The 56,423-nt window shown below is 65.3% G+C and carries 53 protein-coding genes and 1 tRNA gene; 28 read left to right on the forward strand and 26 right to left on the reverse strand.

The annotated features are described in order from the left end of the window. Positions 1-169 precede the first annotated feature (169 nt). The 4 genes from Q0C17_RS07060 to glmS are packed head-to-tail and all read right to left on the reverse strand — an operon-like array spanning position 170 to position 4,437. Entirely contained in the window at positions 170-1,090 is a 921-nt protein-coding gene (locus Q0C17_RS07060; RefSeq protein WP_291203458.1) for a hypothetical protein, read from the reverse strand. A gap of 4 nt (positions 1,091-1,094) precedes the next feature. After that, complete coding sequence (gene rfbD / locus Q0C17_RS07065; RefSeq protein WP_291203460.1) at positions 1,095-1,985, reverse strand: dTDP-4-dehydrorhamnose reductase; 891 nt, start codon at positions 1,983-1,985, stop codon at positions 1,095-1,097. Further along, complete coding sequence (gene rfbC, locus Q0C17_RS07070; protein WP_291203463.1) at positions 1,982-2,563, reverse strand: dTDP-4-dehydrorhamnose 3,5-epimerase; 582 nt, start codon at positions 2,561-2,563, stop codon at positions 1,982-1,984. Before rfbC ends, rfbD begins: the two co-directional genes overlap by 4 nt. Before the next feature lie 47 nt (positions 2,564-2,610). Further along, entirely contained in the window at positions 2,611-4,437 is a 1,827-nt protein-coding gene (gene glmS / locus Q0C17_RS07075; protein WP_291203466.1) for a glutamine--fructose-6-phosphate transaminase (isomerizing), read from the reverse strand. Between the two features lie 230 nt (positions 4,438-4,667). Here glmS and cysD point away from each other — a divergent pair, with 230 nt between their 5' ends. Both cysD and cysN read left to right on the forward strand, forming a co-directional pair. Then, positions 4,668-5,570 carry a sulfate adenylyltransferase subunit CysD gene (gene cysD, locus Q0C17_RS07080; protein WP_291203469.1) on the forward strand — a complete coding sequence of 301 codons (903 nt, stop codon included), beginning with the start codon at positions 4,668-4,670 and terminating at the stop codon, positions 5,568-5,570. After that, positions 5,570-7,477 (forward strand): sulfate adenylyltransferase subunit CysN, encoded by a 1,908-nt coding sequence (cysN, locus tag Q0C17_RS07085; RefSeq protein WP_291203472.1) that lies wholly within the window; start codon positions 5,570-5,572, stop codon positions 7,475-7,477. The genes cysD and cysN overlap by 1 nt, the downstream gene beginning before the upstream one ends. Before the next feature lie 19 nt (positions 7,478-7,496). Here cysN and Q0C17_RS07090 read toward each other — a convergent pair whose 3' ends face one another. Together Q0C17_RS07090 and Q0C17_RS07095 are read right to left on the reverse strand one after the other, a co-directional pair. Continuing rightward, positions 7,497-7,736: a hypothetical protein gene (locus tag Q0C17_RS07090; protein ID WP_291203474.1), complete on the reverse strand. Its 240-nt coding sequence runs from the start codon at positions 7,734-7,736 to the stop codon at positions 7,497-7,499. Between the two features lie 118 nt (positions 7,737-7,854). Then, positions 7,855-8,553 carry a hypothetical protein gene (locus Q0C17_RS07095; RefSeq protein WP_291203477.1) on the reverse strand — a complete coding sequence of 233 codons (699 nt, stop codon included), beginning with the start codon at positions 8,551-8,553 and terminating at the stop codon, positions 7,855-7,857. Positions 8,554-8,860: 307 nt separating this feature from the next. Here Q0C17_RS07095 and Q0C17_RS07100 point away from each other — a divergent pair, with 307 nt between their 5' ends. From Q0C17_RS07100 to Q0C17_RS07115, 4 genes are all read left to right on the forward strand, one after another. After that, on the forward strand, positions 8,861-9,808 hold the full coding sequence (locus Q0C17_RS07100; RefSeq protein WP_291203479.1) for a MipA/OmpV family protein: 948 nt from the start codon (positions 8,861-8,863) through the stop codon (positions 9,806-9,808). Positions 9,809-10,152: 344 nt separating this feature from the next. After that, the gene (locus Q0C17_RS07105; protein WP_291203481.1) at positions 10,153-11,217 is read left to right on the forward strand and encodes a sugar phosphate nucleotidyltransferase; all 1,065 of its coding nucleotides are present in this window, start codon (positions 10,153-10,155) and stop codon (positions 11,215-11,217) included. Between the two features lie 94 nt (positions 11,218-11,311). Continuing rightward, positions 11,312-13,048: a type I secretion system permease/ATPase gene (locus Q0C17_RS07110; protein ID WP_291203483.1), complete on the forward strand. Its 1,737-nt coding sequence runs from the start codon at positions 11,312-11,314 to the stop codon at positions 13,046-13,048. Continuing rightward, complete coding sequence (locus Q0C17_RS07115) at positions 13,041-14,354, forward strand: HlyD family type I secretion periplasmic adaptor subunit (protein WP_291203485.1); 1,314 nt, start codon at positions 13,041-13,043, stop codon at positions 14,352-14,354. The genes Q0C17_RS07110 and Q0C17_RS07115 overlap by 8 nt, the downstream gene beginning before the upstream one ends. A 255-nt stretch (positions 14,355-14,609) precedes the next feature. Here the strand turns inward: Q0C17_RS07115 and der are convergent, their stop codons facing one another. From der to panB, 4 genes are all read right to left on the reverse strand, one after another. Then, on the reverse strand, positions 14,610-16,136 hold the full coding sequence (der, locus tag Q0C17_RS07120) for a ribosome biogenesis GTPase Der (RefSeq protein WP_291203488.1): 1,527 nt from the start codon (positions 16,134-16,136) through the stop codon (positions 14,610-14,612). A gap of 53 nt (positions 16,137-16,189) precedes the next feature. Further along, positions 16,190-17,539: a PQQ-like beta-propeller repeat protein gene (locus Q0C17_RS07125; RefSeq protein WP_291203490.1), complete on the reverse strand. Its 1,350-nt coding sequence runs from the start codon at positions 17,537-17,539 to the stop codon at positions 16,190-16,192. Then, positions 17,536-18,261, reverse strand: a complete 726-nt coding sequence (locus Q0C17_RS07130) for a hypothetical protein (RefSeq protein ID WP_291203493.1) — start codon at positions 18,259-18,261, stop codon at positions 17,536-17,538. Before Q0C17_RS07130 ends, Q0C17_RS07125 begins: the two co-directional genes overlap by 4 nt. A gap of 78 nt (positions 18,262-18,339) precedes the next feature. Beyond that, the gene (gene panB, locus Q0C17_RS07135; RefSeq protein WP_291203496.1) at positions 18,340-19,167 is read right to left on the reverse strand and encodes a 3-methyl-2-oxobutanoate hydroxymethyltransferase; all 828 of its coding nucleotides are present in this window, start codon (positions 19,165-19,167) and stop codon (positions 18,340-18,342) included. A 58-nt stretch (positions 19,168-19,225) separates the two neighbouring features. On the opposite strand from panB, the gene Q0C17_RS07140 reads away from it, so the two are divergent. Continuing rightward, the gene (locus Q0C17_RS07140; RefSeq protein WP_291203499.1) at positions 19,226-19,621 is read left to right on the forward strand and encodes a hypothetical protein; all 396 of its coding nucleotides are present in this window, start codon (positions 19,226-19,228) and stop codon (positions 19,619-19,621) included. Between the two features lie 3 nt (positions 19,622-19,624). On the opposite strand, the gene Q0C17_RS07145 is transcribed toward Q0C17_RS07140, so the two are convergent. The 4 genes from Q0C17_RS07145 to Q0C17_RS07160 form a co-directional block, all read right to left on the reverse strand. Further along, positions 19,625-20,206, reverse strand: a complete 582-nt coding sequence (locus tag Q0C17_RS07145) for an NnrU family protein (RefSeq protein ID WP_291203501.1) — start codon at positions 20,204-20,206, stop codon at positions 19,625-19,627. 207 nt (positions 20,207-20,413) lie between these two features. Then, a complete protein-coding gene (locus tag Q0C17_RS07150) occupies positions 20,414-21,151 on the reverse strand; it encodes a hypothetical protein (RefSeq protein ID WP_291203504.1) in 738 nt (245 codons plus the stop codon). Then, the gene (locus Q0C17_RS07155; protein WP_291203507.1) at positions 21,151-22,206 is read right to left on the reverse strand and encodes a Rieske 2Fe-2S domain-containing protein; all 1,056 of its coding nucleotides are present in this window, start codon (positions 22,204-22,206) and stop codon (positions 21,151-21,153) included. The genes Q0C17_RS07150 and Q0C17_RS07155 overlap by 1 nt, the downstream gene beginning before the upstream one ends. 130 nt (positions 22,207-22,336) lie before the next feature. Then, positions 22,337-22,558: a hypothetical protein gene (locus Q0C17_RS07160; RefSeq protein WP_291203510.1), complete on the reverse strand. Its 222-nt coding sequence runs from the start codon at positions 22,556-22,558 to the stop codon at positions 22,337-22,339. Positions 22,559-22,703: 145 nt separating this feature from the next. Here Q0C17_RS07160 and Q0C17_RS07165 point away from each other — a divergent pair, with 145 nt between their 5' ends. Beyond that, positions 22,704-24,362, forward strand: a complete 1,659-nt coding sequence (locus tag Q0C17_RS07165) for an NAD+ synthase (RefSeq protein ID WP_291203512.1) — start codon at positions 22,704-22,706, stop codon at positions 24,360-24,362. A gap of 9 nt (positions 24,363-24,371) precedes the next feature. Here the strand turns inward: Q0C17_RS07165 and Q0C17_RS07170 are convergent, their stop codons facing one another. Next, the gene (locus tag Q0C17_RS07170) at positions 24,372-25,190 is read right to left on the reverse strand and encodes a hypothetical protein (protein WP_291203515.1); all 819 of its coding nucleotides are present in this window, start codon (positions 25,188-25,190) and stop codon (positions 24,372-24,374) included. 134 nt (positions 25,191-25,324) lie between these two features. Here Q0C17_RS07170 and gltX point away from each other — a divergent pair, with 134 nt between their 5' ends. Then, the gene (gene gltX / locus Q0C17_RS07175; protein ID WP_291203518.1) at positions 25,325-26,662 is read left to right on the forward strand and encodes a glutamate--tRNA ligase; all 1,338 of its coding nucleotides are present in this window, start codon (positions 25,325-25,327) and stop codon (positions 26,660-26,662) included. Here gltX and Q0C17_RS07180 read toward each other — a convergent pair. From Q0C17_RS07180 to Q0C17_RS07190, 3 genes are all read right to left on the reverse strand, one after another. Beyond that, a complete protein-coding gene (locus tag Q0C17_RS07180) occupies positions 26,659-27,750 on the reverse strand; it encodes a pectin acetylesterase-family hydrolase (protein ID WP_291203521.1) in 1,092 nt (363 codons plus the stop codon). The two genes, gltX and Q0C17_RS07180, sit on opposite strands and share 4 nt — an antisense overlap. Positions 27,751-27,821: 71 nt before the next feature. After that, positions 27,822-29,054 (reverse strand): potassium/proton antiporter, encoded by a 1,233-nt coding sequence (locus Q0C17_RS07185; protein ID WP_291203523.1) that lies wholly within the window; start codon positions 29,052-29,054, stop codon positions 27,822-27,824. Between the two features lie 333 nt (positions 29,055-29,387). Next, on the reverse strand, positions 29,388-30,140 hold the full coding sequence (locus Q0C17_RS07190; protein ID WP_291203526.1) for a CAP domain-containing protein: 753 nt from the start codon (positions 30,138-30,140) through the stop codon (positions 29,388-29,390). Between the two features lie 176 nt (positions 30,141-30,316). Between Q0C17_RS07190 and Q0C17_RS07195 the strand changes: the two genes are divergently transcribed. From Q0C17_RS07195 to Q0C17_RS07270, 16 genes are all read left to right on the forward strand, one after another. Then, on the forward strand, positions 30,317-31,162 hold the full coding sequence (locus tag Q0C17_RS07195; protein WP_291203528.1) for a 2OG-Fe(II) oxygenase: 846 nt from the start codon (positions 30,317-30,319) through the stop codon (positions 31,160-31,162). 196 nt (positions 31,163-31,358) lie between these two features. Next, complete coding sequence (locus Q0C17_RS07200) at positions 31,359-32,915, forward strand: hypothetical protein (protein ID WP_291203530.1); 1,557 nt, start codon at positions 31,359-31,361, stop codon at positions 32,913-32,915. A gap of 78 nt (positions 32,916-32,993) precedes the next feature. Next, entirely contained in the window at positions 32,994-35,672 is a 2,679-nt protein-coding gene (locus tag Q0C17_RS07205) for a TonB-dependent receptor (protein ID WP_291203532.1), read from the forward strand. 147 nt (positions 35,673-35,819) lie between these two features. Further along, positions 35,820-36,671 carry a type II secretion system protein N gene (locus Q0C17_RS07210; protein ID WP_291203535.1) on the forward strand — a complete coding sequence of 284 codons (852 nt, stop codon included), beginning with the start codon at positions 35,820-35,822 and terminating at the stop codon, positions 36,669-36,671. Further along, positions 36,668-38,638: a type II secretion system secretin GspD gene (gene gspD / locus Q0C17_RS07215; protein ID WP_291203538.1), complete on the forward strand. Its 1,971-nt coding sequence runs from the start codon at positions 36,668-36,670 to the stop codon at positions 38,636-38,638. Before Q0C17_RS07210 ends, gspD begins: the two co-directional genes overlap by 4 nt. A 4-nt stretch (positions 38,639-38,642) precedes the next feature. Beyond that, positions 38,643-40,124 (forward strand): ATPase, T2SS/T4P/T4SS family, encoded by a 1,482-nt coding sequence (locus Q0C17_RS07220; protein ID WP_291203541.1) that lies wholly within the window; start codon positions 38,643-38,645, stop codon positions 40,122-40,124. After that, positions 40,111-41,322: a type II secretion system F family protein gene (locus Q0C17_RS07225; RefSeq protein ID WP_291203544.1), complete on the forward strand. Its 1,212-nt coding sequence runs from the start codon at positions 40,111-40,113 to the stop codon at positions 41,320-41,322. Before Q0C17_RS07220 ends, Q0C17_RS07225 begins: the two co-directional genes overlap by 14 nt. Positions 41,323-41,333: 11 nt before the next feature. Next, complete coding sequence (gspG, locus tag Q0C17_RS07230; RefSeq protein ID WP_291203547.1) at positions 41,334-41,792, forward strand: type II secretion system major pseudopilin GspG; 459 nt, start codon at positions 41,334-41,336, stop codon at positions 41,790-41,792. Positions 41,793-41,799: 7 nt separating this feature from the next. Further along, positions 41,800-42,300: a GspH/FimT family pseudopilin gene (locus tag Q0C17_RS07235; protein ID WP_291203550.1), complete on the forward strand. Its 501-nt coding sequence runs from the start codon at positions 41,800-41,802 to the stop codon at positions 42,298-42,300. After that, positions 42,297-42,665 carry a type II secretion system minor pseudopilin GspI gene (gene gspI, locus Q0C17_RS07240; RefSeq protein WP_291203552.1) on the forward strand — a complete coding sequence of 123 codons (369 nt, stop codon included), beginning with the start codon at positions 42,297-42,299 and terminating at the stop codon, positions 42,663-42,665. Before Q0C17_RS07235 ends, gspI begins: the two co-directional genes overlap by 4 nt. Beyond that, positions 42,662-43,279, forward strand: a complete 618-nt coding sequence (gspJ, locus tag Q0C17_RS07245; protein ID WP_291203555.1) for a type II secretion system minor pseudopilin GspJ — start codon at positions 42,662-42,664, stop codon at positions 43,277-43,279. Before gspI ends, gspJ begins: the two co-directional genes overlap by 4 nt. After that, positions 43,276-44,250, forward strand: coding sequence for a type II secretion system minor pseudopilin GspK (gene gspK / locus Q0C17_RS07250; RefSeq protein ID WP_291203558.1), 975 nt, complete (start codon positions 43,276-43,278; stop codon positions 44,248-44,250). The genes gspJ and gspK overlap by 4 nt, the downstream gene beginning before the upstream one ends. Next, positions 44,247-45,362, forward strand: coding sequence for a type II secretion system protein GspL (gspL, locus tag Q0C17_RS07255; RefSeq protein WP_291203561.1), 1,116 nt, complete (start codon positions 44,247-44,249; stop codon positions 45,360-45,362). Before gspK ends, gspL begins: the two co-directional genes overlap by 4 nt. Further along, positions 45,359-45,817, forward strand: a complete 459-nt coding sequence (gene gspM, locus Q0C17_RS07260) for a type II secretion system protein GspM (protein ID WP_291203564.1) — start codon at positions 45,359-45,361, stop codon at positions 45,815-45,817. Before gspL ends, gspM begins: the two co-directional genes overlap by 4 nt. Continuing rightward, complete coding sequence (gene gspN / locus Q0C17_RS07265) at positions 45,814-46,572, forward strand: type II secretion system protein N (protein WP_291203567.1); 759 nt, start codon at positions 45,814-45,816, stop codon at positions 46,570-46,572. The genes gspM and gspN overlap by 4 nt, the downstream gene beginning before the upstream one ends. Next, positions 46,569-47,054: a hypothetical protein gene (locus Q0C17_RS07270; protein ID WP_291203571.1), complete on the forward strand. Its 486-nt coding sequence runs from the start codon at positions 46,569-46,571 to the stop codon at positions 47,052-47,054. Before gspN ends, Q0C17_RS07270 begins: the two co-directional genes overlap by 4 nt. Positions 47,055-47,098: 44 nt before the next feature. Here the strand turns inward: Q0C17_RS07270 and Q0C17_RS07275 are convergent. After that, positions 47,099-47,183 (reverse strand) — tRNA-Leu (locus Q0C17_RS07275). Positions 47,184-47,270: 87 nt separating this feature from the next. Here Q0C17_RS07275 and lipB point away from each other — a divergent pair. Continuing rightward, positions 47,271-47,972, forward strand: coding sequence for a lipoyl(octanoyl) transferase LipB (lipB, locus tag Q0C17_RS07280; RefSeq protein ID WP_291203574.1), 702 nt, complete (start codon positions 47,271-47,273; stop codon positions 47,970-47,972). A gap of 3 nt (positions 47,973-47,975) precedes the next feature. Here the strand turns inward: lipB and Q0C17_RS07285 are convergent, their stop codons facing one another. The 6 genes from Q0C17_RS07285 to Q0C17_RS07310 form a co-directional block, all read right to left on the reverse strand. After that, positions 47,976-48,755, reverse strand: a complete 780-nt coding sequence (locus Q0C17_RS07285; RefSeq protein ID WP_291203577.1) for a hypothetical protein — start codon at positions 48,753-48,755, stop codon at positions 47,976-47,978. Between the two features lie 23 nt (positions 48,756-48,778). Next, entirely contained in the window at positions 48,779-49,312 is a 534-nt protein-coding gene (locus Q0C17_RS07290; RefSeq protein WP_291203580.1) for a DUF805 domain-containing protein, read from the reverse strand. Between the two features lie 134 nt (positions 49,313-49,446). Continuing rightward, positions 49,447-49,893 carry a DUF805 domain-containing protein gene (locus Q0C17_RS07295; protein ID WP_291203583.1) on the reverse strand — a complete coding sequence of 149 codons (447 nt, stop codon included), beginning with the start codon at positions 49,891-49,893 and terminating at the stop codon, positions 49,447-49,449. Between the two features lie 36 nt (positions 49,894-49,929). Further along, entirely contained in the window at positions 49,930-50,463 is a 534-nt protein-coding gene (locus Q0C17_RS07300; RefSeq protein ID WP_291203586.1) for a DUF805 domain-containing protein, read from the reverse strand. A 171-nt stretch (positions 50,464-50,634) separates the two neighbouring features. After that, positions 50,635-52,638 (reverse strand): acetyl/propionyl/methylcrotonyl-CoA carboxylase subunit alpha, encoded by a 2,004-nt coding sequence (locus tag Q0C17_RS07305; RefSeq protein ID WP_291203589.1) that lies wholly within the window; start codon positions 52,636-52,638, stop codon positions 50,635-50,637. Between the two features lie 97 nt (positions 52,639-52,735). Then, complete coding sequence (locus Q0C17_RS07310) at positions 52,736-53,557, reverse strand: hypothetical protein (RefSeq protein WP_291203592.1); 822 nt, start codon at positions 53,555-53,557, stop codon at positions 52,736-52,738. Between the two features lie 120 nt (positions 53,558-53,677). Between Q0C17_RS07310 and Q0C17_RS07315 the strand changes: the two genes are divergently transcribed. Both Q0C17_RS07315 and Q0C17_RS07320 read left to right on the forward strand, forming a co-directional pair. After that, the gene (locus tag Q0C17_RS07315; protein ID WP_291203595.1) at positions 53,678-54,688 is read left to right on the forward strand and encodes an AraC family transcriptional regulator; all 1,011 of its coding nucleotides are present in this window, start codon (positions 53,678-53,680) and stop codon (positions 54,686-54,688) included. Between the two features lie 233 nt (positions 54,689-54,921). Then, the gene (locus Q0C17_RS07320; protein ID WP_291203598.1) at positions 54,922-55,947 is read left to right on the forward strand and encodes a hypothetical protein; all 1,026 of its coding nucleotides are present in this window, start codon (positions 54,922-54,924) and stop codon (positions 55,945-55,947) included. On the opposite strand, the gene Q0C17_RS07325 is transcribed toward Q0C17_RS07320, so the two are convergent. Further along, positions 55,841-56,350 carry a BLUF domain-containing protein gene (locus Q0C17_RS07325; RefSeq protein ID WP_291203601.1) on the reverse strand — a complete coding sequence of 170 codons (510 nt, stop codon included), beginning with the start codon at positions 56,348-56,350 and terminating at the stop codon, positions 55,841-55,843. The two genes, Q0C17_RS07320 and Q0C17_RS07325, sit on opposite strands and share 107 nt — an antisense overlap. Between the last annotated feature and the right edge of the window lie 73 nt (positions 56,351-56,423).

Raw genomic sequence — 56,423 nt, forward strand, 5'->3', positions numbered from 1 at the left:
GCCAGGGTCGACACCCCCGTCATGGAACTGCCCGGCGATGGCGACCGCTGGACCAGCCCCCACGACCAGCCCCTGGCCGACAGCCCGTTTACGGACCTTGGCCCGCACACGTTCGACTTCGCAGAGCGAAGCATCGACAGTCAGGATTGGATCGGCGTCTGAGGCGCGCTCAGGTGAACTCCACGCGCTCCTGCGAGAAGTAGAACAGCGAGCGGGTCTCATCGTCGAGTTCGCCGGACTGCCATTCGAGCAGCGTGCGCATCGCGTTCTTGCGGTCCTGCAAGGCGTGGGCAAAGTCCATCTCGATGAGTTCGTCTACGCCGGTGCGCTTCATCGCGTCGCGCACCGCCATATAGAGCGGCAGCGAGCCGCCGAGGAACATCGACTCGTAGGCAATCTTGCTGGCGATCTTGTCGTGAATGTCGGTGTAGCGGAACTGGCGCTCCATCTTCGCGCGTGACTTCACGATGAAGTCGATCTCGTGCCGGTGGCTCGGATGGCGCAGGTAGAAATTCTTCAGCTCCGTCATGTCGTTCTCGATACCCGACACGACATCGTCGCTGAGGTCCTGGTAGATCACGATGATGTCGATGTCTGAGCCCTTGATCATCTCGCCAAGGCCGGCATGTTCGCGCGGCTCGTTATGGGCCAGGAAATAGGCAAGATCGCCCGCAATGAACGCGCAGAGATTGGCGCGGATCTCTCGCGGCATCTGGGTCAGCAGGTTGCTCATCACATCCTGCGCGACCGAAATCTTCTCCTTGCTCACCTCGCGGTGATAGTTCGACAGCGTGCCCTGCCGCTCGATCATCAACTCTCGCTGCCCGGGCAGGCCGAACAGCGTGAAGGACAGGAAATCCCGCAGGATCGACGGGCTGAGCCGCACCTGGTCATTGCGCGTGATGTCGAACCGCAGGTAGTAGCTGGCAAAGTGGGAAATGTGCAGCTTCCGGCTCTGGTAGCACGCCTGCCACAGCGCGAGGCTCGCCACATCCGGCAGGTCGAGCGCCAGCTCCTTGCCGATGCGCGGGCCCTTTTCCTCCAGCGTGCGGATCACCCGCGCCTCGATCTCTGCCAGACCCTCGACCATGTCCCTACCCCTTCGCCTGCGCGGCAAGTTCCGGCACCAGCACCGCCACGCTCTTTGCCAGACCCGCTTTCCAGTCCGGGAGCCGGAGACCGAACTTGCGGAAAGCCATCGTCGAGGCCAGCCTTGAATTGAGCGGGCGCTTTGCCGGCGTCGGGTACTCCGACGTCGGAACACCGATCACCTGCGCCGAGGGTCCGCCGACATGGCGGCTCGCGGCAAAGATTGCGTCCGCCATGCTCGCCCGGTCGGTCTCTTCGAGCCCGGCAAGGTGATAGGTGCCCCAGTCTTCAAAGCCCGGTTTCACCGCCGCGTCCGCCATCTTGAGGAGCCCAGCCGCAAGATCCGGGCAATAGGTCGGATAACCGATCTGGTCATCCACCACGGCAACTTCACTGCGCGTCTGGGCCAGCGTCAGCATCGTGCGCACGAAATTGTGCGCATACTGAGAGAACACCCAGGATACGCGCACATTCAGATGGCGCGGGCAGGCCGCTGCAACGGCCTGCTCGCCTTCCAGCTTGGATCGCCCGTAGACGCCGAGCGGCCGCGTTGCGTCGTCCGGCTCGTAGGGCGAGGCCTTCTCTCCGTCGAACACGCAATCGGTCGACACATGGATCAGAACCGTGCCGCGCGCTGCGCAAAGCTTTGCCAGCTCTGCCGGCCCGTCGCGGTTTACCGCGAAGCAGGCGCCTGGCTCGCTCTCGGCCTTGTCGACGAATGTATAGGCCGCCGCATTGATCACCACGGACGGCTTTACCGCGTCCAGCGCCCGCGCCATCGAGGCGGTGTCCGTCAGGTCCACATCGGGGCGCCCCAGGCGCACCACGTCCTTCCGCTTCGCGGCGGCCAGGCATTGTGCGAGCTGGCCCTGCTTGCCGAGGACGAGAAGGGTCATGTGCGCTCTCCTGCAAACGCAAAGTGCGGCGGCGCCGCCGCCAGGCGTGGATGTTTCCGGTCACGCGCCGACAAGATCAGCGCCTCCGCCGGGAAGGGCCACCGGATGCCAAGTGCCGGATCGTCGAACGCAATCCCGAAATCGTGCTCGGGCGCGTAGTAGCGCGTCACCTTGTAGATCACTTCCGTCGCGGGCTCGAGCGTACAGAAGCCATGCGCAAATCCTTCCGGCACATACACCTGCGCGCCGCCCGCTTCATCAAGCTCGAACGCCGTATGCTGGCCGAAGCGCGGGGAGCCCGCGCGGATGTCCACGATCACGTCGAGCAGCCGCCCGCGCACGCATCGCAGCAGCTTGCCCTGGGCATGCGGCGGCGACTGGTAGTGCAGCCCGCGCAGCGTGCCCGCCTCGGCCGAGCGCGAATGATTGTCCTGCACGTACACCGACGGCACGCCCGCCGCATGGAACGCGGCCTCGTTGAAGGTTTCACTGAACCAGCCGCGCGCATCGCCGTGGCGCGCGGCGCGCAGGTGGAGGACTTCCGGCAGCGCCGGATCAGGCGTGACACTCAGGCTCATGACGGCGCTATAGCACGGCGCGCGCCCCTCGCAACGCGCCGGGCGACCTACTCCACCGTCACGGACTTCGCGAGGTTGCGCGGCTGGTCGACATCCGTGCCCTTCACGACGGCCACATGATAGGCCAACAGCTGCAGCGGAATGGCAGCCAGGATCGGCAGCGAGATCTCGTCGCCGTCGGGCAGGCGGATCACATGGTCAGCGCGCTTGCCGGCCATCTTGATGCCCTTGTCGTCCGAGATGAGGATCACTTCGGCGCCGCGTGCGCGCACTTCCTCGACGTTGGAGATCGTCTTCTCGAACAGCTCGTCATAGGGCGCGACGACCACGACCGGCAGGCCTTTCTCGATCAGCGCGATCGGCCCGTGCTTCAGCTCGCCGGCGGCGTAGCCCTCGGCATGGATGTAGGACACTTCCTTCAGCTTCAGCGCGCCTTCCAGCGCCAGCGGGTAATAGCGCCCGCGGCCGAGGAACAGCACGTCGCGCTTGCCGGCGATTGCCTTGGCGATCTCTTTGATCTGCGCCTGAGATTCGATCGCCTCGGTCACCTTGCGTGGCAGCGCCAGCAGGCTTTTGACGAACTTCTGCTCATCGCCCGGCAACAGGTGGCCGCGCGCCTTGGCTGCCGACAGGGCAAGTACGGCCAGGACCGACAGCTGCGCGGTGAAGGCCTTGGTCGAGGCCACGCCGATTTCCGGGCCGGCATAGGTCGGCACGATGGTGCCGGCTTCGCGCGCGATCGAGCTTTCCGGCACGTTCACGACAGCAATCGCGGGCTTCTTGTTCTCGCGGCAATAGCGCAGCGCCGCCAGCGTGTCGGCCGTCTCGCCCGACTGGCTGACAAACATCGAGAAGCCGGTCTGCGGCAGCACCGGCCGGCGGTAGCGGAACTCAGACGCGATATCCGGCTCGAAGGCCAGGCGCGCGATCTGCTCGAACCAGTATTTCGCCGTGAAGGCCGCATAAAACGCAGTGCCGCAGGCAATCGCAACGCCCCGGTCCGCCTCGGCGAAGATGCTGGCGGCGACCTGGTTCACTTCGATCGTGCCGCTCGTCTGGTTGATGTAGGGCAGGATCGAGCGCGCCAGCGATTCCGGCTGCTCGTGGATTTCCTTCAGCATGAAGTGGTCATACTCGCCGCGCTCAATCAGCGCGTCGTTGACCGAGGACGTGACCCGCGCCCGGTTCACCCGGTCGCCGCGCACGTTGCGGATGTCGAAACTGTTCCTGGTCAGGATGACCCAGTCGCCCTCTTCCAGATAGGTCACTTCGCGTGTCAGCGGAGCGAGCGCGATGGCGTCGGAGCCAAGATACATCTCGCCCTCGCCATACCCGAGCACCAGCGGCGAGCCCTTGCGCGCGCCGATCACAAGGTCCGGCTTGTCGGCAAAGATCGCGGCAATCGCAAACGCGCCGGTGAAATGCTTCAGCGCCTCGCCAAAGGCTGTCACTTCGTCCATGCCGTCGGCCCGGTTCTGAGCCACAAGCTGCGCGATTACCTCGGTATCGGTTTCCGATTCAAACACGCGCCCCTTCGCCTCGAGGCTGGCGCGCAGTTCGCGGTAATTCTCGATGATGCCGTTATGCACCACGGCCACGCCGTCCGACATGTGCGGGTGGGCGTTGGTCTCGTTCGGGGCGCCGTGGGTGGCCCAGCGGGTGTGTGCGATGCCAGTGAAGCCTTCAACCGGATCGTCATGCAGACGCGCCTGCAGGTGGTGGATCTTCCCTTTCGCCCGGCGTCGCTCGATGCCCTCGTCCCAGGCGACCGCGATGCCGGCGCTGTCATACCCCCGGTACTCGAGGCGTTTCAAACCGTCCACCAGCCGGCCGGCCACCTGGCCCTTGCCGGCAATCGCAACAATACCGCACATCTGAGGTCACTCCCACGCTTCGCCTGGCTGGCGAATGCTGGTTTCATAAACCCCGGAACTTTGACTTCACAATGACGATTTATGTTCATTTATGACATGTAATCAGGCCGATTGAGGGAGCCGGGAGCGTTTAGTTTTCCTGAATGGACCCCGCGGGGCGGCGCCAGCGTCTTTCCAACCCCGTAAAGGAGGGCTAACGGACACGGGCCTCATTCCAGTGGACCCCTCCCTTGCCCGCCCTCACGCACCTTGACCGCCTCGAAGCTGAAAGCATCCACATCCTGCGCGAGGTCGCCGCAGAGTGCGAGAAGCCGGTGATGCTGTATTCCATCGGCAAGGATTCGGCGGTGATGCTCCACCTCGCTGTTAAGGCCTTCTATCCCTCGCGCCCGCCTTTCCCGCTGCTGCATGTCGACACCGGCTGGAAGTTCCGCGAGATGATCGCCTTCCGCGACCGCAAGGCCAAGGAACTGGGCCTCGACCTCCTCGTCCACACGAACCAGGACGGCGTGAAGGAAGGCGTCGGGCCCTTCACTCACGGCTCGGCCTACCACACGGACGTGATGAAGACGGTCGCCCTCAAGCAGGCCCTCGACAAGTATGGCTTTGATGCCGCCTTCGGCGGCGCCCGGCGCGACGAGGAGAAGTCCCGCGCCAAGGAACGCATCATCTCGGTGCGCACCGCCGGCCACCGCTGGGACCCGAAACGCCAGCGCCCCGAACTCTGGAACCTCTACAATACCCGCCTCCAGAAGGGCGAATCCCTGCGCGCCTTCCCGATCTCCAACTGGACCGAACTCGATATCTGGCAGTACATCCGCCGCGAGAAAATCGAACTCGTGCCCCTCTATTTCGCGGCTCCCCGTCCGGTCGTGGAATGGAACGGCACAATGATCATGGTCGACGATGACCGTGTGCCGCCCGAGATCGCAAAGACCGCCGTTACCAAATCCGTCCGCTTCCGCACCCTCGGCTGCTACCCGCTGACCGGCGCGGTGGAAAGCAGGGCCGCAACGCTCGACGAAGTGATCCAGGAAATTCTGCTGACCACCACGTCCGAACGTCAGGGCCGCGCCATCGACAAGGACCAGGCCGCCTCGATGGAGAAGAAGAAGCAGGAGGGCTATTTCTGATGCGCCTGCACGACGATCTCATCGCTGAAGACATCGGCGCCTATCTGGAATCCCACGAGCAGAAATCCCTGCTCCGCTTTATCACCTGCGGCTCGGTGGACGATGGCAAGTCGACCCTGATCGGCCGCCTTCTCTACGATTCGAAGATGATCTTCGAAGACCAGCTCGCTGCGCTTGAGGCCGATTCCAAGCGCGATGGCACGCAGGGCGACGGTATCGACTTTGCCCTCCTTGTCGACGGCCTCGCCGCCGAGCGCGAACAGGGCATCACCATCGACGTCGCCTACCGCTTCTTCGCGACGCAGAAACGCAAGTTCATCGTCGCCGATACGCCCGGCCACGAACAGTACACCCGCAACATGGCGACCGGCGCCTCGACCGCAGACGCTGCCATCCTGATGATCGACGCGCGCAAGGGCATCCTCACCCAGACGCGCCGCCATTCCATCATCGCCACCCTGCTCGGCATCCGCCACCTTGTCCTCGCCATCAACAAGATGGACCTCGTCGGCTACAAACAGTCCGTCTACGACCAGATCGTTGCTGACTACCTGGAATTTGCCGAGGCCCTGCCTGGCAAGCTTGCGATCACGCCCATCCCGATCTCCGCACTCGCCGGCACCAACATGACCGAGCGCTCGCCCGAGACGCCCTGGTACAAGGGTCCGAGCCTGATCGACTATCTCGAAACTGTCGAGATCGCGCGCGAAGCCGAGAACCAGCCGCTGCGCATGCCGGTCCAGTGGGTCAACCGGCCGAACCTCGATTTCCGCGGCTTCTCCGGCCAGATCGCCTCAGGCCGCGTGCGTCCCGGCGACAAGGTCCGCTCGCTGCCCACGGGCCGGGAGACGACCGTCACCCGTATCGCCACCCATGGCGGCGACCTTGCCGAAGCCGTCGCCGGCCAGTCCGTCACGCTCACCTTCGCCGACGAGATCGACACATCACGCGGCGACGTCATCGCTGCCGGTGACGCGCCACCGGAAGTCTCCGACCAGTTCCAGGTCAAGCTCCTATGGATGAGCGAGAACCCGCTCCTCCCCGGCCGCCGCTACTTCCTGAAGTCCGGCACCCGCACCGTCTCGGCCACTGTCAATGCGCCCAAGCACGGCATCGACGTCAATACGATGGCGGAAACGCCCGCGCGCACACTGGAGCTCAACCAGATCGGCGTCACAACGCTCGCCCTCGACCAGCCGATCCCGTTTGATCCCTATTTGGAAAACCGCCTCACCGGCAGCTTCATCCTGATCGACCGCCAGACCAACAACACTGTCGCTCTCGGCCTGATCGACTTCTCGCTGCGCCGCGCCGCCAACATCCACTGGCAGGCGCTCGACCTCACGCGCGAGGCCCTCGCCGAGCAGAAGAACCAGCAGCCCGCAGTGCTCTGGTTCACCGGCCTCTCGGGCTCCGGCAAGTCCACCATCGCCAACGCGCTGCAGAAACGCCTCTACGGCATGGGCCGGCACACCTTTATCCTCGACGGCGACAATGTCCGCCACGGCCTCAACCGCGATCTCGGGTTCACTGACGCCGACCGCGTCGAAAACATCCGCCGCGTCGCCAACGTCGCGCGCCTGATGACCGATGCCGGCCTCATCGTGCTCGTCTCCTTCATCTCGCCCTTCCGCGCCGAGCGCCAGATGGCGCGCACGCTGATGGCGCCGGGCGAGTTTATCGAGATCCATGTCGACACGCCGCTTGACGTGGCTGAGCAGCGCGACGTCAAAGGCCTTTACAAGAAGGCGCGCGCCGGCGAGATTCGAAACTTCACCGGCATCGATAGCCCCTACGAGCCCCCCAGCGACCCGGAACTGCGCCTCAACACCGTGGGCCGCACGCCGGAAGACGCCGCAGAGGAAATCCTGAAATTCCTCGCCCTGCGCGGTATCTTCGAGATCTGATCCGGGGGGATTTGCAGGACTAAGCAGGCAACGGCAGCAGCAAAGCAGGATTGTCTTTGGCCTGATGAAGGTGACCGCTGCCCCGGGCTGACTCGCTGCCGGCGCAGCTCAAAGCGCGCTTTCGATATCCGTTCGGGAAAATCATCACCAGCATAAGGCTGCGGGCAGGCAGCCTCCTTCGCCGCTTCGCAGGCGAAGCAATCGCCAAAGTCAGGCCCTGCCCGAAGCGGGAAGAACGGGCGGAAATACCGCGCTTCATCCACCGCCCTCCCAGACGCCGGCCGTGCCACTCCGCGCGGTCGGTGTTCGCCGGACTTCTAGCCGCTCACGCAAAAGCCGCCGCCCGCAGGCCGCTGTACAGAAAGCACTGATCGACATCAGACAGTCTGCAATATCGTTCGTTTGCGGAATATTTTAACAATAGAATACAGACTCATCAGGAGGATGATGCTCTCTGGGAGAATGAGCGGCCAGGTGCCGCGTATACTGTCCGGGAACAAAACTGATCCGGGTCCGGTGAAGATAGTGGCCACAGAGAAATACAGCGCAAAGCACATTCGCCAAAGGTGCCTGAAAAGACGCTGTGCCCCCGATATGCCGCCGCGCAGAACAACAGAAATGTCCGCGCAGGCCGCCAGAAGCGCAAGGCCGGAAAACCCGAAAAAGGCCAACACGGGTATGTCTTCATCCAAGACGAGTTGGCCCGTCTGGGCTTTCCAGCCCAGGAAGAGCGCGGTCGAGGCTATGGACAGCGCCATGACAGGCGCGATGCGGGCGACCGTGCCAAGAGACGCGGCTGGAGTTGTCACAGTGGCCCAGGACGTCAGCACAAGATAACAGGTCAGCGCCGTGAAAATCATTCCGAGTGCCGAAATGAGTTGAGATGCGGGCGCGGTCGCAGAAGCGGCAATCACGAGCGCCATCAGACCTATCAGCAAGACGAATACCTTTCCGCACTGCCTGTGGAAAGGCGATCCTTTGCGGGAAACCAGCGCCGATATGCCAGACAGGACGATCCCGGCACCGACGACCCCATGTGCACCCATCAGGATGGTCTCAACCGGCCCGTAACTCATGCGCTCTCCCAGATCACTTTTTGAAAGCAGATGTTCGGTCTTGCGAAACTCAGACCGACGTCCGCTCAAGCCAACAACTAGCAACATAAGACTTTGAGCGTTCCTGCGACATCAACGATGTGAGACAAGCGATATGCATTGGCGTATGGCGCCGATCAGAACTCGGTGCCCCCAGCAGCAGACCGTTCGGCGTTTGAGATCGAACGCCTGTTATGCAGGACACCTCTGCGCAACATGCAACATTCGCTGATCAAAGATCGCGCCACGTCGCCTAGAAGTCCGTGAACATACATTGATCGGAATCACGATGAACGCAAAAATTTCCAAACGTCTCCTGCTCAACCAAACCCGTTCAGATCCGTCGGATTTGAAACTGTGGCCGGCATTGCTTCTGCTTTCGCTGGGCAGCGCTGTTGTAGCGATCGCAGGCACTGCAGATGCGCAGATCGCTGCAAGCACAAACGTAAAGCCGCAGCCAAGCTGTCAACGTGTCGATGACGACGGATCACCATCGGACAGAGGTGAAAAATCCCACGCTTGGCGAGCGGGGTTTGGATTCTGGGGGGCGTCAAACCCTTATGAAGGCGCCTCGGATGATGGGGAGTCTGGCATCTTCCCCTATCTCGCCTTTGAAAACGACTGGCTCAGGGTTGATCCAAGCGAGCTGGCCATCAAAGCCGTCAGCACACAGCGCTTTCAAGTCGAAGCATTGCTCGCGCCGCGCTGGGTTTCCGCTGACCCGAAGAAGACTGTCAGTTATGCCAACCTTGAGCGGGAAACTTCGCTCGATATCGGGCTGAGAATGTCCACGACCCTGGGGGCCGCAAAGGCGTCTCTTGAGTATCGAGGTGACATTTCAGGCGAGATTGAAGGGAGTGAGCTGACAGCCAGCCTTGAAGCTCAGACCGCTGTTACGCCAAAACTCTCAATCGGCGCCGAAAGCGGCATACACTGGAGAGACAAGAAGCTGGCGACCTATATGTATGGCGTGCGTGCCGACGAAGTTCTGATTGCAGGTCAGAACGGCGCGGTGGTTGACAGGCCCCGCTACGACTTTGATCGGGATATGGTCGGGCATAAGGAAGGTGCGTTTATCCCGTTCGTCGGACTTCAGGCGGGATATGCCTTTACTGACAAGGTGCAACTGGTTGTCTATTCAGGATTTGAATTCTTTGATGAAGACGTCAGGAACAGCCCGGTCATTTCAGATGACCTGGCGACCTCCTCCTATCTGGGTCTGATGTACAGTTTCTAACGCATCGTTTGCCAGATCGACGTCGCAGGAACGACTGAAATGTGTTTCCAAACGTGCCAGTGTTCCCCGCCTGCGACCTTGAGACAGATCGGCCAAATTGCTTAGGAAGGATTTCTGTTTCATCGTAACTGATACGATGCGTGAAGATGAGACAGAAATCCGGGCCGCAGGAGACGTCCTGCGAGGCGACGGGCCTGACGCGTGAGATGCGGGATTCGGCGTCGCCCGCCCTCGACAATTGCCGCTTGCCGCACGGCGCGGATGTTGCAGACTTGCGTTCGAAACGGGCCGCCGAATTGTGCGTTAACCCGGCAGAAAAGCAGAAAACAGGGTAAACAACAGGCATGGCAATCCATCCGGTCATCATGTGCGGCGGCGCGGGCACCCGCCTCTGGCCCGTTTCGAACCAGGCCCGGCCGAAACAGTTCCACAGCCTTGTCTCGGACAAGTCCGTCTTCCAGGAAACGGTCCTGCGCTTTGCCGGCGCCGAAGGCTTCCACCAACAGCCGGTCATCATCTCAAACGCCGCCTATGCCGACCTGATCGCGCGCCAGCTCGCCGAAATCGGCGTCACCCCCGCCGCGATCCTGCTGGAGCCGGAAGGCCGCAACACCGCCGCCGTCGCCGCCGTCGCCGCGCGCTACCTCGCGGATGCGTTCCCGGAAGGTCTCGGCCTGCTCGTTGCCTCTGACCATTTCATCGGCCGCCCGGACGTCTTCCTCGCCGCCGTGCGCGCCGCCGCCCCCACCACCGGAAAGGACTACATCACCACGTTCGGCATCGCGCCCAGCCGCCCGGACACGGGCTTCGGCTATATCCAGGCCGGCGCGCCCATTGATGGCCAGGTCCACAAGGTCGCCGCCTTCAAGGAAAAACCGGACGCCGCCACCGCTGCCTCGTATCTCGCCAGCGGCGCCTATAGCTGGAATGCCGGCATCTTCCTGTTCAGCCCCGCCACGATGCTCGCCGAACTCGCCGCTCACGCGCCGAGCATCCTCGCCCACGCCAGCGAAGCGCTGGAGCGCGCCCATCGCGACGGCGCAAACCGCTTCCTCGACGCCGCCGCCTTCGCGGCCACGCCGTCGACCTCCATCGACTATGCGGTGATGGAACATACCGGCCGCGCCGCCGTCTACGCCCCGCTCGACTGCGCCTGGAGCGACATCGGCAGCTGGGCCATGGTCGGCGAAGTCTCTTCCCGCCAGAACACGCCCGGCCCCATCCTCGTCGATGCCCCCGGCTGCCAGGTCTATGCCGAGAACGGCCAGCTGATCGCTCTCGTCGGCGTCGAGGACCTGATCGTCGTCGCCGACGGAAACCGCATCCTGGTAACCAAACCCGGCCGCTCGCAGGATGTTGGCGGCGTCGTCAAAGCCCTGAAGGAACGCGGCCTGAAGGACTATCTCTGACCCCGCCGCCCACGGCTGCGCCGGCTATCGCGGTTAAGACTGCGCCTGAGATTGCGCCTGAACAGCGCTCCGGAAACCTGCTAGACCAAGCCCCATGAAACCGGACGCGGCCCTTCAGGATAAGGAACTCGGGGAAGCCCTGCGCGCCTCGCGCAGCGTGTTCTGGCATGCCGGCGGCTTCAGCCTGTTCGTGAACCTTCTGATGCTGACCGGCCCGCTCTATATGCTGCAGGTCTATGACCGGGTACTCGCGTCCCAGTCGATCCCCACGCTGGTCGCGCTGACACTTCTGGTCCTTGTCCTCTACGGCACGCTCGGCGTGCTGGAGTGGGCGCGCTCGGGCCTCTTCAGTGTGGCCGCCTCCCGCTTCGAAGGCGCCCTCGGCGCGCGCGCTGCTTCTGCCGCGATGGCGCTCAGCCTCGCCGACCCGGGGCGCGCCTCGGACCGCCCGGTCCGCGACCTGCGCCAGCTGCGCCGCTTCATAGCCAGCCCCGTTTCCGGCGCGCTGTTCGATGCGCCGTTCAGTCCGCTATTCCTCCTTGTACTGTTCATGCTCCACCCGCTCTTCGGCCTCTGGGCCGTGTTTGGAGCGGTCGTCCTGATCGGCGCTGCACTGGTGAACGAACGCGCATCCGCACACCTCACGAAAGAGAGCGAAGATCTCGAACGCGCCAGCACGCTGCGCTCGGCGGAGATGATGCGAAACGCCGAAATCCTGAAAGCCCTCGGTATGGGCGAAGCGGTCCGCCAGCGCTGGCAACGCACCTTCGATGGCGGCGATGCCGCCTTCTCGAAATCCGCCCGCATCCTCACCGGCTTCACGTCCGGCACCAAGGCGTTCCGGCTCTTCCTGCAATCGGCCATCCTCGGCATCGGCGCCTGGCTGGCCATCAAGGGCGAAGCAACCCCCGGCGCGATGATCGCTGCCTCTATCCTCATGGGCCGCGCCATCGCCCCCCTCGAGCAGCTTGTCGGCCAGTGGCGCACGGTCGCCGCCGCCCGCGAAAGCTGGTCTGCGCTGAAACAGGCGCTCAGCCGCGCGCCCGCGCCGCTGCCCCAGATGCCCCTGCCGCCGATCCGCGGCGAGGTGCGCGCCGAGAACGTCTTCGCCGGCCCGCCCGGCAGCAAGACCGCTGTTCTCAAGGGCCTTACCTTCCAGCTTTCCCCCGGCGACGTCCTCGGCGTTCTCGGCCCCAGCGCCGCCGGAAAATCCTCGCTCGCCCGCGTGCTCACTGGCACCTGGCCTGTTGCTTCAGGCCATGTTCGCCTCGACGGCGCCGACATCACGACGCTGCCGTCGGAAACGCTCGGCCCCCAGATCGGCTATCTTCCTCAGCAGGCGGATCTTCTCTCCGGCACCGTGCGCGACAATATCGGCAGGTTCCGCGATGACGCCTCGCCCGAAGCCATCATCACCGCAGCCCAGGCCGCCGGTTGCCACGAGATGATCCTGCGCCTGCCGTCCGGCTATGACACCGACATCGGCCTCGGCGGCGCCTATCTCTCCGCCGGTCAGCGCCAGCGCATCGGCCTCGCCCGCGCTCTGTTCGGCAATCCGAACCTGATCATCCTCGACGAGCCGAACTCGAACCTCGACGGCCCCGGCGAGCAGGCCCTGCAATCGGCGATCGCCGCTGCCAAGGCGCGCGGAGCGACCGTGATCATCATCGCTCACCGCCCCAACGCCATTGTCCACTGCACCAAGCTGATGGTGATCGACGACGGCAAGATCCGGGAGTTCGGCCCGGCCGACGAGGTCCTTGCCAAGGTCCTGCCGAAGTCCGCCGGGAATGTCCGCACCATCCGTCCGGGAGAAGGTGGCCATGGCTGATCTTGCCGCATCCCCTGTCTCGACGCGCAGCGATTTCCTCGGCCAGTATCTCGCGGTCGGCTGGGGTATCGTCGCCCTCGTCTTTGGCGGCCTCGTCGCCTGGTCGGTTTTCGCCCCGTTCGAAGGCGCCGTGCTGACCGCCGGCCAGATCTCGGTGGAGTCCAACCAGCAGGCCATTCAGCACCTCGAAGGTGGCATCGTGCGCGAGATCTATGTCCGCGAAGCCGACGCCGTCACCGAAGGGCAGAAGCTCCTGTCGCTGGACGCCACTTCCACCGGCGCCGCCCTGCAAGGGCTTGAGGCGCGCCTCTACGGCCTCCTCGGCACCGAAGCCCGCCTCGTTGCCGAGCGCGACGGCGCCAGCACCCTGACCCTGCGCCCCGGCTTCGAAGCCTTTGCCGACCGGGCTGACATGCAGGCCGTCCTTGCCTCGCAGGACGGCCTCCTCAAGGCCCGCAGCGACAATCTCGGCACCCAGGGTACTATCCTGCGTCAACGGATCGACCAGCTGAACACCCGCATCAGCGGCATGCAGAACGAGATCACCGCCAAGGATGACCAGATCGCCCTCGTCGATGACGAAATCGCCCGGTTCGAAACCCTGATGGAACGCGGCCAGGCTGTTATCACGCGCATCCTTGCTCTGAAGCGTGACCGCTCGCGCCTGCAGGGCGAGAAGGACGGCCTCCTCTCCGACATCGCCGCGACCCGCGTGCAGATCGGCGAGGCCCGCAGCGAGATCGCTCGCCTCAGCCAGGACAATACCGAAGACTTGCTGACCCAGCTGCGCGACGTGCAGACCCAGATCAGTGAACTGACGGAAGAGCGCACCGCCCTGCTCGACCGCTCCGGCCGGCTCGATATCACCGCCCCGCGCGCCGGCCGCGTCATCGGCATCCGCGCCCACACGGTCGGCGGCGTCATCCGCCCGTCCGAGCCCATCATGTACATCGTCCCCGAGAATGACCGCCTGATCGCCAAGGTCCGCATCAGCCCGGTCGACATCGACAAGATCAGCGTCGGCCAGCCCGCGACCCTGCGCTTTTCCGCCTTTAACCAGGATGAAACGCCCCAGTTCGACGGAACCGTCATCGCGATTTCGGCCGACGCACTGTTGGACGAGGCCTCCGGCGCCACCTTCTACGAAGCGATGGTAGAAATCCCCGACGCGGCGCTTGCCAATTCGAAGTTCCAGCTCCTCCCCGGAATGCCGGTCGAAGCGATGCTGCGCACCGAAAGCCGCAACGTCCTCAGCTATCTCGTGAAGCCGCTGACGGATTCGATCTCGCGCACGTTCCGGGAATAGCCTGCGGTCAAAGCTTCAGACAGGCTGCCCGATCAATACCCTGGCGCCTTTCATCGAGCGTGTTTCCGCCCGTGGCACGCCGTTCTGTCGGTACATCTTCTTGAGCTCTGCCTTGCGCTCGGCAAGTATCTCGCCGCAAGGCGCATCGTCCTGGGGGCCGATATGGTGGGAACATCTTGAACGCAGCCTCGAGCGGGCCCCGGAAGCGCGCAAAAGGCTTGAGCGATCCGTAGCAGGCGATTGAAACCGTCTGGGCTACTCCCGCGGCCGCTTGTACCTCGGCGGGCCGTCCGGGCCGATCTTGCCCGCATACGGGTTCTTGCCCTGCCGCACGAACAGCCGGATCGGCACGCCGTGCATGTCGAATGCTTCGCGTACGCCGTTGATCAGGTAGCGCTTGTAACCTTCCGGCATCTGGTCACCGCGCGAGGCGATGAGCACGAACGTCGGCGGGCGCGCTTTCATCTGCGCCATGTAGCGCGGCTTGATACGCTTGCCCTGCACGCTCGGCGGCGGATGGTGCTCGACGGTGTGGCGCAGCCAGCGGTTGAGATCGCCTGTCTTCACCTTCGCGGTCCAGTCCTTGTAGACCTTCACGACCGCCGGCATCAGCTTTTCGACATGCCGGCCCGTCAGGCCTGAGAGGAACACAACCGGCGCCCCGCCCCCATTCGGCACGAGCCGGTTGGCAAGGTCGCGGATGTGCCGCGCTGCGCCGTCCTGGTCCTCGACCGAGTCCCATTTCGAGATCACCAGCACGAGCCCCCGGCCTTCGCGCAGCGCCAGGTCAGCAATCTGCAGGTCCTGCTTTTCCAGCGCCTCATGCGCGTCCATGACCAGCGCAACGATGTCGGCATATTTCAGTGAACGGATGGTTTCGGCGGTCGACATCCGCTCCAGCTTTTCCTGCACGCGCGCCTTACGCCGCAGGCCGGCCGTATCCACGAGCCGGATCTGGCGGCCTTCCCACTCCCAGTCGATGGTAATGGAGTCGCGCGTGATGCCCGCCTCCGGCCCGGTCAGCAGGCGTTCCGATTGCAGCAGCTGGTTGATCAGCGTGGACTTGCCGGCGTTCGGCCGGCCAACAATCGCGAGGCGGATCGGCCGCGGCGTCTCCGGCTCTGCGTCCGGCGTATCCACATCCGCCGCCTCGATCGCTGCCACCAGTTCGTCGTCGGACAATGTCTCGTCATCGATGTCGATATGCGCGAGCTTTTCCAGGATGTCGTCGCCGCCGCTGCCGGCATAGTTCGGCTCGGCCTCTTCAAGCGCGCGCTCGAACGCCTCCGGGCCCAGGACGTTGCGGATCGCCTCATAGAGTTCGGCAAAGCCCTCGCCATGTTCCGCCGAGAGGCCAACCGGTTCGCCAAGGCCAAGGCTGAACGCATCCATCACGCCCGCCTCGCCTTGCCGGCCCTCGGCCTTGTTGGCCGCCAGCACCACCGGCATGTTCGCCCGGCGCAGCAGCATCGCAAACGTCTCATCTTCGGGCGTCACGCCCACGCGCGCATCAATCAGGAACAGCGCAATATCCGCCTCGGCAATCGCCGCCTCGGTCTGGGCGCGCATCCGCGCCTCCAGGCTGTCATCGCGCACATTGTCGAAACCGGCAGTATCGATCACCAGCAGCGGCAGGGTCGCAAGGCGCCCCTCGGCCATCTTCCGGTCACGGGTCACTCCCGGCTGATCATCGACCAGCGCAAGCTTCTTGCCCACCAGACGGTTGAACAAGGTGGACTTGCCGACATTCGGCCGTCCGACAATGGCGAGCTTCAAAGGCAAGGCCGTGGCCCCTCTGGTTAATGGGGGCCAAACCGGGAAAAGTCCCGCAGGCCCTAATCGATGGCGATCAGCTTGGCGTCATCCGTGAGGACAAACAGCCGACCCTGCGCCGCAATCGGCTCGATATACACGGTATCCCCCAGCTTCAAAGAGCCGGTCTGCTTGCCATCCTGGACGCCGAATGCCTTCAGCTCGCCCTTAGAGGACACCACGATCACCCGGTCCGACGCGACAATCGGGGCCGACCAGGTCAGCTTTTTCTTCTTATTCTTCTCGTTCTCGAACTGCGCCAGCTGGGTCACCCAATAGGCTTCGCCCGTCGCGGCATCGAGACAGGTCAGCTCGTTCTCAGTGCCCACCACGAAAATGAACCGGCCGGCGAGCGCGGGTGCGCGGGTCGATCCGACCGGCGCAGTCCACACGCGGGCGCCGCTGCGGCCATCGATGGCTACGGTGGTGCCGGACTGGCTGGATGCGAACACGAGACCGGCGCCGAGCACCGGGCGCGAGCCGATATCATTGATCTCGGAGATCGGCGTGAAGCGGCCGGCCTGGGTCAGTGCGTCCGTCCAGAGGCGGCGGCCGTTGGCGGCGAGATAGGCAATCACTTCGCCCGAGGAGAAGGGCGCAATCACGAATTCCTCGACCGCGGCGACGCTGGACGTGCCGAGCACGCGGGCCGATTCCGAAATCGCCTGGTCGCTCCACACGGTCTGGCCGTCCGCGAGAGAGAGACTGAACACCTCGTTATTGTTGGAGGCCACAAAGATGCGGCCATCATCAATCGTCGGTGAGCCGGTCATCGGCGCGCCAAGCTCGCGGCGCCATTTCTCGTCGCCGGTCGCAGCGTCGAGCGTCACAACATAGCCATAGCCGCTGGCCACGACGAGCGTGTCGCCCGTGATCGCCAGGCCGCCGCCGATCGCGGACTTGTCACGCTTCGAAGTGCCTTTCAGACGCTTCGACCAGACTTCCGAGCCATTGCTCAGCTTCGAGGCGCGCACGGTCTGGTTGGCGTCCAGCGTGTAGATCGTCGTCGCGTTCGTCACCGGCGGCGTGGTCAGCGCGCTCCTGGTCGACGAGCCCTTGCCGATTGATTTGCGCCAGGCGATGTCCAGCTCCGGCGCCGCGATCACGTGGCCCGGCGACTTCGTGGGATTGCCGCCCGCTTCCGTCCAGGCCTCGACCGCGGTTGCCACCGGCAGCTCGATCGCGACGCCGGTCAGCGTTGGGCTCGGCGCGATGCGCTCGTTATCGAGCACCATCGTGATGCGGCCAGCGCGGTCTTCCGCGCGCGCAGCTTCCTTCTTTTCATTGCCGAAGCCCGGCAAGCTGTTGCACGCCGACAACGCAAACAGGGAGACCAGCGCCGTGGTGAGGGCGGCGGAACGGAAAATTGTCATTGGCCGGTCTCCTGCGGCTGCTCGGCAGTCGCATCTGTTGGCGCCTCGGTCGGCGCGGGGGTTTCAGGGGCGGCGTCCGGCAGCACAGGAATGGCGTCGAGCGCCAGCTCCGCCCGCTGAATCACGCCTTCCGGCGCGGCCGCGTCAAATTTCAGCCGGTTGTATTCGGTCCGCGCGCGGGCAATGTCGCCCACCGCAAAGGCCTTCGCCGCGATCAGTTCGCGCGACAGCGCCCCCAGCGCTGTCTCCTCTGTTGCCAGCGTGCCCAGCGTCGTCTCCAGCTCCGGCAGCGTGAGCGTGTCGGCGCGGAAATAAGCCGCCTTCAAGAGCGCCAGACGCTCATACGGGCCGGCCTCGGTGCCGCCGACAGCGGCAAGGGTATCGGCAGCCGCCGCCGCGTCACCGCCGCCTTCCAGCTGCGTCTGCGCCAGGTAGTGCGCCGCCAGCGGTGCCAGCTTCGAGCCGCTGTCCACAATCGCCTTCAACGCCGCCTGCGCTTCTTCATACCGGCCGTCCTCGAGCGCCGTGACAGCATTCTCCAGTTCCAGCGCCCGGGCCGCACGGGCCGAGGCCGCCTGCGGTTTCAAGATGAACTCGTTCACGGCCACAGACCCGATCAGCACCACAACGGCCCCGTACACAAACGGGCGCCAACGCTGCCAGAGGCTGGCAATCCGTTCCTCGCGAACGTTCTGGTCAACTTCAGAGAAAATATCGGTCAACGGGCGCTCCGGCGGGGCTTTTGAGGATTCGGCGCGAACCTAGACGCCGCGCGGGACGGCTGCAACGGAACAACGCTGTCAGGCTTCAGGTTTTCGCAGGCTGTAGGTCTCTGCCTTGCCGGGAAAGGCGCGGGCCCGGACGTCGGCGGCATAGGCCGCCGCCGCCTCGGAAATCGCGGTATTGAGGTTGGCATACCGGCGCACGAATTTCGGGGTCCAGTCGAACAGGCCCAGCATGTCGGGCGTTACCAGGATCTGCCCGTCACAGGCGCCCGAGGCCCCGATCCCGATGGTCGGGCAGCTCACCTGCGCGGTAATCTCGGCCGCAAGGTCCTCGGCCACACCCTCGATTACGATGGCGAACGCGCCGGCTTCCTCGGCAGCCCTGGCCTCCGCCATTACCCGGCTGCGCTCGTCCTGCGTGCGCCCCTTGGCCCGGAAACCGCCATCCACGTTGATCGCCTGCGGGCGCAGGCCCACATGCCCCATGACCGGAACGCCCCGTTCCACAAGATGCGAAATCTGCTGCGCGGCATACGCCCCGCTCTCGATCTTCACCGCCTGGCAGCCGGTCTCCTTCATGATCCGCGCGGCGTTCAGGAACGCCTGGTCGGCATTCGTTTCGTAGGAGCCGAACGGCATGTCGACCACGACGAACGCCTTCTGCGAGCCGCGCATCACCGCCTGCCCGTGCAGGATCATCATCTCCATTGTCACGCCAACGGTCGAGGGCAGCCCGTGCACCACCATCCCGACACTGTCGCCGACCAGCAGAAGGTCGGCATGCTCGTCCAGCAGTGCGGCGGTCGGCGCATCATAGGCCGTCAGGCATACCAGCGGCACCCCGCCCTTGGCGGCGGCAATATCCTTGACCGTCTTGCGGCTTGTCTGCGTTTGTTTTGACATGGCCCGAGCGATTAGCCCGCCAGAGGCCAGCCCGCAAGGAAACAGGAGGGTTAACGCCATGTCCGCCCCGGTCCGGCATCTTCTTCTCTGGGCCCTCGCCTATGGCGCGATGGCCTTCGCTGCCGGCTTCGTCTTCGGCGCTCTGCGCGAACTGGTCCTGATCCCCGCCTTCGGGGAGCGCCTCGGCCGCCTCATCGAATTCCCTGTCATAACCCTCACCGCCTGCGCCATCGGGGTGTGGATCGGCCGGCGCACCCATGCCCCCGCAATGGCGCTCGGCCTGCTCGGTGTCTGCGTCCTCGTCGTCCTCGAAAGCAGCATGGCCCTTGGCCTGATGCGCATCACCGCCGCGGACTATCTCGCCGGTTACGATCTCACGCGCGGCGCGCTCTTCCCCATCGGTCTCGCCCTGATGGCGGCCGCGCCCGGCCTCGGGCGCCGCCTGAAACGCTAGGCCTCAAGCCGGCAGCGCCACCACGCCGAACAGGATCGGATGCAGCCAGAGGAAGATCGCAAGGTAGGCGCCGACGCCAATCACCACCGCGCCGACATCGCCCATCACGTTCACCGCCGCGTCCGGGCCCGGCCCATTGTCGCCGCGCTTTTTCAGCGCGATCCGGTCCAGCACCCCGTAGGCGAGGAAGCTTCCGAACAGGATCACCGAGTTCAGCTCCCCGTTCGCCAGCAGGTGCCCGAAAGCCCAGATCTTCACTGCCAGAAGCATCGGATGCTTCACCGCCTTCTTGATCCGCCCGGTCGGCAAGTAGGCCGCCGCAAGGAAGATCATCGCGAACAGCATCAGCGCCAGGTTGATGTGCGCCATCGCAGGTGGCGGCCAATAAAGGATCGGCGCCGGCCGCGCCGCGCCGTAGCCCCAGACGATCAAGACGAAACCCGCAATCGACACGAGGCTGTAGAGACCCATGTAGGGCCCGGCCCCCATCTTCGCCTTGATGTCCTTGCCGGCTTCCCGGCTCCGATACGTCGTGAACAGGTGCGTCCCGAAAAAGATCACGAGACCCAGAATAAGATACGTCATGGCATAGCCTCCCCGGCTTTTGCCGTAGGCTACCCTGATTGCCCCGCGCGGGGAAGCACTCCGGAAAGCCCCACCTTCTGTAGCCTGCCCCTCCACCAACACGGCCGAACGCCCGGGGCCGCCCCAGCGCCGCCCCCGGCGGGGCCTGCTGTGGGCGCCGCCGCGCCGGAGCCCGCACCCGCCGCCTTACCTGCGCAAACCGGCGCCCTAGAGCCGCACCACATCCTCAAGAGCCACGCGCACCTGCCGCAGGCCCGCCACCTCGAAAATCCGCCCCCGGATCATTACGGCGTCCGCCACAAACGGAATGATCTGCGGCCCGAAGGCCCGTCCGCGTTCGTCAAGCAGCAATAGCGCCGCCTTCCCGTTCGCGCAGCGCCCGGTCTCGGCAAAGGCCAGCGGCAAGCCGCCGCGCGCGCACAGAGCCGCGCAGGCCTTGTGCGTCTTTCCGTGCCCGGGCCGCATCGCGCCGAACCAGCATTTCGCGTCGAGTATCTCGCCTGTCAGCACGGCGTCGCCGAGGTCCTTTTCCGGCCCCGCCCGCACGCGCCCCGGCGCCGGATCGGGATAGACGCCTTCCACTGCCATCATCGCGTGCTCGCCGCGCTCGATCAGCGTGCCGGTGACCGCCGCGCCCGTGAAGGTCAGCGCGGGGCGCACATGGATACGGTCCTTGCCCGGCCCGACGAGGAATACCGGCCGCAGGCCATAGCCAAGATCTTCCGTAAGCAGATGAAGGTAGGGCTCAGGATAGATCGTGCCGGTCACGGCGACCTTCTTGCCCTGATCCCAGACGCCTGGCCCCGGTGCGGGCGAGACAGCGCCCAGCCCGGCGCCGAGCGCGCCAGAACCCGCAACCAGTCCTGCGCCTGCCGCCAGCAGCTGCCGGCGGCTGATTTGCGGCGGGCCTTCCTGCCAGCCGACGAAGAACGGCTCTTGCGCCATCAGGACACGACTTCCGGGATCAGCGTGGGCGCAAGCTCAGTCCCCGGCGGCTGCGCCAGCCGGTGCACGAGCACGCGCCCCTCCCTGATCCGTGTCCGGAAGGTCGCCACCTTCTCGGTAAACGGCGGCGGCGAGCAGCCATCCTCCGGCCGGTACTGGTAACCATGCCACGGGCACACGATGCACCCGTCCAGGATGCGCCCCTCGCCCAGCGGTCCGCCCTGATGGCGGCAGGCATTCGCCACCGCATAAATCTTCGCGCCCTCGCGGAACACCGCGATCCGTTCGCCTTCCGGCGGCGTCAGGATCACCGCGCGCCCGTCCGGAATCTCCTGCGCCGGGCCGGCGTCCAGCCAGCCCTCGGCCTCAGCGGCCGCCGCCCGGTCCCGCGCCGCCTCGCGCTGCCCGGCGGCGATATGCAGCCCGGATACCAGCAGCGCCGAGACGCCCGCCAGCGCTGCCGCCGCAAACCCCGCCTCACCCTGCGCCGCGCCCAGCATCACATGCGCTACCAACAATCCGTAGGCAGCATACACGCCCATGTGCAGACCCTTCCAGAAGCGCGGGCCGAGCACCGTGTTCCAGAAATCATGGCTCGTTGCCGCCATCAGGAACAGGATCAGCAGCGCGGCAACCCCTAGGCTCTCAAATGGAAAGCCGCCGAAAGAATCGTAGCGCGGGTTGGAGACAAGCAGCGAGACAAACGCGTTCATCTCCGAGAAGCCATGATACCACAGCACCACCAGCCCGCCATGCAGCAGCGCCACGAGGAAACACGCCACCCCCAGGTGCCGCCGGTTATAGACCAGCGGCAGCGCGCGCGGGGTCAGCCGCGCCAGCGGCCCGAGGCACAGGATGATCGTCAGCAGGCTGAAGGCCGCCGCCCCGCTCGCGCGGATCAGCATCTGGATTTCGCTCGGTTGCTGCCCTGCCGGCGCCGACATCCAGCCCGCGCCAAGATGCGCCGCAAAGAACACGGCGAGCCCCGCGAGCATGACACCGTCATAGGCGCGCTTGAAGCCGTTCCAGCCGACCAGGGAATAGCCCGCTGCCACTAGCCGGCCTCCACGGCCGTGGCGGCCTCGGCGACCCGCGCTCGCTCGGCCAGCGCGGCAAAAATCACAGCCGAAAGTCCCAGGGCCAGCATGGGCCACAGCCACACATGCACCCGCCTCTGACCGCGCGTCACGCCCGGTCCTCCGGCGCGCCAAGGCCCGCCAGCCGCGCCAGCACGAAGGGCCACAGCGCCGCAAGGCCCGGCAGGATCAGCAACCTTACCCGCACCGGCACATCCGCCGCCGTCAGCCGTCCCAGCCCGAACATGACCGTGCCCAACCCGGCCACCAGCCCGATCCCGACATACAACGCCAGCCCCAGCCAGATCGCCTCCGCAACGCTTGCGCTCATGCAACACGCCTCCCGGCGACCACGGTTACCCCTCACGCTGACGGGCGCAAGTCACGTTATTGTGGCGAGTTGGTAATCTCTGGCGCCGGATTTTCATCCCGCCCCACCCCATGACATCCCCCCCAAATCCCCCTAAATGCTCCGCATGAGCAAAAATCTGAGAATCCTGGCGGCGCAGCTCAATCCGGTGGTCGGCGATATTGCCGGCAACATGGTGCTGGCGCGCGGGGCGGTCGCCGAGGGACGCGCGCGCGGCGCCGATCTCGTGGTGCTGTCTGAACACTTCATCCTCGGCTATCCGGCGGAAGACCTGGTTCTGAAACCCTCGGCGGTGGACCTGTCGATGGCAGCGGTCCATGCCCTCGCGCGCGAGACGCAGACCGGCCCGGCCGTGCTGGTCGGCGCGCCCTGGCGCGAGGACGGCGTGCTGCGCAATTCGGCGCTGTTCCTGGAAGGCGGCGAGATCCGCGCGCGCCATGACAAGCGGGAGCTGCCGAACTACGGCGTATTCGACGAGAAGCGCCACTACACGCCCGGCGAAGGCCCGGCCGTGGTGGTCGATTTCAAGAGCGTGCGCCTCGGCCTCGCCATCTGCGAGGACATCTGGTTCGAGCGCGTGCCCCGGGCCGCGAAGGCGGCGGGAGCAGACGTGCTGCTGGTGCCGAACGCCTCGCCCTGGCGCCGCGCCATCCAGGATGAGCGGGCCGCCGCATTCGACCGCTGGGCGGATCTGAAGATGCCCTACCTGTTCCTCAACCAGATGGGCGGGCAGGACGAGCTCGTCTTCGACGGCGCCTCCTATGCGACGAATTCCACCCACGGGGCACGCTGCGGCCTCGTCGGCCAGTTCGAGACAGGCTATGCCCTTGTCGAATTTGATCCGTCCACGAAGCAGTTCGTGGGCCTGAGCCAAGGCTGCGCAGCAGACCTGCATGGCTGGGCGGCGGAATACCGCGCGGCGATGCAGGGACTCGGCGACTATGTGCGCAAGAACAGGTTCCCCGGCGTCGTGCTCGGCATGTCCGGCGGCATTGACAGCGCTATCACCGCCGCCATCGCCGCCGACGCGCTAGGGCCGGACAAGGTCTGGTGCGTGATGATGCCGTCGAAATACACCTCGAAGGACAGCCTCGAGGACGCAAAGGCCTGCGCCGAGGCCCTCGGCTGCCGGTATGACACGATCAGCATCCACCCCGGCGTGGAAGCGCTCGGAGGCATGCTCGCCCCGGCCTTTGCGGGCAAGAAGGCGGACATCACGGAAGAGAACATCCAGTCCCGCCTGCGCGCGGTGACCTTGATGGCGCTCTCCAACAAGTTCGGCCACATGGTCGTCACCACCGGCAACAAGAGCGAGATGGCGGTCGGCTACGCAACGCTCTATGGCGACATGTGCGGCGGCTACAATGCGCTGAAGGACTTCTACAAGACGGAAGTCTTTGAACTGACGAAATGGCGCAATGCCAATGTGCCGCCGGGCGCGCTGGTCCGGCATGGCAACGTGATCCCGGAACGGATCATCACCAAGCCGCCCTCCGCCGAGCTGCGAGAGGACCAGAAGGACGAGGACAGCCTGCCGCCTTATCCGGTTCTGGACGATATCCTGCGCGGTCTCGTGGACCTGGAAGAAGACGTCGACGACATTCTCGCCCGCGGCCATGACGCGGCCACGGTGCGGCGTATCGAACACCTCGTCTACATTGCCGAATACAAGCGCCGTCAGGCCCCGCCGGGCGTCAAGGTTGGCGGCAAGAATTTCGGCCGGGACCGGCGCTATCCGATCACGAACCGGTTCCGGGACGATTAGGGCCTCGCCCTATTCCTCCGAAGGCGGAATGATTTCCTGGTCCTGGGCGTTGACGCCGAACGTGTCGGTAGCAATTGCCTCGCGCACGGCTTCCACGTCGCTCTCGGCGATGTCTGCCGCGTCGCCAAAGCCAGTGATCGGCGAGGGATAGATGCCCGGCTCTTCGATGACTTCATCGAACATCAGCCAGGCCTGTTTCCCGCCGAGACAGGTGACGCGGACCCAGAGGTCTTCGTCCAGCGAGGTATTGGCAATGTCAGTGACGTTGGTGAGCTCACCTTCGTTGATCTCGTATTCCTTGCCGTTGAACAGGAGCACGGTCACCCCCTCGCCGATATAGCGCAGGTAGGTCATCTGCTCGCCGGCCTTCAGGCTCAGCGTCTCCATGCCGGCTGCGCCGGCAAACTCGACCACCGCATCCTCAAGCACCGTGACAGGCACCTTCTTGGTGGCCACGAAATACTCGAGACTGTCGGCTTCGTTGCGGGCGTTGTTCCAGATCTGGTAGTTCGCATATTGCGGCAGGATGCAGGTGATGTCCTGCGGGTCGGTCGGGTTCGGCCGCGCACGGGCCGGCACCTTCACATCGGCGTCCAGCACGGCGAAACCGGGAGGGTACTCGCCCGGCCAGCCGGCGCTCAGGAACCAAGTTTCATCATAGCCGGAAATCGCTGCGTAATCGAGCGCGGGCCGGACAGGCCCTTCTGCCTTTACGGCCTCTGCCCCAGGCAGCGCTGCGCCCGGTGCCACAGCTCCCGGCGCCGCCCCGTCCTTTTGTCCGCAGGCCGCCAGAAGCAGCGCCCCAGCCAGCACCCAGCCGAATCTCATGACCGTCTCCCGGAATTTGGTAATCGTAGATGGTCGTTAAACAAAACAATAGCAAGAATGTGGCCGAAGCGCTTGGCTTTTGTCCCGATTTGATGTCGAAAGCGCCTTTCCCAACCCCGGAAGGCCCTGCCGCCATGACCGCCCCGATTGTCCGATTCGCCCCCTCGCCCACAGGCCGCATCCATGTCGGCAACGTGCGCACGGCCCTGGTGAACTGGCTGTTCTCGCAGGGCCAGGGCGGCAAGTTCATCCTCCGGATCGACGACACGGACCTCGAGCGCTCCACCAAGGAGAACGAGGAAATCCTGAAGGCCGACCTCACTTGGCTGGGCCTCGTCTGGGCGGACACGTTCAACCAGTCCGAACGTTTCGCCATCTATGACAAGGCCGCAGACAAGCTGCGTGCCATGGGCCTGCTGTATCCGGCCTACGAGACGGCCGAGGAGCTGGACGTCAAACGCAAGATCGCCCAGTCGCGCGGACGCCCCCCCGTCTATGACCGGGCGGCGCTCAGCCTGACGGACGCAGACCGGGCGAAACTGGAAGCCTCGGGCGTGAAGCCGCACTGGCGCTTCAAGCTGTCGGGAGGGCGGGTCGAGTGGAACGACCTCGTCCGCGGGCCGCAGAGCATCGACACGTCCTCGGTCTCAGACCCCGTGCTGATCCGCGAGGACGGCAGCTATCTCTACACCCTCCCCTCGGTGGTCGACGATATCGAAGCAGACATCACGCATGTCGTGCGCGGCGAAGATCATGTGACAAACTCCGGCGCCCAGATCGAGATCTTCATGGCGCTCGGCGGCAAGGCGCCCGAGATGGCGCACATGCCGCTCCTGATCGGCGCAGACGGCTCGGCCCTGTCGAAGCGGATAGGCTCGCTCTCGGTCGGCCAGCTTCGCGAGCACGGCATCGAGGCGATGGCGATCCTCAGCTACCTCGCAAAGCTTGGCACCTCGGACAATATCGAGCCGCGCAGCAGCGTGACGGAACTCGCCGCCGAGTTCTCCTTCACCAAGATCGGCCGCGCCCCGGCGCGCTTCGACGAGACCGACCTTGAAAACCTCAACGCTGCGTTCGTCCATGCGATGCCGTTTGCCGAAGCGCAAGCGCGCCTGAAGGCGATTGATCCGCGCGCGGACAATGAGGCCTTCTGGCTGGCCGTGCGGGAGAACTGCGCGCGGGTAAGCGATGCGGCGAACTGGGTGGAAATAGTGTTCGGCAAAGCCTCGCCTGACGTTGCGGCTGAGGACAGGGATTTCATCGCCGCTGCCGGCGCCCACCTGCCGGCCGGCGAGCTGACCCCTGCCAGCTGGGGCGAGTGGACGGGCGCGCTGAAAACCGCCACGGGGCGCAAGGGCAAAGGCCTGTTCATGCCGCTTCGCAAGGCCTTGACCGGGATGGAGCATGGGCCCGAGATGAGCGCCGTGCTGCCGCTGATCGGGCGGGCAAAGGTGCTGGAGCGGCTGGGTTAGTCACACCCTTCCGCGGTACAGCTCACACTCGCGACATCCCGTCCTTCGGCGATATCCTTCACCCACGCCGCCGCACGCACGCCGCCGGTGGTGGTGGAATAGAGCCGGTCATAGCGCAGCAGCGTGTGGTCCTTGCCGGGGGCCGAAAAGGACCGGAAATTCGGGATCTCCGCCGCCAGTTCGTCGAGGTTTGCCTGCATCAGGCCGCGCACCGGATCTGCGGCGCCCATCAGCCCGAGGAACATCTGCTGCACCTCGTCATCGACATTGTTGAACTGGCTCATCCGCATGTCCGGGTGGCGCGCGGCGGTCACGCGGTAGAAGTCTTCGGTGGTGAAGGTTGCGCGGTCATAAGCGGCCAGTTCCGGCCAGTCCGGCAAGCCGTTGAAAGCGCCCCAGGTTTCCAGAAGGCCTGAAACAGCGCCCGCGCGATAGCCGCCGGCTCCGCCGCCATACTGGATAACCTCCGCCTGCGGATAATGATCGGCCACGACGCCCGCATAGAAGGGAGAGGCAATCGCGCCTGCGCTGCCACCGCCGACGAAGATGCGGCCGGGGGCGGGATAGTTCGCATACACCCAGTCAAGCGCCGACTGGACGTTGGCCTTGCCCCGGTGGCGGATGGTCAGCTGCTTGCCGGCGCTGGTCGTGTAGGCTGCATCGCGCGCGCCGAGATGCGCATCGCCGGTGCAGTACGAGACGAAAACCTGCGTCCAGCCAGCGAAGGGATTCTCGGGGTTTGCCGCATCGAACGCGCCGCCCTTGGTGGCGGCATTGTTGGCGTCCATGTCGGCAAGCGGCGTGTAGGCATTGAGGCCCAGCGACACATCGCAAAGGTCGCCCGACCAGCACGCGCCGCCGCCATTCAGGAAGATCATCACGCGGTCTGGATCGGCGGGCTTCACCTGGAACTGGTAGGGCGTGCCATTGGCGCAGAGCGTATCGCCGCCGGGGGTGATCGTGGCCCACGCAGCGGCGGGCGCCGGGCTTGCAGGCTCGGCCGGTGCAGCGGATGCGCTTACTGGTTCGGCGGCCTTGCAGCCGGCCAGCAGGGTCAGGGCGAGAACCGCCGGGAACACGAGACGCATGGTGATTCCTCCACCGGCCTCTTTCGGGCCGTCACGCCTGCAAGCCTAGGCGCGTGCGCGCGGGCTGGCAATCAGGCCGGCGTCGGCGCCGCTTTGGGCTTGTCCACCTCGGGCTCGGCCTCGCCCACTTTGAGCACGCGGCCGACGAGGCTGATCGTCGTGCTCTGCAAGAGGAGGCTGACCAGCACCACAAGGAATGCGATGTTGAAAAAGTTGCCGGGCACGCCGAGCAGGACCGGGATGATCGCCAGGTAGATCGGGACCGCGCCGCGCAGGCCGACCCAGGAGATGAACAGCTTTTCGCGCCAGGTGAACTTCTCGAAGGCAAGGCTGATGAACACCGCCGCCGGGCGCGCGGCAAAAATGAGGATGGCCGAGATCAGCAGCGCGTCCGGGATGTCCTCAACAAGATGGGAGGGCGTGACGAGCAGGCCGAGGATCAGCAGCATCGCGAGCTGGGCGAGCCAGGCAATGCCGTCCATGAACTGCTTGACGACCTGTTTGGCGCGGTAGGCGTGGTTACCAAGGATGAGGCCGGCGAGATAGACCGCGAGGAAGCCGGACCCGCCGAGGATGTTAGCCGCGCCGAAGATCAGCAGGCCGCTCGCGAGCGCGAAGATCGGGTTGAGGCCGAGCTCCAGCGACACGCGGTCATAGAAGAAGGTGAGCAGGCGCCCGCCGCCGATGCCGAGAAGGGCGCCGATGCCGAACTGCTGGATGAAGCCCACAGGCACGGACAGGAGGCCGCCCTCCATGCCGGACATCCCGCCGGCGAGGATGATGGCGGTGAACGTCAGTGCAAGGAAGATGGCCATCGGGTCGTTGACGCCGGATTCCACTTCAAGCGTATTGGCCACTTCCGGCTTCAGCTTAATCCCTTGCTGGCGCAGCAGCAGGAACACGGCGGCCGCGTCGGTCGACGCAACCAGCGAGCCGAACAGCAACGCGTAGAGCGGATCGGTGCCGAGGAAATACCACATGCCGAGGGCGACAATCGAAGCCGTCACCATGACGCCCACACTGGCAAGTATCAGCGCCGGGCGCAGGGCCTGGCGGAAATTCTTCATCGGGGTGTGGATGCCGCCATCATAGAGGATGATGGCGAGGGCGAAGGAACAGGCAAGATAGCTGAGCGGCACATCATTGAAGACGATGCCGCCGGGGCCATCCTCACCGAACAGGATGCCCACGCCAAGAAACGTCAACAGCAGCGGCGCGCCAATACGGCGCGACAGAAAACTCGCGAAAATCGCCGCACACAGCAGCAGCCCGCAAAAGAATATCAGCTGGTTGGTCGAATCCATTCGGCCCCGGGCATTCTGGATAGGTTGTGAAGGTAACCTGCATTTGGAGCGTCTGCAGGGCCAGCACAACCGGGACACCGCGATTGCCCGCCAAAAAGTGCCCTGACGCCGGCGGAAGGCCCGTCAGACCAGCTGATGATCAGGTCCACCATCGATCTTGCCCACGCAATGGGCATGCCCGTCGTCGCCGAAGGCGCCGACGGGCTTGCGGCGGCACTGCTCAAGGAGACGGGCTCAGAAACCGCGCCGGGCGACTTCATCTCGAAGTCGCCGCTACCCGTGATGCCCGACTTCCTCAGCGAGGCCGACGGGCACCACGGAAGCGCCAGAAGGTCAGTTGACCTCGACGAAGGGCCCGCGAAGCGTATAGACGTCCGCGCCGACTGCCACATCCAGGTTGAGATAACCTGCGACCGGCCCCCGGTTGGCCGAGAGGATGCGCCGGCCATTGCCCCGCGCGAGCAGCTCGCCCTGCGCATCGCTGACCGACCAGCCGACCGGCGTCATGCTGGCACTGGCGAGGGTGGGCGTGATCAGTTCCGAATAGGCGAGATTGACCGGCAGGGGCTGCTCCAGCGCGCCGTCGATCCGGGCGAAGAGCTGAACGACGTAAACCCGTCCGCCGAATTCATAAGTGCCGGTGCCGGCATGGCTGAAGCCGCGGCGCAGGTTTTCCGCGTTTGAAGCATCTGACTGGATGGCGGCGTGGATGTCTTCGGCCGATGCCCCGGCGCCCAGCACCGCGATGCTGCTGGCGAAGGAGCCGATGAGTGCAGTGCGGTCCGACAGGCGAACCTGGTCGAGAAGCGACCGGCCTGAGGGATCGGCGTAGCTGACCAAGCCGGAGAGGGCCATGTCACGGGCATGGGCGCGCGCTGTCGCGGCGAGGCTATCGGACGATTGCAGCGCGGGAAGCGCGAGGCCGGCCCGGTCCTTGTTGGCTATGGCCAGAAGCTCGCTGTCGATCGGGCTGGCAGACAGCGGCTGCTCCAGCAGGGCTTTCGCCTGCGGATTGAGAGCCGTGTGCCAGTCAGCTTGAGCAGTCGCCACTCCAGGGCCCGCAAGCGCCAGAACGAGGAGTGACATGGAAATGGAAGTACGCTGTAACATAATTGTCACAATGCGCGCATGACGGATTTGTGTCAAGGATATACAGTATACGGTATTTTTACTGTACCTTTCCGGGCGTAGCGCCAGCCTACGCTTCTTTGTCATTCACCTGTCACGTCCCCGTCGTACCCGTTGCGGCAATGGAGGCGCGGATGACGGCGGCCATGGACGAAGACCTGATGACCTACGCCTGGGTGCGCCTGCGCGCCGGGGTGGAGCCGCATGAAGTGCGCCGGCAACTGAAGCTGAAAGGCCTCGGTGAGGCGCAGGTCCGCGCGCTGATGCAGGAAGCGCATGATGGCCGGAGGCCTTCAGCGGATGTTTCCTACCCTGCCCTCGCGAACGCGGCCATTGTCCAACGCGCCCTGATCCATCCCGATATCCAGCGCGTGCCGGCCGCGAAGGCGCAGCTCTATACCTGGAAGAATTTCCTGGTGCCCGACGTGTGCGACGCCGTGGTCGAGCTGATCGACCAGCGCCTGCGCGATTCGACCACCGCTGTTCCGTTCACAGACCCGAAGGTGCGCACCTCTCGTACCTCCGACCTCGGCCAGCTCGGCCACGATCTGATCATGCAGCTGGACGAGCTGATGGCCGAAGCCATCGGCATCCACTGGTCGTATTCAGACGTCACGCAAGGCCAGCGCTATGATCTCGATCAGGAATACAAAGCACACTACGATTACTTCCTGCCGGGCACGCGGGAGCATCAGGTATTCTGCCAGTTTCTCGGCCAGCGCACCTGGACCTTCATGATCTATCTCAATGATGTCGAGGAAGGCGGCGGCACGCGCTTCCGCCGACTGGAGAAGACGATCATGCCTGAAAAAGGCAAGGCCGTTATCTGGAACAATCTTAACCCAGACGGCAGCGTTAATCCGTATACGATCCATCATGGCATGAAGGTGCGCAAGGGATCGAAGCACATCATCACCAAATGGTTCCGCGAGCGCGGATGGGGCGAGATGTTTCCACAGGAATACTACAGAAGCCTGTAATTGTTGCAGTTCCGACACGACCTCGTCCGAAATCTTTTGGAAAGGTCGTTGTCACGTAACCGTCATCTAAACTTCCGGCAATTGTTGCAAAGCCTTCTTAAGGGTCACGCCTGCGGGTAGGCGGATCTCATCGTCTAGTGAGCGCGGCGGATGCCTCCGCCGGTGCACCCGCACAGGGATCACGACGGAGACACTCATGCTGAAAATCAATTCACTTCGCACGGCGCTGCTTGGTTGCGCCGCTGTTGCGATCCTCGGCGCCTGCAGCGGCTCGGATGGCGTTGCCTCGCCTGGCGTAGGCGCGTTCGTGCCTGCACCTTCGACCCCGGCGCCCACCACGCCCCCGCCGCCGACCGGCCCTGCCCCCGGCACGCCTGCCGCTGATTGCCCGGCCGGCTTCTCGAACGTCGGCACCGTCGCCAACCGCCGCATCTGCCAGCTGCCGTCGACCATCACCGGCAACCTCGTTGTTCCCAACCGCGCCGGCACCATCTATTCCGTCAGCGGCCGCACGCAGGTCGGAACCGACACCGGCTCGAACCCGGCCTCTCCCCTGCCCGGCCGCGCCGACGGCATTCTGACCATCGAACCTGGTGTCACGATCTTCGGAAACTCCGGTAACGACTATCTGCTCGTCAACCGCGGCTCGCAGATCTTCGCCGAAGGCACCGCCTCTGCCCCGATTATCCTGACCTCCCGCCAGAGCGTTGAAGGCACCACTAACGAAAACTCGATCGGCCAATGGGGCGGTCTCGTCATCAACGGGCGCGCGCCGACGACAGACGGCTGCCCAGGCGTTATTACCCCGCCAAACATCGCCTGCGAAGCCCAGGTCGAAGGCTCAAACGCCTTCTACGGCGGCCTTTCGCCCGCCGACAACAGCGGCCGGCTCCGCTATGTCCGGGTTATGCATTCCGGCTTCACGATCTCGCTGAACAACGAGCTGAACGGCATCACTCTCGCCGGCGTCGGTTCGGGCACAACGGTTGAGTTTGTCCAGGTCCACAACAGCTCGGACGACGGCATCGAGATCTTTGGCGGCAACGTCAACCTCCGCCGCATTGTCCTCTCTGGTAACGACGATGACTCGTTCGATACTGACTCCGGCTGGCGCGGCGCTGCCCAATTCGGCATTGTGTACCAGCGTACCGGTGGCGGCGATTTCGGCTTTGAAACGAGCTCGCGCGGCGTCAACACCGCCACGTTCTTCACCCGTCCGACTTATGCCAACTGGACGATTGTTATGCGCGCGACCGCCGGCCGCGATGCGATCATCCACAATACTGGCCACGTTGGTCGCGTCTACAACTCGGTGCTCCGTTCCGAGATCAACCAGCAGTGCCTCAACCTCACCACGGCGGTCACCCTGACCAACCCGAATGGCGCCGGTGTCGGCACGGCCCCGAACGGCCCGCTGTACAACTCGGTCTTCTTCTCGTGCAATGGCGGCAATACCGAAGGCGCGAGCGGCATCACCACCCCGCAGGTGGACGCGCAGGTTGCCCTGGGCGCGAACAACGTGCTGAGCGGCACCTCGACCCTGACCGGCGGCTTCATCAACGGCGCGAACGAAAACGCCGTCGTCCCGACCGCCTTCCCCGCGGCGCTGAACGGCACGGATCCGGCGCTGCCGGCCAACACTGCAGTCACCGGCTTCCTGACCGCGGTGCCCTATATCGGCGCCGTGCAGAACGCCTCGGACACCTGGTATGCCGGCTGGACCTGCGGCATCCCCGGCCAGCCTGCCTGCTGAGGCCATTGACAGAGCGGAGGCCCGGACGGGCCTCCGCTTCCTCCTTTTCACGATGACTCCCTTCAGGAACTCAGTCCCATGAAATTCAACGCGCTGTCCCTCCGGGCCCTGTTGATCGCTTCGACAGCGATCCTCGTGCCCGCCTTCGCCTTCGCTCAGACCGAAACCGAGGCCGAAACAGAAACCGAAACAGAGGCAGCGCCCGCTGCGGCAGAACCTGAGGCCGAAGAGGCTGAAGACTACCGGCTGAACGAAGTCGTGGTCCTCGGCCGCTACATCCCGGAAGTCCTGCGCAGCACATCGGAAGTTGCCGCATTCCTCGCCCCGGAAGACCTCATTCGCCAGGGTGATTCCGATGCTGCCAATGCGCTCGCCCGCGTGACCGGCCTCAGCATCGCCGAGGGCCGCTTCGTCTATGTGCGCGGCCTCGGCGAGCGCTACTCCGCTGCCCGGCTCAACGGCTCGCCGCTTCCGAGCCCCGAGCCGCTCCAGCGCGTGGTGCCGCTCGACCTCTTCCCCACGAAAATTCTCGAAAACGTGCTGGTCCAGAAAACCTACTCCGTTGAATATCCCGGCGAGTTCGGCGGCGGCATCATCGACCTGCGCACGCTGAACATTCCGGACGAACCCTTCTTCGAGCTCAGCGTCAGCGGCAGCTACAATTCCGAAACCACCGGCAAGGATGGTTTCACCTACTATGGGTCCGACACGGACGTTCTCGGTTTCGATGACGGCACGCGTAAGATTCCCGGCGCGGTCCGACAGGCCATGTCGACCGGCCGCCGCATCCAGAACGGCAGCTTTACGGCCGCAGAGCTGCAGGCGATCGGCCAGTCTTTCACCAACGCCGAGGTGAACCTTGTCCAGACCAATGACGGCCTTCCGATGAACGGCAGTTACGAAGCGTCAGGCGGCACCTCCTTCGATATCGGCGGCATGGAACTCGGTGTGATCGGCGTGCTGGGCTACAGCAATGGCTGGCGCACCAAGGATGGCCGCCAGGAAGTCGGCGAGATCAATGGCGGCAACCTGCAGGCGACCTCAACCTACGACTATCTTTCGACGGATCAGAACATCGGCTGGGACGCGCTGTTCGGCATCGGTCTCGACGCAGGTGACGACAAGATCGACTGGACCAACCTCTACATTCGCAAGACTACCAAGCAGACGTTCGTGCGGGAAGGCTTTGACGACCTCGCGCTGCGCGATGTCCGGGATGATCGCACGGCCTGGTATGAACGAGAGCTCTACAGCACCCAGCTCAATGGCCGCCACTTCCGCGGCGACTGGACGTTCGACTGGCGCACCGCCCTCTCGCAGACGAAACGTGACGCGCCCTACGAGCGCGAAGTGCGTTACATATTCGACCCGCTGGTCAACAATTTCATCTACAATCCAGCCGGATCCGGCTCGAGCAACAACATTGCCTTCTCCTTCATTGACGACCAGGTGGTCAGTGCCGGGGCGGACGTGCAGTACACGCAGGCGCTTTCTTCCGCACGCAGCATCGACTACTCGGTCGGCCTTGAAGGCTATGAGAACGACCGCAGCGCCCAGACGCGCAATTTCGGCTTCATTCCCACCAATCCGCCGCTCAACTTCCTTTTGACACAGCAGCGCGTGGACTTCCTGTTCTCCAACTTCAATATTGGCCCTAACGGCTTCGAAATCCGCGAAACGACCGGCGCCTCCGGTGCTGCGGCTTTCGATGCAGACCTCAAGGTTTTCGCTGCCTATGCGAAAGTCGATGCGGAACTTATTCCGCTTGTGCGGACTGCATTCGGCCTGCGTTACGAGAACGCCGTCCAGTCGGTCACGCCGCTGTCGCTGATCTCTTCAGAAGCCGATCTGGCGCCGGTTCCGGGTGTGAAGAACAACTATATCCTGCCCGCGGGCACGTTGACCTGGAACTTCGCGGAAGACCAGCAGCTGCGTCTCGGTGCCTCGCAGAGTATAGGCCGCCCGCAGTTTCGCGAGCTTGCTCCGCAGCAGTATTTCGACCCGGATTCGAGCCGCATCTTCATCGGCAACCCCTACCTGACCGATACAGAGATCCTGAACCTCGACGCCCGGTACGAATACTACTTCGACCGCGGCCAGACCCTGTCATTCGGCGTGTTCTACAAGGACCTCGACCGCCCGGTGGAATCGGTCGTCGTGACGCAGAGCGCCTCGGTCTTCCAGACTTATCTCAACGCGCCGCGCGCAATCCTTTATGGGGCCGAAGCAGAGTTCAAACGCGTATTCGACAGCCCGTTCGAGGCTGCATTCCTGCGCGACAAGGAATTCCTCGTGCAGGCGAACTACACCTACTCGAGCTCAGAAGTTAAGGCCGGAAGCGGCGATGTCGTCTTCCCGCTCCAGTCGGGCGGCCTGGCAAGGCCGGCGACCGACTTCGTCACGGATGGCTCGCGCCTGCAGGGTCAGTCTGAACACCTCGCCAACCTCCAGCTCGGCTATCAGGATGATGTGGCCCGCTCGCAGGCCACGCTGCTGGCAACCTATGCCAGCGAGCGCACCTCGGCCCGCGCCCCGGCCGGACAGCCTGACTTCGTGCAGGAGCCGGGTATCAATCTCGACTTCGTGTTCAAGAAAGGCTTCGACCTCCGCGGCCGCGAATTCACCCTGGACTTCAAAGTCCAGAACATTCTCGGCGAGGACTTCGACGAGTTCCAGTCAGGCTCGAACGGCTTTGTCCAGGTCAACCAGTACGAGCTCGGCACGACCCTCTCGCTTGGTCTTAGCACCGAGTTCTGATCCTCGGGTCGGGCAGGTCGTTGCGAAATTGCAACGGCCTGCCGCCTGAAGAAAAATTGGACGCGAACCGTCGCGGAAGTGTCGCACAAGTGTGATTAGCCTGCAGGGGCTGAACCTAGGGGTCTTCGGATGGCGGCGCTTTTCAGAATGGAAAGAGGCATCACTGGCACGGGCGTTGAAACGGCCGGACGCGTCGCGGTAGAGTCGCTTCTTGTGGTGACCCTCGGCGTCCTGTTCGGGCGCCTTGCCTGGACTGCCCTGGCGCCTTCGGATTCGTCTCTTTCCTCCACGTCCGCATCTTCCATAGCCTCGGGCATGAGCCTTTCGGATACGCGCGAAGAGACCGCCATGATCCTTACCCGGATCAACCCGTTTGCGTCGCAGGAAGCGGCCGCCGGCGCTGCTTCTGGCTCTGAAACCACGCTCGACCTCAAACTCTCCGGCGTGCGCGCCGTCGAGGGCAACACGACCGCAAGCAGCGCCGTGATCTCCTTCCCGGACGGCGCGCAGAAGCGCTTTGTGCCCGGCGATGAAGTGATGCCCGGCGTCGTGCTTGTGAACGTCACCGGCGCGGCAGCACATCTCAGCCGGGACGGCCGGCTCGAAATCCTCAGCCTCAATCCCGGACGAACCGCGCCGTTCGCGGTGCCCGCCGAGCCGCCTGTAGCGGGCACGCTCGTGATGGCTGCAGCCAGCACACCCGAGGCTGGCCCCATTACGCCGACTGCGCTCGCCGACGATACCGTGATGATGCCGGAAATGCGCAGTGGACGGGTGTCCGGTTACCGTCTCGAGCCGCGCGGCGCCGGCGCCTTCGAGGCCGCCGGTCTGGAATCGGGCGATCTCATCCTGCGCGTCAACGGCCAGGCCATCGAAGGCCTGCAGCCCGAGCAGATCCACCAGTCCGTCGCCAGCGGCTCCGATGTCGCGCTCGACGTGGTTCGCCAGGGTGCAATCGTGCGCCTGCGCGTCTCGCCCAACGCGGGCCTTTCCCAATGACAAAACGCCTTTTCCTGGCCGCCGCTGCGGCCTTGTCCGCCGCGCAATGGGCGGCCGCCCAGGCGCCCGCCGAGAGCGGCGACAAGCATGTGATGAAGCTCGACGATGTCGAGCTGAATACGCTGATCGCCGACGTCTCGATGCTGACGGGCTACACCTTCATCACCCACCCGGATGTGCGCAAGGTCCGCGTGTCGGTTGTCTCGCAGACGCCGATGAGCACGGCAGATGTCTTCCAGGTTTTCCTGACAACCCTCCGCGTACAGGGCTTTGCCGCGATCCCGGCCGGTCGCGACACCTACCGTATCGTTCCCGAATCGGTGGCTGCCACTGAAGCGCCGATCTCCGGACAGGGCGGTAACGCCTTTGTCACCGAGATCATCCGCCTCGACCATGCCAATGCCATGGATGTTGCCCAGCAGATCAAGCCGGTGCTCGACAGCCAGGGACAGATCGCGGCCAACGCGAATACCAATACGCTCGTCGTGGTAGACTATGCCTCGAACCTCCAGCGCGTGCGCCGGATGATCGAGACAATCGACCGCGACCCGTCGGTCACCGAGACCGTCGCGCTGCGCAATGTGCCGGCACTGGAAATGGAAGCGGTGCTGAACCGTCTTCAGGGCAGCACGGGGCCGGATGGCGGGAGTGCAACCGGTGGACGCAACTTCCTTGCGGTCGCCTCGGAGACAAGCAACGCCGTGCTGCTGCGCGGCGATCCGGGCACGGTCGCCAAGGCACGCGAAGTGGCCCTGCAACTCGATTCCACCGAGCCGCAACGCGACAACATCCGCATCATTCCGCTCAACTATACCGATGCCGGCGAGATCGTGCCGATCCTCGAACGCGTCGGCCTCAGCATAGCGGCGCAGCGTTCCCCGTCGGATACGGCGCCGCCTGCACAAACAATCTCACACCACCCCGCGACCAACTCCCTGATCCTCAGCGGCAATGCTGAAACGCTGGTCGCGATGGAAAAGGTCATCTCGGCGCTTGACGTGCGCCGGCCGCAGGTCATGGTCGAGGCGATCATCGTCGAGATGTCGGATGACGCGGCCAAGGAACTTGGCCTGCAATTCCTGCTCTCGGGCAGCGGCAGGAGCGACGTGCCGTTTGCGTCCACGAATTTCTCCCGCTCGGCCCCGAACCTGCTTGCCCTGACCGGCGCTCTGCTGACGGACGGCTTTACCGACCTCGACAAGACAAACCCCTTCCGCGACGCGGCCATCAGTTCGCTGACGGGCAGCTCGGGCCTGACGCTCGGCTTCGGCGGCCAGTCCGGGGACAACCTGTTCGGCGTGATCCTCAACGCCGTCCAGAATGACACCAACTCCCGCATCCTCTCCACGCCCTTCGGCATGACGCTGAACAACGCGACCTCCGCGCTGATCGTCGGCCAGGAAGTGCCGGTCACAACCGGGCAGGTTCTGGGCGATGCCAATTCCAATCCGTTCCGCACGGTCGAGCGCCAGGATGTCGGCATCCAGCTCGAAGTGACGCCCCGCATCGGCGAGAACGACACAGTACGCCTCGACATCCGCCAGGAAGTCTCCAGCGTCTTCGGCAGCGTCGGCACGGTGACGCCGGACCTGATCCTCGACAAACGCAAGATCACCGCCAGCGTGCTGGCTGACGATGGCGAAATCATCGTGCTCGGCGGCCTGATCGAGCAGACCGATACGGTGCGCGATTCGAAAGTGCCTGTGCTGGGCGATATTCCGTTCGCCGGGCGGCTGTTCCGCTCCGAAGGCAAGTCGACCACGCGCACCAATCTTATGGTCTTCATCCGGCCGACCATCGTGCGCGACAAGGCAGACGCCAAGGCCGCCACCGAGCAGAAATACCTTTACGTGCGCGGCGAGGAACTGATGCGCGGCATCACGCCGGGCAATTCCATCGACCATTATGTCAACCAGGTGCTCGGCGCCCAGCCGCCCGCGGGTCCGGCGGCCAGCCCGGCAGGGTAGCAGCATGCGCACGCAGGTGAATTACGCCTTCGCCCGGGACAAAGGCCTTGCCGTGATCCCCGGACGCACGCCATTGACGGTCGCCATGCGTGACGGCGCCGATGTACTGGCGCTTGCCGAAGTGCGCCGGGTGCTGGGATCCTCATTCGATATCGAGGCACATTCGGCCATTGCGTTTGAACGTCTCCTCTCCGAAGGCTTCGGCGGCGGCGCACTGGACGGCACGGCCGCAGCGGCCGCCGAAAAGCAGGAGAACCTGGAGACGCTGTTCGACGGCCTGCCGCAGACGGAAGACCTGCTCGCGGGCGATGGAGATGCTCCAATCGTGCGGCTGATCAACGGCCTTCTTCAGGACGCCATCAAGCGCCGGGCCTCGGATATTCACATCGATCCGTTCGAAGAGAAGCTTTCCATCCGTTACCGGATTGATGGCGAGCTGCAGGAAGTGCTCGCCGCCTCGCGCCGAATTGCGGCGCCGCTGGTCTCACGCATCAAGGTGATGAGCCGGCTCGACATCTCGGAAAAGCGCATGCCGCAGGATGGCCGGGTCTCACTGTCGCTCGGCGGGCGCGCGCTGGACGTGCGCGTTGCCACCCTGCCAACGCGTTACGGCGAGCGCGTGGCGCTGCGCATCCTCGACACACGCCAGGCCCTGGTCGGCCTCGACGGGCTCGGCATGGACGACGCGACGCTGGACCGGTTCCGTTCGGTCATCGCCGAGCCGAACGGCGTAATCCTCGTCACCGGCCCGACAGGCTCAGGCAAGACGACGACCCTGTATTCTGCCCTCGCCATGCTGAACACGGGCCGCGTCAACATCATGACGCTGGAAGACCCGGTCGAGTACGGTCTCGACGGGATCAGCCAGACGCCGATGGACCACAAGGTCGGCCTGACCTTCGCGGCCACATTGCGCTCCATCCTGCGCAATGATCCGAACATCGTGATGGTCGGCGAGATCCGCGATGCGGAAACGGCGGAAGTCGCGCTAGAGTTTGCTCTGACTGGCCGCCTCGCCCTCTCCACGGTTCACACCAACAGCTCCGCCGGTGCGATCACGCGCCTGCGCGACATGGGCATCGAAAGCTTCCTGCTCGCCTCGACGCTGCGCGCAGTCCTGGCGCAGCGCCTGGTGCGGCGCCTCTGCCCGAAATGCAAGACATCCTACCGGCCAGAGGCCGCGCTGATCGAGAAACTTGGGCTGCCTGCGGATCATTCCGGTCTGTTCTGCGGACCGGCCGGCTGTGATGCCTGCCGGGGCACCGGCTATGCCGGCCGCCTTGGCGTGTATGAGCTGCTTCTGATCACGCCCGAGATCAAGCGCCTGATCCACGACGCAGCGAGCGAAGAAGCGATCGAGCGCGTCGCTTTCGCCTCAGCCGACATGCTGTTCCGGAATGGCCTGCGCCATGTGCTGAGCGGCGAGACGAGCGCGGAAGAGCTGCTGCATGTCTGCCGCAGGGAGGCATGGAATGGCAGCGTATGATTATAAGGCGCTGACGGCGGATGGCGAGCGCACCTCCGGTGTGATTTCGGCCGACAATCCCCGCGCGGCCCGCCGCGAGCTGCGCGCCCGCCAGCTGATGCCGGTCGAGGTGGCCGAAGCGGGCACGGCAAAGGCAGGCAGCAAGCGCCTGCGCGGGCGCCTGTCGCACAAGCAGCGCACGCTGTTCACGCGCCAGATGGCCGTGTTGCTGCAATCGGGCATGACGGTCGAGCAGGCGCTGACCGCTGCCGCCGCGGATGGAAGCGCCGCGTCCGTGCGGGCACTGATCCTCGGCGTGCGATCGCAGGTCATGGAAGGGGTTCCGCTGGCAGATTCCCTGCGCGCCGCGCCGCTCGCCTTCCCGCCGCTTTATCGCTCGGTCGTCGCGGCCGGGGAATCTGCAGGCCGCCTGCCCGCAGTCCTCGATCAGCTCGCAACCAACCTCGAGCGCACCTACAAGATGGCCTCTCAGGCCCGCGCCGCGCTGGTCTATCCGGCCGTTCTCGGCGCCATGGCGCTGCTGATGGTTGCTGCGCTCATGGTCTTCGTCGTGCCGAAACTGGTCGACCAGTTCGCGATGCTCGGCACGTCCGAACTCCCCTTGCTCACCCGCCTCGTCATCGGCGCCTCGGACCTTGCCCGCAGCTGGGGCTGGCTGCTTGCCGGCGCCCTGGTCGCGGCCAGCGCGCTGTTCGCCCGGCTGCTCGCCGCGCCCGCTTTCCGCAAGCGCTGGGACGCCTTGATCCTCGGCCTACCCTTCGTCGGCCCGATGATCCGCACCCTCTGCGCGGCGCAGTTTGCCCGCGTTCACGCCACGCTCGCCGGCTCCGGCGCGACCGTGATCGAAGCGCTGGCCGCCGCACGCGGCGCGATGGGCAACACGGTATTCCGCGACGCCGCCACGTCGATCATCGAGCAGGTCCAGCAGGGCGCCCCGCTGTCGGCCTCGATGCGCAAGACCGGCGTCTTTCCGCCCATCCTGACCCATATGGTCCAAAGCGGAGAGGCCGCGCGCGACGTGCCGGCCATGATGAACCGCGGCGCTGATTTCCTCGAAAGCGAGTTCGAGGCAACCACGCGCACCCTGCTGAGCCTGCTTGAGCCAGCCATCATCATCATCCTCGGCGGTATTGTCGGCACGATCGTGCTGTCGATCATGCTGCCCATCATGCAACTTAACACCCTTGCCCTCGGCTGACGGAGGAAACCATGCCCCATCCCAACCCGTTCAAAGGACGCAGATCGCGCGCTCAACAGGCCGGCTTCTCGCTTGTGGAACTGATGGTCGTCGTCTTCATCATGGGCCTGCTGGCGACGCTGATCATCGTCAACGTGGCTCCGGTGGGCGACCGCTCGCGCATCTCGAAGGCCCGCTCCGACATAGCAAGCCTCGAAAGCGCGCTCGAGCAGTACAGCCTTGACCTCTACAACTACCCCAGCAGCGACCAGGGCCTGGCCGCGCTCTCTGCACCGCCGCAAGGCGTCGACCTCGCACTCTACCGGCAAGGCGGCTACATCCGCCGGGTACAGATGGACCCGTGGGGCAAGCCCTACCAGTACCAGATCCCGGGCACGCGTTCCGGCGGCCGGTATGACATCTTCTCCCTCGGCGCTGACGGCCAGCCGGGCGGCGAAGGCCCGGACGCCGATATCGGCAACTGGGACTGATCCCGCCATGCGCGCCGCCGCGACAGCCGTGCTCACCTGCCGGACGCCAACAGGCGCGCCGGCGCAGGCCGGGTTTTCGCTGACGGAAGTTCTCGTGACCCTGTCGATCATCGCGTTCACTTCCGCGATGATCATCGGCACAAGCCGGCCTGCCGATCCGCTGAAGCAGGAAGGCGAGCGGCTTGCGCAGACACTGGCGCAGCTGGAAAACCGCGCCCGCATATCGGGCGAACCGATGGGCATGGTGCTTGAGCCCGGCGCCTATTCGGCTGCAGCCTGGGTGGACAGTGAATGGATCGTCCTTCCGCGCTCAGCGCGCACGCTGCCCGCCGGAATTGTGGTCCAGTCGCCCGCCCCGATGCCGCGCGACCCGTCGCCAGCGGCAGACCAGTCACTGCGTCCGCAGATCATGTTCGATCCGCTTGGCCATTCCGGGCCGGTTGAGATCGAATTGCGCGCCGGGACCCGTACGCTGATGGTGCCCCCGCCGGAGGCAGGCCGCCGGTGAAAGCGCAGGGCTTCTCCCTCCTCGAGACCATGGTTGCGCTTGCGGTGTTCTCCGTCGCGGCGATGGGGCTTGTCTCGCTCAACACGCAGTCCGCGCGCATCAGCGGCGAACTCGATACACGGCTTCTGGCCCGCACGGTCGCGGAGAATCTTGCCGTCGACACCGTGACCGCCGAAACGCTGGACCTGAGCCCGGTCACTGAGGGCGAAGCCATCCAGCGCGGGCGCGCCTATGCCTGGACGCGCACGCTGGAGCCAACGCCGCAGCCGGGTCTCTACAGTGTACGGATTGACGTGCGCGAGGCCGGGGAGACGCCGGTCCTCGCCCGCCTTTCTCTGCTGGCTTCTGAGAGCGCCGCGCCATGACCGCGCCCCACGCCTCCGAAAGCGGCATGACGCTGATCGAAACGCTGATCGCGCTCTTTACGATCGCGCTGATGGCCTCTGCCGGCGCGGTGATGACGGGCCAGACACTGCGCGGCGCGCGCATGGTGGAGACACGCGGCGCCGAGTCCGGGGCGCTCGCCGTCGCCCTCAACACGCTTTCAGCCGACCTCGCCGCCTATACCGGCCGGCTCAGCCAGGATGCCGTCTTGTCCGAACCCGCGACCGCCTTCGCCGGCCATGCGCCGCGCGCAGATGGCCGTTTGATGGTTTTCGTGCGCAATGGCTGGGCCAACCCGTCCGGCGCCGTGCGAAGCGATTTGCAGCGCGTCGAGTACCGCGTCGAGAACGGTGCCCTGATCCGCCGGTCATGGCTCGCCCCTGATCCCGGCCCGGCAACGCCGGTTGTCGATGAAACACTCCTCTCCGGCCTCGCCGGTCTCGAGGCCCGCTTCGGTCAGGCAGACACCTGGCGCAGTGAATGGCTGGCCGATGGCGGGGAGGTGGCCCCCGCGCCGCAGAAGGTCGAGCTGACGCTGGCCTTCGCCGAGGGCGACGTGCTGACGGTCCGTTACCTTATCGGAGCGGGCTCATGATAACACCAGGCAAAGAGGCCGGCGCTGCACTTCTGTCGATCCTTCTGATAGTCGCCACACTGTCCGTCGCGGCGGTGATGGCGACGGGTGTCATCGCGCGCCAGACGGAGCTGCAGAAGCTCAGTGTACGGCGCACGCATGCCCTCTGGGCAGCGCGCTCCGCCGAGTCGGTCGCGCTCGCCTCCGCCGCAGACCTCTTTGCGGCGAGCCGCCTGCCCGCATCGGACACCGGCGAAGACCCGTCGCGCACGCTCGCCCTGCCGCTCGACGGCGGACAGATTGTGCTGACACTCTCGGCTCAGGCGCCCTGCTTCAATCTCAACTCCCTAGGCAACCCGGACCCCGCGCTCCGCGCGCAGCATATGCAGAATTTCGAAATCCTCCTGGCGGATATCGGCTTGCCGGGCGGCGACGCGGCCCGCGTCTCGGCTACCCTTGCCGACTGGATCGATGCTGATCCCGCGCCGCTGCCGCTCGGCGGCGAGGACGCTGCCTATCTCGGACAGGACAGCGGCTTCCGCGCCGCCAGCCAGCCGCTCCTCAGCCCGGCCGAACTCGCCGTCCTGCCCGGCTTCACGCCGGACCTGCGCCGCGCGCTCTCGGCTTTCACCTGTACTCTCGACAGCCCGGACGCCGCGCGGCTCAACATGAACGCGCTGACCGCCGACTCCGCGCCGGTCCTGCGCGCCGCCACCGGCGGCCGCCTCTCCCTTGCCGAGGCGCGCCGCCTCATCGAGGCCCGACCCGTCTCCGGCTGGCCGGATGTCCAGGCCGTGCGCACCGCGGCGGATCGCCTGCCAGGCGCCGGCGAAGCGCTTGCCGGCCTGCCGCTTGAGGTCCGCAGCGAACATTTCACCGGTACCGGCACCGTGAACCTTGATACAGGCAGCTGGCCGTTCCGCTTCATCCTGCGTGCCGGCGACGGGGCCGCGCCCGAGATCATCTGGCGCCGTTTCGGAGGCGCCGCATGAACGCCGACATCTATATCGAATTGCCTGCCAGCACTGGCGCGCCCTTTCGCCTCGCCGTTCGCCGGGGAAATACTCTGCATCCGGAGGATTTTTCAACCTTCAAGGCATCCGGTCGCCCGAAAGCCGTCGCCTTCGCGCCGGCCCTCAGCGTTGCGAAGTTCCGGATCCCGGTGGCCGCGAAGTCGGAATCAGAGGCGCGCAGGGCGGCGCTGTATGCCATCGAAGACGACCTCGCCCAATCGGTCGATGACGTGCACCTGCTGCTCGCACCAAAACAGGCCGGCACCCGCACGCGCGACGTCTACGTTGCCGACAAGGCCCTGCTGCAACACTGGACTACGCGGCTGCAGTCTGCTGGCCTTGGCTATGCGGAGATCGTTCCGGAAGCCAGCCTTGCCCTGGCCCCAGGTGCGCTGTTCGACTTTGGCGACCGGCTTCTGATGCATGGGCGGGACGGCATCCTCGGCGCAGACCGGACCTGGCCAGAAGACGTGCTGCTGGAAATCCTGCGCAAGGCGGGGCTCAGCGACGCCAATGTCACATCCGCCAATGCGCTCGAAACGCTTGCTGCACTCGAGGCCCGCGCGCCCGGCGTCCGGTTGACGGAGACACGCGGCGCAGGCGCTGCGCGGGAAGGCAGTGCCTTTCGCCGTTGGCGCCTCGCCGGGATGCTGGTCCTCGCGGCCACCGCCATCTGGATCGCCGGCATCCAGTTCGAAATCAACAGCCTGCTGACGACCGCACGCAAGCAGGAAGCCGACGCCCGCGCCGCCTATCGCCAGCAATTCGCCGGTGCGCCGGAGCCGGTCGACATAGACGCTGAAGTCCGTCGCCTCTCCGCGGCCACCTCCGCCGAGCCCGCAGGCAATTTCCTCGGCCTCTCGGCGGCTGTCTATGAGGCTCTCGCCTTGCAGCCGGGCGCGCAGCTGCGCCAACTTCAGTATACGCAGTCAGACGCCTCCCTGCGCGCGGTTCTCCGCTTTGCCGCCGCGCCCGAAGCTGAAGCCTACCGCGCCGCTCTGGAAGCCTCCGGCTGGAGCGCGCAGACCGAGAGCCTGACGGACCTTGCTCCGGGCACTGAGGCGGCCTTCATCCTGAGGGCTGCACCATGATGTCCTGGTGGTCCGCCCGCGCCCCGCGCGAACGACTGTTGCTCGGCGCGGCTGTCGTTGTCGCCCTGCTCGCCGCGCTGGTGCAGCTTGTCCTCGTCCCGGCCATTCAGCGCCGCGCCGAAGCGGAAACCCGTGTCGCCGAAGCGGCCAGCACGCTGCTGCGCCTCGAACGTCTGCGCGCCGCCGGCATCACCGAGGCCGCGGTCACGCCCCCGGCAGACCCCGCCGCGGCCGCCTCCGCCCTTGCCGCCGAAGCGGGCCTCATGATTTCTCCATCGGCGTCCGGCGCAGCGCTCAGCTTCGTTTTCGCCTCCGCGGATCCTCAACAGGTTTTCGGCTGGATCGCGCAGGTGGAGGCGCGCCTCGGCCTGAAGGTCCAGTCCGCCGAACTCTCCGCCGCAGAGCCGGGCCGTGTGAACGCCGCCATCACGTTCTCAAGGGCGGGCACACCATGAAACGGCTGATTTTCTTTGCCTTGCTCGCCGCAGGCTTCGTCGGCGGCCTGATCGTCTTCGCCCCGCTGAGCGCCGCGCTTACGGCATCCGGCGCCGGCGCGCGCGGCCTCGGCTGGTCCAGCGCCGAAGGCACCGTCCTGTCCGGTACGGTGCGCGGCCTGACACTGGACGCAAAGCCCTATGGCAATGCGGAGCTGGACTTCTCGCCCGGCGGCCTCCTGTCTGCGAACCTTCAGTATACGGTCGATTGGGCCGGGCCGCAGGGCAGCGGCCAGGGCAAGGTCGCGCTCGGCCCCGGCGGCCACATCTCGCTGCGCGACTACACGCTCAGTCTCGATCTCGGCCAGCTCGACCAGGCTGCCCTCTGGATCCGCCAGTCCGGCGGCCGGGTAGACCTTACCGGCGCCGCGCTCCGCTTCGGCCCCGCTGGCTGCGTCACCGCCGAAGGCATGGCCCGCAGCGATGTCCTGGAGCGCAACCGCGAGATACTCGGGCCAGGCTGGGCGCCGATGCAGGGCGCACTGCGCTGCGAAGATGGCACGCTGGTCATCCCGCTGTCCTCAGAAAACCAGACCGGCACGCGCTTTGAGGCTGACCTTCGCCTCTCCCCGGACGAGCCCGGCCGGTTTGAAGCGCGCGTCTCCGGCATCGTCCCGCGCGAGCTGGCCTTCGCCCTGCCCATTGCCGGCTTTGCGCTGCAGGGGCAGGACTATGTTTATCTCTTCCAGACCTCCGACACGAGCGCCCCCCAATGATGAGACCTGCCCTCCTCGCCGTCCTGATCGCCGTCCTCCCGGCCTGCAGCCATGACCCCAAGCCAGAGGCCTCTCAGGCGCCCCGCAGCACGTCGCAGGCGATCGCGGCCGTCCCGGAAGCCGGCCTGCCGCCCCAACGCCTCGCGCCCGGAAAGTGCGGTCTGTTCCTGTGGGGCATGTCGGCCCCCCGCCAGTTCGTCCTGTTCGCAGAAAGCCCTGCCGCAAGCGCGCTGGTCCTGCTGGACGGCAAGCCGGTCTCCCTGCCGATGACCGGCGCTGGCGGCGAGGTCTTCGGCCAGTTCGTCACGGACATGAAATTCGAGGACGCCGCCTCCCGCACGCAGGTTCAGGTCACCCTCAAACCCGGCGACGCTCTCGAGGGCGGCCAGCGTGTCGACACCGGCAACATCCTGTTCCGGGACGCGGAAGGCTGGGAAACGATCCTGCCGGTTACCGGCGTGCGCGCCTGCATGCCCGGTTAGGGCGGCGTCTGTCAGGCGTCGGGTAAAGAGCCCGAAAAAGAGAATGGTGCGGTCAAGAGGACTCGAACCTCCACGGGTTGCCCCACAGCGACCTCAACGCTGCGCGTCTACCAATTCCGCCATGACCGCACGACTGGTCTCTTAGAGGCAGACGGGCCGTATAAGGCGGCGTTCCGGCTTTGTGAAGCCCTGAAAAACGCCTATATCCCCGGGGCCATGACAAATTTCCCGGATGTCGACTGGGCGGTCTCTGACGCCCCTGTTCCCTACGCGGCCGCGCTCTGCCTGATGGAAGCGCGGGCCCGCGCGATTCGCGATGACGGCGCCCGCGAACTGGTCTGGTTCCTGGAGCATCCGCCCCTCTACACCGCGGGCACCTCGGCCAAACCCGCCGACCTGAAAGATCCCGCCCGCTTCCCCGTCTACGACGCCGGGCGCGGCGGCCAGTACACCTATCACGGCCCCGGGCAGCGAGTGGCCTACCTGATGCTCGACGTCGGCGCCCGCGGCCGCGATGTGCGCGCCTTCGTGGCCAACCTCGAAGACTGGCTCATCCGCGCGCTCGCCGCCTTCAATGTGGACGCCGGCGTGCGGGAAGGCCGGGTCGGAGTCTGGGTCGACCGCACCGCGCCTGGCGGCCCCCTGCGCGAGGACAAGATCGCCGCCATCGGCGTGCGCCTCAAGCGCTGGGTCAGTCTGCACGGCATCTCCCTCAACGTGGAGCCGGACCTCGCCCACTTCACCGGCATCACGCCCTGCGGCATCGAAGACGCCCGCTACGGCGTTACCAGCCTCGCCGGACTTGGCCGTGTCGTGACACTGGAAGAAACCGACATGGCGCTGAAAGCCGCCTTCGAGGAGGTGTTCGACAGCCGGCTGGTACGCGTGGCCGCGCCGGAGCTGAGCCCGGCGGTGTAGGCGCTAGTAGCTCGCCGCGATTTCTTGAGGCGTCAGATCACTGCCCGTGCGCATCGGCCCCTGCCCGCCATTCGGCAGGCGCGCCACCCAGAGCAGCGACCAGATCATCACGAGGCTCGAGCCAAGCCACCAGACCGCCAGCCCCATGCCCATGCCGGCGGCCATGGCCGCCTGCCGTTCGCTCTGCGGCGGGCCGGGCGGGCCGCGCCGCTGGGGCGGCTTCTTCTCGCCGTCCTTCTTGGCGGCTTCGGATTTTTCCGCGCCTGCCTCTGCGTCGGTCTCGCCTTCTTTTTCCTTCTCCACTTTCGCCGCCGGCGGCGCATTCAACTGCCGGTGCTGCGCCGCGCCCATGCTGGTGCCGGCGGTATAGGCCGCCAGGCCCAGGATCATCGGTACAAGGACGATCACGGCCAACCATGCGGGCTTCTGTGCATCCGCGAGGCGGCGCATGTGGGCGACAAAGGTGGTGTACTCCGTCATCAACGTGAACACCGCAAACGGCACCAGCAAGGCCGGCACCGTCAACAACAGCAGGTTCACCGGCGCATTCAGTCCATCGGTCTTCATGCCGGCAATCGCCAGTATGCCCGCAGTAAACGACGGCACGATGTAGAGCAGGAAGCGGCCCAGAAAGCTGAACGTCCAGGCCCGGGTGAAATGCAGCTTCGAGCTTTCCCCCATCGGGTTCAGCAAGGTCTGCGCCCAGTTCATCGCGCCCGGGTCATCCCGGAAATCGCGGATCCACGGGCGGTGCTTGTCAATTTCACCGGTCGTCGGGTTCATGGGCTGGCCCTCTTCTGCCTGGGTCAGGAAAGTTCGTCCGCGCGCGCTTGAAGCGTGGGCGGGCCGTGACGGTTGGGTTTGGGGTCGGAGCGCATCCGGAAGGCCGCAAAGCCGGTGAAGGCACTGCTGATCAGCAGCGTGGCGACCGAGGTCACCGCCGACAGGCGCGCATATTCGGGTCCGCGCGCCGCCAATTCCTCGAACGCCGCATTGAAGCCATCGGCCTGCATGATCTTCTGGATCTCGACCTGCACTTCATAGGCCAGCGGCGAGAGCAGCGGCAGCAGGATCGCCGACAGCATCATGTTCAGGAAGCCAGCCCCCGCGAGGAAGACCAGCCACAACCAGGCGCTCAGCCCTGCATCGTGCAGGCGCTTGCCGAACAGGCAGATGTACGGAAACACGACCGCGTATTGCAGGATGCCGAGGCCGGGCGAGACGACGGCCGCCAGCACGGTGATCACCATGAACACGCCGGTCAGCAGGATCAGGCCTTGCGCGAAGGGCTTGGGCGGCAGGCGGCCTTGCGGCTCGAGGAACAGGAATCGGAAGTCCATGGGAGGAGGGTTGTTTCCTTGCAGGGGGCGCGCCGGGATCATTCCCGCCCTTATCAATAAACGATAAGTTCGCGCAACAAAAAAGAGCCGGGCAGATCGCCCGGCTCTTCTTGTTACACGGGTTAGCGCCCCGGTTAAACGAAGACGTCGGCCGAACCGGCCGGGTTTTTCGGGTCCGGGCCATACTTGTTGGGGCCGACCGTGCCGGGAATACAGGCGATCACGATCTGGGCAATCGAGGCCAGAAGGCCGATCAGTGGCACGAAGCCGAGAACCACAAGACCAAGATAAATCCAGCCAGTCTGGTTGATGTCATGCAGACGGCGCACGAACAACGCGATCGACGGAATGATGATGCCAAGGGCGTAGAGACCGAGGAGGCCGATGAACACGTAGCCGATCGGGCCCATCTCGCCGGTTTCGAAATTCACACCGCCGAGGACCATGGCGAGCACCGTGCCCACACCGAACACGATGATGTTGAACAAGGCGACCCACCAGTATTCAGACCGGCGCGAGCGGCCCTGGAAGTCGACGTATCGCGAGAAGAAAAGCTGGATGGCTTCCGGAAAAGTGACCATGGTTCGTATCCCCTTTGGCTATGATCAGTTTACTGATTAATTGAACGCGGCGCCCGCACCGGCCGGACCGGGTCCGTACTGGTTGTCGTTCGGGTCGGTCTTGAACAGGCCCATCACCGCGCCGACCACGCCGGTAACGACCGCCGTAGACAGGATGCTCGGCAAAAGGTTTGCCTGCGCGATGGCTTTCGAAGCGTCCATTGCCGCGGAGAAGGCCTGCGCCGGGTCGCCGCGCGAGGCGCGTTCGATCTCTTCCTGCATCTCGACCTGCTGGGCGATCTGGTCGATGCCGAACAGAGGCGGCAGGATCATGCTGGCCACAAGCGACACAACGATCGCCAGCACCACCATGGCAATCGTCAGCCATCCGGACTTATCCGCATCATGGAAGCGCTTCACGTGCACCGCGATCCACGGCCAGACGAAGACAATGCCGAGGAAGCCGAGGAAAGGTGACACAAATGCGCTGATCACGCTCAGCGCAGCGCTGATCCCCAGAAGGATCAGCACGCCGCGCCAATACGTCGGCTGGTCGATCCGCCCGTTGGGGGAAAAGAGAAGGTTCATCATGGCTCGAGGCTCCCGGTCATGGGGCGCGCCCGCCCCGCTCGTTGCTGTCCCAGTCATAGCGGCGCGCCGGGACGGAAGGGTCCGCCATGGCGCAGTATGACTAGGATAGCAGACCTAACCGGTTTCCGAAAAGTTAAGTCTTGCCCGCGCAGGCCGTCAGCAGACGGTATTTCAGGCAAATTCGACCATGATTTCGTCGGCAGCGACGCTGTCACCCGCCTTGACGTTAATGGCCTTCACCGTGCCATTAGCGCCGGCCCGGATGATGTTCTGCATCTTCATGGCCTCGACGATGCAGACCGCCTCGCCTTCCTGTACTTCCTGGCCAAGCGCGACATCCATCGACACGACCAGCCCCGGCATCGGCGAGATGACCAGTTTCGACGTATCCGCCTTCGGCTTTTCCGGCAGGCGCCCGTGCAGGTCTGCAACCATCGGTGTGCAGACGAGTGCACGCAGCGCCACGCCCCGGCTACGGAACAGATAGCCTTCCGTGCGGTCCGCAAACTTCACCGCGAACGGTTTGCCGTCGAGCACGCCTTCCACCAGATGCTGGCCCGGCTGCCAGGACGTCACGAGGCTGTGGGCCTTGCCGCCATTCACCGAAATCTGCGCATCGCCATTGTCTCCGAGATCAATCGTCACCGGATGGTGCGTATCTCCGAGGATGACCACCCAGTCACGGCGCGGCTTGGCCGCCGCAGCCACCTTGCCGGAAACCTGCCCCGCACGGCGCGCGAAGAAGGCATGCACATAGGCCGCCGCACAGACGAGCTGCGCCTCCTGTTCCTTCGTCGGCGCAACGCCCTGGAAGCCCTCGGGGAACTCGTCCTTGATATACGCCGTCGTGATGTTGCCGGAGCGGAACCGCTTCTCGTCCATCACCGCGGCAATGAACGGGATATTGTCCTGTATGCCTTCGATGTGGAACCGGTCGAGCGCCTCGCCGTGCACGTCCAGCGCCGTATTGCGGTCCTTGCCCCACGTCACCAGCTTGGCGATCATCGGGTCGTAGAACATCGAGATTTCGTCGCCTTCGCGCACGCCCGAATCCATGCGCACTTCGCCCTTGCCCATCTTGCCTTCCGCAGGCGGATGGAATCGCTTCAGGCGCCCGATCGACGGCAGGAAGTTGCGGTACGGATCTTCCGCATACACACGGCTTTCAACGGCCCAGCCATTGATCTTCACGTCAGACTGCTTGATCTTCAGCTTCTCGCCATACGCAGAGCGGATCATCTGCTCGACCAGATCGATGCCGGTGATCATCTCGGTCACCGGATGCTCCACCTGCAGGCGGGTGTTCATCTCGAGGAAGTAAAAGCCCTTGTCCTTGCCGGACGCGACGAACTCCACCGTTCCGGCGCTGTCATAGTTCACGGCCTTGGCAAGCGCCACCGCCTGCTCGCCCATCTTCTTGCGCGTCTCCGGATCGAGCAGCGGCGAGGGCGCCTCCTCGATAACCTTCTGGTTACGCCGCTGAATCGAGCATTCCCGCTCGTTCAGCCACAGGCAGTTGCCATGCTTGTCGCCCAAGACCTGGATCTCGATGTGGCGCGGCTCAAGGATGAATTTCTCGATGAACACGCGGTCGTCGCCGAACGAGGCCTTCGCTTCGGCCTTCACGGCCGGGAAGCCCTCTTCGACCTCCTTGTCGTTCGCCGCGACCCGGATGCCCTTGCCGCCGCCGCCGGCCGAGGCCTTGATCATCACCGGATAACCGATCTGCTTGGAGATCCTGATCGCTTCCTTCGTGTCCTCGATCAGGCCCATATGGCCCGGCACGGTCGAGACGCCGGCTTCTGCCGCCAGCTTCTTCGAAGAAATCTTGTCGCCCATCGAATCGATGGCGAACGCGTTGGGACCGATCCAGCCGATGCCTTCCTGCTCCAGCCGCTTCGCAAAGCCCGCATTCTCGGACAGGAAGCCGAAGCCCGGATGGATCGCCTCGGCCCCGGTCTGGCGCACGGCAGCGATGATCTTGTCTGCCACCAGGTAGGACTGCGCCGCCGGCGAGCCGCCGATATGCACGCTCTCATCGGCCATCTCGACCGCCATCGAGCCCGCATCGGCATCGGAATAGACCACCACGGTCTTGATACCCATCCTGCGGCACGTCTTGATGACGCGAACGGCAATCTCGCCGCGGTTGGCAATCAAAATCTTGCTGAACATGCGCCCGGACGCCCCTCAATCTGCAAAAACATGCCGAGTTAAGCCGCGCGCCGCGCCTTGTCCATGCTTACCGGTACGGCAAGACACCGCGCCCCGCTCAGGCCGCAGCCGCCGGCCCCCGCGCCCGGCTGACGCGCACCCGCACCAGCCAGAAAATCATCACCCCCAGCGGCAGGAACGCCGCCACGAAAGGAAAGGCCGAATCCCGCAACACCTCCGGCAGAACCTGCATTTGCCCAAGGAAAAACGAGCCCGACGCGATGAACAGCGAGAAGCACATCCGCCACAGGTGCCGCGCCGTACGGGCCACCCCTGAAATCCCCCGCCGGACCAGCACATTTGCCTCCCCCACTGCCGCCAGCGCGCCGGCCACAGTAAACAGGATGAAAGCCTGAGGCGGCGAGCCGTCGATCGTCCCGGTCGGGCTTGCCGCGCCCATCTGCATGAACATCGCCCCGGTGCCCGTAATCGCCAGCGCAATCACCAACCCCGCCGCCTCCGCCGCCCCTGCCGTCGCTTTCCGGTGCCGCGCCGCCGACCAGCCGGTTACCAGCAGGTACAGCGCCATGATTCCCGCCACGAAATTCGGCCGCTGCCCCGTCTCCAGGAACGGCGCCACGCCCGCCCCGATGAGGTAAGTCACGAACATCGAGACGAAGAACACCGCCCCTGCCGCCCGGTGCAGGCGACCGCCCTTCCGGAAGGTCAGCGCCGCCGCGCCCGACAGCATGCCCAGCGTTCCGCCCCCGATATGCAGCCAGAGCAGCGCCGCCGCCCCGAAATGGGCCCACCACGGCGCGTCCGGTGCCACCTGCAGGTTGCCTGCCTGCGCCGCCCCGGCAAACATCAGCCAGGCCGCCGCCAGCATTGTCCATCCGGCTAGGATGCGCCCGAAGGCAGGGGTCGTCGGACGTATCATGGCGGCACTCCTTCCCGCAGGGTTGCGGTTCACAAAGCCGGTTCTTGCCGTTTTTCGATAAGGGCGCCATGATGCCCCGTTGCAGCCGCATGCTCGTTTGTAACAGGGGGCGCCCGAGGCATGACCGAATCGACCGTCTCCGCAGGCATCGTGCGCGGCCTTGCCGCCTTCGCCGCCACGCGCGGCGCGGACCCGGCCGCCCTCCTCGCCGCGGCAGGCCTCGCCCCCGCCGATCTCGAAGACAGTGACACCCGCATCTCGCTCGCCGGCTACCAGGCCCTCACCCGCGCCGCCGAAGCCGCCTGCCACGAGCCCGCCCTCGCCCTCCTCTATGGCGAGGCAGTCGACATGCCGGAGGTCTCCCTTGTCGGCCTTATCATGACCGCGTCGGCAACCATGGGCGACGCCTTCGCCCAGATGCAGCGTTTCGGCGCCCTCGCGGTCGAACTCGCGATGCCGCCCGGCGTGCCCCGCTTCGCCATCGTCCCGCGCGGCGCGGACCTCTGGATGGTCGACAACCGGCCGGACCCGAACGCCTTTCCGCAGCTCTCCGAAGCCGCCTTCGCCCGCCTCGTCTGCGGCCCCCGCCGCTTCCTCGCCGCGCCGCACGTCCTCGAAGTACACTTCACCCACCCTGCGCCCGCCAGCGCCGCTGAGCACGCACGCGTCTTCCAGTGCCCGGTCACCTTCTCCAGCCCCTGGAACGCCATGCGCCTCCACCCGGAGATCGCCGGCTGGCGCGTCGCACAGCAGCCCTCTTACGTCTTCGGCATCCTGACCCAGCGCGCGGGCACCCTGCTCGCGAGCCTCGAAGCCGGCCGCACCCTGCGCAGCGCCGTCGAGGCCCGCCTCCTGCCCACCCTGCATACCGGCGCGGCGAACGCCGACGCGATCGCCGCCGCCCTCGGCATCAGCCGCCAGACATTGTTCCGTAGGCTGAAGGCGGAAGGCACGAGCTTCAAGCTTGTCCTCGATGATCTGCGGCGCCGCATGGCCATCGATTATCTCACCGCGCGCAACACCTCGGTCAACGAAACCGCCTATCTCGTCGGCTTCTCGGACGCCCCCGCCTTCTCCCGCGCTTTCAAGCGCTGGACCGGAAAATCCCCACGCGACCTGCGCAGTGCCTGACCCCGCCGCTGTTGCATTGGTGAGCCCTTGCGGCGGCACTTGCCTGTCGCCGCGCGCCGCGCATTTCGATCGGGGCGAGCGGCCGTCCGCCCGAAGCAGGTCGCCTGGGCCGGCCTGCACCCAGACACCGGCCAGGCTGCATTTCAGCAAAGGCAAGCCCCCCCCGAATGCCACTTGCCGGACAATACCCGTTTATGTTAGTGAACGCTCACTATATTTCAGGAGCTGCTACCGTGCCCGTCATCCGCCTTGACCTTGCCGCCCTCCTCAAGGCCGGCAGCCTCTCCGAAGCCGAGGCCGCCCGGCTCGAATCCCTCGCCCTGCCGGACAGGCGCGGCAACCTCCTCGTCAATGTCCTCCTCATCTTCGGCGCGCTCGCTGTCTCCGCCGCGGCCATCGCACTTGTCCCGAACGCCGCGACTGGCCTCACGCTCGCCCTCGGCGCGCTTGTGGGCGCCGAAGCCCTGCGCCGCCTGGCGCCGGGCGAAGCCTTCAGCGTCCTCTCCTCTGGCCTCGCCCTGATGGGCACGCTCGGCCTCGCCGGCTGGATCGGCTGGCAGTTCGGCGACGCGCCGTCCGCCACCGCAACCGCGCTGCTGATCACCGGCGTACTCACCGCCGGCGCCGCCTGGTTCCGCTCGGCCTTCCTCGCCGCGCTTGCCGTCCTTGCCCTCGGCGCCGTCTTCGGTTCCGGCACCGGCTACTGGCACGCCTCCTACGCCCTCTTTGTCGAGGAGCCGGTCATCACGATTTCAGTCTTCGGCGCGCTGGCTGCCGGATTCTACCGCGTACGGACCATAGTGGACGCAGCCTGGTCGCTGCTGCTCACGGTCGCGGCCCGCACGTCAATAATTCTCGTCCATTTCGCTTTCTGGGTCGGATCGCTCTGGGGCGACCTGCTCGGCGATTCTGGCTGGAGACAGACCCGCTATGACGACTATGCCGCCTATGAAGCATGGGAGAAGACCGCGATCGCCCTGCCCGAATGGCCTTTTTCAATCGGCTGGGCGGCGCTGGCCATTGCCTTGGCGATGCTCACGCGGCGGGGCGGCTTCCTGTCGGTCAGCGCGATGGTCTTCCTCGCTATCCACGCCTACACGCAGTATTTCGAGGTCTTTGGCGCGGAGCCCGGGACGCTGCTGCTGGCCGGCCTTACGCTTGTGGGTCTTGCTGTGGGCCTGACGGCGTACCTGCGGAAGGAACACCTGGCGCAGATCCATCCGCCTGGCCCGGGTCCGGATAGTCCGCCTGCTGAATGAATTTTGAGAACAGGTGCAACACGTCCCGCGGCACGCCGGCTTCCATCAGGCTGTCCACACTGTCGCCGGCGCGCGCGACCATCGCGCCAATCCCGTCATGCCGGTCAACGCGGAAATAGTTCATCGACCAGTTCGGAAACACCCGTGCAGACGCCCATTCCGCCTGGATGCGCACGATGCCCGTATGGCGCCGGTCGCGCAGGATGCGCGCATAGATCTCGTCCACTTCGTCGAATGGCCCTTCGATCAGCTGCATGAAGCTTGCGCCGTTATGCACGAGATAGCCTGTGATGAAGCGCTCGTCATTGTTGGATTGCGAGATGTTCAGAAGGCTGTCGATGTCCCGGTCGCCCAGCCCGGGCACGGCCGTACTGACATAGACAATGCGGAACAGGTGATCCAAGGCCGGGCAAATCCAGAGCGGTTTCGTTGCCCCTTGTCGCGGCCGGTCCGGTTGCTTGCAAGCCGGGGTGAAA

This window comes from Hyphomonas sp., from assembly GCF_022844445.1.
In the GTDB taxonomy this organism is placed as follows: domain Bacteria; phylum Pseudomonadota; class Alphaproteobacteria; order Caulobacterales; family Hyphomonadaceae; genus Hyphomonas.

Coding starts and splice junctions, on each gene's coding strand:
- Q0C17_RS07060 (WP_291203458.1), bottom strand. CDS start 1,090: ATGGTCGAGGGTCTGGCAGAGATCGAGGCGCGGGTGATCCGCACGCTG.
- rfbD (WP_291203460.1), bottom strand. CDS start 1,985: ATGACCCTTCTCGTCCTCGGCAAGCAGGGCCAGCTCGCACAATGCCTG.
- rfbC (WP_291203463.1), bottom strand. CDS start 2,563: ATGAGCCTGAGTGTCACGCCTGATCCGGCGCTGCCGGAAGTCCTCCAC.
- glmS (WP_291203466.1), bottom strand. CDS start 4,437: ATGTGCGGTATTGTTGCGATTGCCGGCAAGGGCCAGGTGGCCGGCCGG.
- cysN (WP_291203472.1), top strand. CDS start 5,570: ATGCGCCTGCACGACGATCTCATCGCTGAAGACATCGGCGCCTATCTG.
- Q0C17_RS07090 (WP_291203474.1), bottom strand. CDS start 7,736: ATGAAGCGCGGTATTTCCGCCCGTTCTTCCCGCTTCGGGCAGGGCCTG.
- Q0C17_RS07095 (WP_291203477.1), bottom strand. CDS start 8,553: ATGAGTTACGGGCCGGTTGAGACCATCCTGATGGGTGCACATGGGGTC.
- Q0C17_RS07100 (WP_291203479.1), top strand. CDS start 8,861: ATGAACGCAAAAATTTCCAAACGTCTCCTGCTCAACCAAACCCGTTCA.
- Q0C17_RS07105 (WP_291203481.1), top strand. CDS start 10,153: ATGGCAATCCATCCGGTCATCATGTGCGGCGGCGCGGGCACCCGCCTC.
- Q0C17_RS07110 (WP_291203483.1), top strand. CDS start 11,312: ATGAAACCGGACGCGGCCCTTCAGGATAAGGAACTCGGGGAAGCCCTG.
- Q0C17_RS07115 (WP_291203485.1), top strand. CDS start 13,041: ATGGCTGATCTTGCCGCATCCCCTGTCTCGACGCGCAGCGATTTCCTC.
- Q0C17_RS07125 (WP_291203490.1), bottom strand. CDS start 17,539: ATGACAATTTTCCGTTCCGCCGCCCTCACCACGGCGCTGGTCTCCCTG.
- panB (WP_291203496.1), bottom strand. CDS start 19,167: ATGTCAAAACAAACGCAGACAAGCCGCAAGACGGTCAAGGATATTGCC.
- Q0C17_RS07140 (WP_291203499.1), top strand. CDS start 19,226: ATGTCCGCCCCGGTCCGGCATCTTCTTCTCTGGGCCCTCGCCTATGGC.
- Q0C17_RS07145 (WP_291203501.1), bottom strand. CDS start 20,206: ATGACGTATCTTATTCTGGGTCTCGTGATCTTTTTCGGGACGCACCTG.
- Q0C17_RS07150 (WP_291203504.1), bottom strand. CDS start 21,151: ATGGCGCAAGAGCCGTTCTTCGTCGGCTGGCAGGAAGGCCCGCCGCAA.
- Q0C17_RS07160 (WP_291203510.1), bottom strand. CDS start 22,558: ATGAGCGCAAGCGTTGCGGAGGCGATCTGGCTGGGGCTGGCGTTGTAT.
- Q0C17_RS07165 (WP_291203512.1), top strand. CDS start 22,704: ATGAGCAAAAATCTGAGAATCCTGGCGGCGCAGCTCAATCCGGTGGTC.
- Q0C17_RS07170 (WP_291203515.1), bottom strand. CDS start 25,190: ATGAGATTCGGCTGGGTGCTGGCTGGGGCGCTGCTTCTGGCGGCCTGC.
- gltX (WP_291203518.1), top strand. CDS start 25,325: ATGACCGCCCCGATTGTCCGATTCGCCCCCTCGCCCACAGGCCGCATC.
- Q0C17_RS07180 (WP_291203521.1), bottom strand. CDS start 27,750: ATGCGTCTCGTGTTCCCGGCGGTTCTCGCCCTGACCCTGCTGGCCGGC.
- Q0C17_RS07185 (WP_291203523.1), bottom strand. CDS start 29,054: ATGGATTCGACCAACCAGCTGATATTCTTTTGCGGGCTGCTGCTGTGT.
- Q0C17_RS07190 (WP_291203526.1), bottom strand. CDS start 30,140: ATGTCACTCCTCGTTCTGGCGCTTGCGGGCCCTGGAGTGGCGACTGCT.
- Q0C17_RS07195 (WP_291203528.1), top strand. CDS start 30,317: ATGACGGCGGCCATGGACGAAGACCTGATGACCTACGCCTGGGTGCGC.
- Q0C17_RS07200 (WP_291203530.1), top strand. CDS start 31,359: ATGCTGAAAATCAATTCACTTCGCACGGCGCTGCTTGGTTGCGCCGCT.
- Q0C17_RS07205 (WP_291203532.1), top strand. CDS start 32,994: ATGAAATTCAACGCGCTGTCCCTCCGGGCCCTGTTGATCGCTTCGACA.
- Q0C17_RS07210 (WP_291203535.1), top strand. CDS start 35,820: ATGGAAAGAGGCATCACTGGCACGGGCGTTGAAACGGCCGGACGCGTC.
- gspD (WP_291203538.1), top strand. CDS start 36,668: ATGACAAAACGCCTTTTCCTGGCCGCCGCTGCGGCCTTGTCCGCCGCG.
- Q0C17_RS07220 (WP_291203541.1), top strand. CDS start 38,643: ATGCGCACGCAGGTGAATTACGCCTTCGCCCGGGACAAAGGCCTTGCC.
- Q0C17_RS07225 (WP_291203544.1), top strand. CDS start 40,111: ATGGCAGCGTATGATTATAAGGCGCTGACGGCGGATGGCGAGCGCACC.
- gspG (WP_291203547.1), top strand. CDS start 41,334: ATGCCCCATCCCAACCCGTTCAAAGGACGCAGATCGCGCGCTCAACAG.
- Q0C17_RS07235 (WP_291203550.1), top strand. CDS start 41,800: ATGCGCGCCGCCGCGACAGCCGTGCTCACCTGCCGGACGCCAACAGGC.
- gspJ (WP_291203555.1), top strand. CDS start 42,662: ATGACCGCGCCCCACGCCTCCGAAAGCGGCATGACGCTGATCGAAACG.
- gspK (WP_291203558.1), top strand. CDS start 43,276: ATGATAACACCAGGCAAAGAGGCCGGCGCTGCACTTCTGTCGATCCTT.
- gspL (WP_291203561.1), top strand. CDS start 44,247: ATGAACGCCGACATCTATATCGAATTGCCTGCCAGCACTGGCGCGCCC.
- gspM (WP_291203564.1), top strand. CDS start 45,359: ATGATGTCCTGGTGGTCCGCCCGCGCCCCGCGCGAACGACTGTTGCTC.
- gspN (WP_291203567.1), top strand. CDS start 45,814: ATGAAACGGCTGATTTTCTTTGCCTTGCTCGCCGCAGGCTTCGTCGGC.
- Q0C17_RS07270 (WP_291203571.1), top strand. CDS start 46,569: ATGATGAGACCTGCCCTCCTCGCCGTCCTGATCGCCGTCCTCCCGGCC.
- lipB (WP_291203574.1), top strand. CDS start 47,271: ATGACAAATTTCCCGGATGTCGACTGGGCGGTCTCTGACGCCCCTGTT.
- Q0C17_RS07285 (WP_291203577.1), bottom strand. CDS start 48,755: ATGAACCCGACGACCGGTGAAATTGACAAGCACCGCCCGTGGATCCGC.
- Q0C17_RS07290 (WP_291203580.1), bottom strand. CDS start 49,312: ATGGACTTCCGATTCCTGTTCCTCGAGCCGCAAGGCCGCCTGCCGCCC.
- Q0C17_RS07295 (WP_291203583.1), bottom strand. CDS start 49,893: ATGGTCACTTTTCCGGAAGCCATCCAGCTTTTCTTCTCGCGATACGTC.
- Q0C17_RS07300 (WP_291203586.1), bottom strand. CDS start 50,463: ATGATGAACCTTCTCTTTTCCCCCAACGGGCGGATCGACCAGCCGACG.
- Q0C17_RS07305 (WP_291203589.1), bottom strand. CDS start 52,638: ATGTTCAGCAAGATTTTGATTGCCAACCGCGGCGAGATTGCCGTTCGC.
- Q0C17_RS07310 (WP_291203592.1), bottom strand. CDS start 53,557: ATGATACGTCCGACGACCCCTGCCTTCGGGCGCATCCTAGCCGGATGG.
- Q0C17_RS07315 (WP_291203595.1), top strand. CDS start 53,678: ATGACCGAATCGACCGTCTCCGCAGGCATCGTGCGCGGCCTTGCCGCC.